Here is a 49,223-nt window from a genome sequence, read left to right as displayed (position 1 = left end):
CTCCGCCATTTAAGAGGTTCCTTGGGTTCGACTGTCCCGGGCCATAGGATTGCCGTGGAGGCGCTCGCCTTCGTCCAGTTGCAGATTCAAGGAGTTGTCACCATGGCAGTCACCACCAGAAGCGCAAGCACCGTTTGGACAGGAGACCTGGCGTCCGGGTCAGGGGCGACCACCCTCGAGACCTCGGGCCTCGGAACGTTCCCGGTAACTTGGAAGGCCCGCACCGAGGAAGCCGAGAGCAAGACCAGCCCCGAGGAATTGATCGCCGCCGCCCATGCATCCTGCTTCTCGATGGCACTGAGCAACATCCTCAAGCAGGCCGGCCACGTGGCCGAGAAGCTGGAAACCACCGCCGAGGTGGACTTCGACACCACCGACGGCGCCAAGATCAGCGGCATCCGCTTGACCCTCGCGGCCACCATTCCGGGGATCGATGCCGCTGAATTCCAGAAGCACGCAAACGCCGCCAAGGAAGGATGCCCCGTCTCCGTCGCATTGGCTGCCGTCCCCTCCATCACCCTGGACGCCCACCTGAACTAGTTGCCGTGCCGTCGGTGTGCCGACGCCGTGCAGGCGGTCCCGGCACACCGACCCAGGCGGGTCACTTTGATCCGGTCACCTGCCACATCCGCCAGGATCCATCGACGAACCGCAGGACCATGCGCACCCTTTGGCTTTCGGACTTCTTGGCGCTGGCGATGACCACGCCCTTTCGATCGACATAGCGGTAACCGCTTTGCACGCTCGTCGCCTCGATGGTCGCCTCCAACGCGTTCTCCCCCGGCAGTACGGAAACTTCGTTCAGTCTCGTCTTCAGCGCTTCAAGCCGAAGTCCAAGGTCCTGCATGCGGGCCACAACCTTTGCGTCCACTGCCAGTGCCGGCGATCCCACCACATGGACCTTGCTTAGCTCCTCCAAGCTCCCGTCCATCAGGCCACGATCTCGGCGCGCCGACAATTCCGCAGCCACCAGCACCAGTTCCCGACGCGTTTCCGGCGCTTCTTCCAAATCCGTTTCACCGGCACGCGCCGCGGCCGGCGGGGCGGCATCCACCTGCGCCTGCGGAGGCCCGGCAATGGCCATCTCGTTGGTCTGTTTGAGCATGCTGGTTGTCACTGCCGCCATGCTCACCACCAACAGCCCCATTGCCGCGGCCGCGGCCAGATTCCGGTTTCCGCGCTTCAATCCGTGGATTCGGTGTTGTTGTGCCCAACGCTGCTCTCCCCCTGCGGACTCGGTCTGTTCCTCCGGACCGGCCTTGACCTCAAACACCGCCCGCAGCCGGCGCGGCACCGGTTTCTGCTGGGCCTTGATCTGGGCCTTGCGTTCCTTCAGCATCACCTTGTCCGCCGCGGTCGGGTTTCCGGTACGTCGGCCCCTGCCCAGCAGCCCTTTAGCGGCGGGCGTTTGGCGCGTGGTGAGCATATGTTTGAGCGCATCCGGTTCGATTGCGGCGCTCAGCTCCACTGCTTCCGGCGTTCCCGCAACGAAGATGCGTTGCCCGAACTGGGCCGCGCTCGGACGAACCTCCGGATCAGGATCCAGCCCCTGCTCCAGAAGCTTCGCGAATTCGTCGTTGACTTCCGGAACCATGGCTCCCAGCGGAACCCTGCGGGCCGTGGCATTGGGGGGCCTGCCGGTCAGCAGATACCACGCGCAGGCGGCCAGGGCGTAGACATCCCGGGCTGGTTGCAGTTCGCCAGCACCTGCACCCGAGCAGGTTTCCGGGGCACAAAAACCCTGCGTTCCATACTCCCCGGGGGTCTCTCCCACCACCCGATGCGTTCCGAAATCCCCCAATTTTGGCTTCCCGGCGGCCGTAAATAGGATGTTCCGCGGGCTCAAGTCACCGTGGGTGAGCCCCCGGGCGTGCAAAAACGCCAGCGCTTCGGCGATCGGTGCCATGACGGTGATGGTCTCCCCCACATTCAACGGCCCCCGCACCGCCACAATCTGGGCGACCGAGCCGGCAGGACAGTATTCCATCAGGACGCCCGGGCCGAGGGAGGTTTCGATCATGCCAAATGATTCCACCAGGAACTCATGATCGAGTCGCAGCACTTCGGCCTCAACGGCACTCCCGGGAGCGTCATTTAGGAGGATCTTGACGACCAGTTCCTCATGCGTCGTGCCGTCTTGAACGACCCAAATGCTGCCGCCCGAGCCCTCATCCAAGTGCCGAAGCGTGCGATATCCATCGATCCGCGGAAATGGCGGTGGCTCTTTCTGGGATTCCATGGTTCTTTTCTACGCGCAATGGAATTTCTGTGCTTAAGTTATCCACAAGCAACAATGTGTAGCCGATTCGAGGGCGGCAGGGGAAACGCGTACTGTTGTCGCCATGACCATCAAATTCGAGCGAATCGGCCATGCCCCGGAACTGGTCGATTACCGCGTTGCTTGGGACATGCAGCGCCAGGTACACAAGGATGTGACCGAAGGGGATTCCGGGCCCGTCGTTTTCCTGCTGGAACATGCGGCCGTTTACACTGCCGGTCGCAGGACAGAACCGGAAGACCTGCCGGTCGACGGCACCCCGGTGATCGATGTCGATCGCGGCGGAAAGCTCACTTGGCATGGTCCGGGTCAGCTGGTCGGGTACCCGATTGTTCGGTTGTCTGATATGAAGGGCATTCGCGAATACGTCTCAACTCTCGAAGAGGCCCTAATCAATGTTGCGCTCGGCTATGGCATTGCCGCCACCCGCATCAAGGGCCGCAGCGGTGTTTGGATCGCCGGGACCGATGGCGGCTCGGACCGCAAGCTTGCCGCGATCGGGATCCGCGTCGACCATGGCGTGACCATGCACGGCTTTGCCTTGAACTGCTCCAACGACCTGGCACCGTATGCGCAAATCATCCCCTGTGGAATCACCGATGCAGGTGTCACGAGCATCAGCCTGGAAACCGGAACCACCGTCACCCCCGCCGATGTCCTCGACCGCGTTGAACAAGAGCTGGATGCCTTGCTGAGCCCGATCGTGGCGCTGACTGCTACAACCCCCGAAGGAGCCCGTTCATGAGTGCCGCACCCGAAGGTCGCCGCCTGCTGCGCATCGAGCAGCGAAATTCCGAAACCCCGGTCGAGCGCAAGCCCGAGTGGATCAAGGCGAAGATCAACATCGGCCCCGAGTACGTTGGCCTGAAAAAGCTCGTCAAGTCCGAGGGCCTGAACACCGTCTGCGAAGAGGCAGGCTGCCCCAATATCTTTGAATGCTGGGAAGACAAGGAAGCAACCTTCCTCATCGGCGGCTCGGAATGCACCCGCAGGTGCGATTTCTGCCAGATCGACACCGGCAAGCCCCAGCCCATTGACCGCGCCGAACCCTTCAAGGTCGCCATGAGCGTGAAGAAGATGGGGCTGCGCTACGCCACCGTCACCGGCGTCGCCCGCGACGACCTCGCAGACGAGGGAACCTGGCTTTATGCCGAGACCGTGCGCCGTATCCACCAGTTGAACCCGGGCACCGGCGTCGAGCTCTTGATCCCCGACTTCTCGGGCAAGCCCGAGTACCTTGACGAGATCTGCGCTTCGGCCCCGGAGGTCTACGCCCACAACCTTGAAACGGTCCCGCGACTCTTCAAGTCAATCCGCCCGGCGTTCCGCTATGAGCGCTCCCTGGACGTCATTTCGCAGGGCCGCGCCAATGGCATGATCACCAAGTCCAACCTGATCCTCGGCATGGGCGAGACCCGCGAGGAAATCACCGAGGCCATCAAGGACCTCGTGGATGCCGGTTGCGACCTGCTCACCATCACGCAGTACCTGCGCCCCACCGAGCGCCACCACCCGGTCGAGCGTTGGGTCAAGCCACAGGAGTTCGTCGAGTTGCAGCAGGAGGCCGAGGAAATGGGCATTCTTGGTGTCATGAGTGGCCCGTTGGTGCGTTCCTCCTACCGCGCCGGACGTCTGTGGGCCGCCGCGATGCGCAAGAAGGGCAATCCGATCCCGGAGGCCCTGGCGCACATTGCCAGCTCCGGCGACACCCGTCAGGAAGCTTCCTCGCTGATCAGCTCCTAACAGGTGCCGACATCAATGTAGAATTGAATCACTATGGCCAAAAACACCGATAACGCCTCATCCGAGGCTGCAAGTCCTAAGCGCGGACTGTTCTCGCGCAAGCCGAAGGCCGAGAAGGCCAACAAGGAACCGGGCCGGCTGAAACAGCTGGGCCAGGTCTTCCAGATGACCCGCAAGAACGACCCCATGGTCGTCTGGCTGATGATTCTGGCTGCCCTTGGCGTCCTTGTTGTGGGCCTGATCGTTGGCCTCCTGATCAACAACTGGATCACGGCGGTGCTGATCGCGCTTCCGCTGGCCTTGCTCGCAGCAACCATGATCCTCTCCCGCCGCGCCGAGAAAGCTGCGTTCACGCAGCTTGAGGGACGTCCGGGTGCCGCCGGGGCGGCCATGAGCGTGTTGCGTCGCGGCTGGATCCTGAAGGAAGAGCCGGTCGCCGTAAACCCGCGCACCAAGGACCTGGTGTTCTTGGGCATTGGTCGCGCAGGCGTCGTGCTTGTCACCGAAGGACCGAACACCCGAGTTCGCCCGCTGGTTGACGCCGAGCGCAGGCGCATGGGCCGCGTGCTTCCCAACGTTCCGATCCACGTGATCAATGCAGGTAACGAGGAAGGCCAAACCCCGCTTGCCGAGGTCGGCAAGAAGATGAAGAAGCTTCCCAAGTCCATCACCAAGCTGGAAATCAGCGCCGTCGACAAGCGCTTGAGCACACTTGGCAGCGCGAAGCTCCCGATCCCCAAGGGCATCGACCCCAACCGCGCGCGTCCGAACCGCAAGCAAATGCGCTAGCGCCTAGGAACGGGATCCGTTAAGCAAGGGCGGGTTTTGGAACCACTTGGTTCCAAAACCCGCCCTTGCTCTTTTCTCGGTACTTGCGATCTGCTGCTGCGCGAGGCGTTCAGCGATCCGGAACGATCAGATGCGTACCAGGATCGTCTTGCCGACCCGGTCGTGGTAACCACGCTGGTCGGAATCACTGAACAGAACCGGAATCACCAAGCAGAGCAGTGCGGTGCGGATGATCCCCGTCAAGGGTTTCACCGCACTGCCATCCAGGCCCTGGACTTGCATCCCGAAGACGCGGTGGCCGATGGAGTGTCCGGTGACCCCGACGAAGAGCATCTGAGTGGCGGCAAAGATGACCAAGTTTGCAGTGGGGTCCGAGTTGAAGAAGATCAGCGAGATCAGCATCGCGATCCCCCAGTCCAACAACAGGGCGGCGACTCGCCGGCCGATGCGGGCAACCGATCCGGGCCCTTTTTCCGGGCGCCCCAATCGCTTGCCGGGCCATTCCTGATTGCTCAATTGCGGCGGGCCCTCGAGCCACGAGCCAAAGTCTTTTCTTTCCACGTTCCCAAGCCTACCGGGGCAAGCCACACCCGTCCGTGGTCCCGCCCGCATTTCAGATCGGGCATCGATGGCCCTGGACACAGTGGACGTAATACGTGTGATCTATCCGACACTGTATTCTTGGTAATCGCCGGGTGTGTAACGTAACGGAAACAATCGAGACACAGGAGAGTAATCGCTAGGGTCTAGTGTTGATAACACAGGAAGAAAAACGTTGGCAAACGTTTACGTCGCGGCACGCAAGCCGCCACAGCAGAAACCCCACACAGGAGTCCCTGACCATGTTCAAGAGTCCAGAAGAAGTCATCGCATATATTGCCGAAGAAGACGTCAAGTTCGTTGACATCCGCTTCACCGACCTTCCCGGCGTCCAGCAGCACTTCAACGTCCCGGCCCGCACCGTCGACGCCGATTTCTTCCTCAACGGCCAGCTTTTCGACGGCTCCTCGATCGCAGGCTTCGCCGGCATCGCCGATTCCGACATGCAGCTGATCCCCGACGTGACCTCCGGCTTCGTTGACCCGTTCCGCCTGGAAAAGACCCTCGCGTTCAACTTCTCGATCATCAACCCGCGCACCGGCGATCCGTACCACCGCGACCCGCGCGGTGTGGCAGAGCGCGCCGAGGCCTACCTGTCCTCGACCGGCATCGCCGACACCGCATTCTTTGCCCCCGAGGCCGAGTTCTTCATCTTTGACAACGTCCAGTACGAGTCCAAGCCGCAGGGTTCCTTCTACAAGGTTGACTCGATCGAGGCGCCGTGGAACACCGGCAAGAAGGAAGAGGGCGGCAACCAGGGTTACAAGACGCCCTTCAAGGGCGGTTACTTCCCGGTTTCCCCGACCGACAAGCAGGCCGACCTGCGCGACGCCATCTGCCTGGAACTCGAAGCAGCCGGCCTTGAGGTCGAGCGCAGCCACCACGAGGTCGGCGCAGCCGGCCAGGCCGAGATCAACTACAAGTTCAACACGCTGACCCACTCGGCCGATGACATCCTGAAGTTCAAGTACATCGTCAAGAACGTGGCCGATGCCTGGGGCAAGTCAGCAACCTTCATGCCGAAGCCGATCTTCGGTGACAACGGCTCGGGCATGCACTGCCACCAGTCGCTGTGGGCCAACGGCGTTCCGCTGTTCTACGACGAAAAGGGTTACGCCGGTCTTTCCGACACCGCCCGCTGGTACATCGGCGGCCTGCTGAAGCACGCCTCCGCGGTTCTGGCATTCACCAACCCGACGGTGAACTCCTACCGCCGCCTGGTCAAGGGCTACGAGGCCCCGGTCAACATGGTGTACTCGCAGGGCAACCGCTCGGCCGGTATCCGCATCCCGATCACCGGTTCGAACCCGAAGGCCAAGCGCATCGAGTTCCGCGCACCGGATGCCGCTTCCAACCCGTACCTGGCCTTCGCCGCACAGCTGATGGCAGGCCTTGACGGCATCAAGAACCGCATCGAGCCGGCGGACCCGATCGACAAGGACCTCTACGAGCTCCCGGCCGAGGAAGCCAAGGACATCCAGAAGGCCCCGGGTTCGCTCGACGAGGCACTCGATGCCCTGGAGAACGACTTCGACTTCCTGCTCGAGGGCGACGTGTTCACCGAGGACCTGATCCGCACCTGGATCGAGTACAAGCGCGAATACGAAATCAAGCCGCTGTCGCTGCGTCCGAACCCGTACGAGTTCGAGCTCTACTACGGCTGCTAGGGGCTGAGAGGCCTCTAGTCCGCGAGGAGTCCGCAGGAAGTCCGCACGGGCCGTCAGAACATTGTTCAAGGCGGTACGTGCGGACTCATCTGCATGTGGCCATAAGTGGCCATAAACGTCCAAAGTTGTCTTTGCCGACGCGTGACGTAACCGCGCCTGGACAACCTTCACATCAAGCCCGAATTCCCCGCGATATCCGAAAGGACAACGCGGGGCTTTTTGCGTTTACGTGGCTAATTCGTGGCGAGCGCGAGCGCGGCTATGCGGAGAGGGCGGAGGCGAGTGCGGGCATTTGGTAGGTCGGTTAGTGAAGCCCCGCTATGCTGGTGCGGCGAGTTTCCTCCCACGCCGAGCCGTCGTGGGTGGTGACCCGCACCTTCTTCAACCTAGGGTCTTCCCAGCCAGCTTTGCCCATTATGTCGAAGGAGAGAGTGTGCAAGTATTTCCCCCGCCAGTTGTTGCTTGAGAGCACAACCACCAAAACTCCCTCTTCGGGAGAAGACCAGGAGTCAATGTTCCGGTGCGGGGTGCCTTCCATGAAGCCTGCTAAGCTCGCAGCTCCGTAGCCGTTCAGGAAGTGGTTGATCTGGGTGTCCGCCCAGGCTTGCGAGAGGTCTTCAGCCGAGGCTTCTTTAGTCACCGTCTCTACAGCGGGAGGGCTGTAGACCTGAGGCAAGGAACTCTCGGACACGCATCCGGTGAGCGCGAGGGCCAGCAGGGCGACGGTAGCTGGTTTCTTCATGATTCCTCCAAGTGGTTTAGGTTGAGTCTAGGCAGGTGGGGCAATGATTGGCCAAGTGACCACGGCGCACGTTCACGGTCAAGCTAGGCGCCCACGGTGCTTAGTGGACCTTCCCGGTTAGGTACTCACGGGGCTGCAGTCCGCAGGGAGTCCGCAACAGGTCTACAAACGGCCACCTTTCGCCATTCCTACCCAACAGCAGAAACCCCGGAATCACGTGGGAATCAGCGGCATTCAACCCATGCCAATTACCCTTTTCCAGTTCGACTTCTATTACGGCTGCTAAGTAGGGCGCCGGGATCCCCCGGCCCCCAATGAAAAAGTCCGTGTGGCTGCGTTTGCTTCATCACGAAGCATCCGCAGCGGCACGGACTTTTTTGCATGTGCCCTTATCGGGCGGTGGACACGGCTTCGTCGCCTGCGCTGGTGCACCGTTTGGTGGCGCGCAGGGCGGCTTTTGGTTCCGCCCCGGCCCTAACCGACCAGCGAGGTAAGTAGGAAGGCGCTGTCCTCGGTCGCCACCACGTTGTGCATGGCATCGGGCAGCACGAACAAGGCGCCATGGGCGATCGACCGTGACTCCCCTGCCCAGTTCACCACGATTGACCCGCGCAACACCTGAAGGGTCGCAGCCTCGGGCTTTTCATGGTCATTCAGCGTTGACCCGACCAGCAGGGTGATCAGCGTGTGGCGCAGGCGCCCGTCGTTGAGCACCGCAACGGCGCTGCGGCCGTTGTTTGAGGCGGACGCCTTCTCGAATTCCCTGGCGACCAATTGGTCAAGTTCCGCGCTGGTGACGTGCATGGCTATCCCCTGCCCTTTCAAAGACGAACGCATGGCCCCACTGTTTCCATCAGCCTAGGCGGTTCTTTCCTCAAAGCCATAGAAGTGGCGTTCAAAAACCTGCCGCGACCGGCGCGTGGTCTTGAGGTAGTCGTCCTCCATGACCGAGGCCTCGCCCGGTGCGTAACCACACCAGCGGGCCACCGCTTCCATGTCGCGCCAGGAATTCGGCAACACGTCGGAGACCCGTCCGGTGCAGATCAGGCCCGCGCTGCGGATCCTGGTGGCCAGGGACCACGCATCGTCCAGCAGCGCCACCTCCTCGGCGGGGATGAGACCGGCCTCGGCAATGGCCTTCAGCGCCGGGCGCGTGGAGGTTGTGCGCAACGCCGGGTGGTCCTTGGCGTGCTTCAGCTGCATGAGCTGGACCAGCCATTCGACGTCGCTAAGTGAGCCGCGGCCCAGTTTCAGGTGCCGTTCCGGCTCGGCACCGCGTGGCAACCGCTCTGCCTCAACGCGCGCCTTGATCCGGCGAATCTCGCGAACCTGTTCCTCCCCCATGTCTTGTTCATAGCGCAGCGGGTCGACCATGGCCATGAAGTCATCGGCCAGGTTCTCCGACCCCGCCATGGGGGTGGCCCGCAACAGCGCCTGTTGCTCCCAGATCTGGGACCAGCGCCGGTAATACTCCTCGTAGGAGGCCAGGGAGCGCACCAGCGGCCCGCTCTTGCCCTCCGGTCGCAGCGCAGCGTCGATTTCCAGTCGCGGCTCTGCCTGGATCGCCGGCACCATGGGCCTGCCCAACAGCGACCCGAGCGCAGTGGCGATACGCAGCGCCTGCTCCTGTGCACCCTGCTGGTCGGCCTCGTCGAAGGCGCGCTGGACGAACATCACGTCCGCGTCGGAGCAGTAGCCGATCTCGTGCCCGCCCTGCCGCCCCATGGCCACCACCAGGAACTCGCCCAGCTGCGGGGTCGCGGCGTATTCGGTGCGCTGGGCCATCTCCAGGGCACCGCGAATGGCGGCCCTGTCGTTGTCGGCCAGGGCCCGCCCCACGGTGTCTTGGTCGATGACCGCGGCTCCGTCGGCCAGGGCGATGCGCAGGATCTCGCGGCGCCTGATCACCCGGATCAACCGGATGGCCTGGTCGGAGCCGAGGTTCCGTTTCAGCTTCGAGGAGATCTCGCCCCACAGCGTCTCATAGCCCAGGGGCTGCAATGACTTGTTGGATCCGAGCCAGGCAGCCGATTCCGGGGAAACCTCCAAGAGATCGGTGATGAAGCGGGAGTTGGACAGGATCCTGCACAGGCGCTCGGCCGCTGCGGATGAATCCCGCAACATGCCCAGGTACCAGTGCGACTCCCCCAGCGACTCGCTCAGCCGCCTGAAGCCCAGCAAGCCCGCATCCGGGTCCACGCCCTCGGCGATCCACCCCAGCAGCACCGGCAGCAGCTGCCGCTGCAGGGCGGCGCGCCTGCGCATGCCGCCGGTCAGTGCCTCGATGTGGCGCATGGCGGCCTTGGGGTCCACGTAGCCCAGGGCGCGCAGGCGGGATTGCGCCGCTTCCGGGGACAGGCGCACCTCGTCGGCCGAAAGGTTCGATGCGCTGTTGAGCAACGGCCGGTAGAAGATACGTTCGTGGAGCAGGCGCACCAGGCGCCTGGTGTCGCCCCAGCGGTCAAGCAGGCCGGCAGCGGTGGACAGCTCGACACCCAGGGTGGAGCGCACAGCACGCGCCAGGACGCGCTGTCCCGACTCCTTGTGCGGCATCAGGTGCGTCCGGCGCAAGTTCACCAGCTGAATGCGGTGCTCGAGCACGCGCAGGAAGCGGTAGGAGCGGTCAAACTTCTCGGCGTCGTCGCGTCCGATGTATCCGGCCAGGCTCAACGCGGCGATGGCCTTGGTGGTGGAGCGCGCGCGCACGGTCTCATCCACCCGTCCGTGGACCAGCTGGAGCAGCTGGACGGTGAATTCGACGTCCCGGAGCCCGCCGGGGCCCAGCTTGAGCTGGTACGCCAACTCGGCCGGCTTGATGTTCGCGGTGACCCGGCGGCGCATGCGCTGCACCGATTCCACGAAGCCCTCGCGTTCCGAGGAAGACCAGACCAATGGTTCCACCATGGCCTCGTAGGCAGCGCCCAACTGAGCGTCCCCGGCGATCGCCCTGGCCTTCAACAGCGCCTGGAACTCCCAGGACGCGGCCCAGCGCGCGTAGTAGGCGGCGTGGGACTCCAGGGTGCGGCTCAGCGCCCCGTCCTTGCCTTCGGGACGCAGGTTCGCATCCACCTCCCACAGGCCGGGTTCGATCCCGGCGGAGTCGATGGCCCGGGAGATGCCGATCGCAAGCTCCCTGGCCAGGGAATGGGCTAGATCCTCGTCCAATCGGTCGCTGGAGTGTACGTAGATGACATCGACGTCCGACACGTAGTTCAGTTCGTGGGCCCCGCACTTGCCCATACCGATCACCGCCAGGCGCAGGTCGGCGATGTCCTCGGCTTCGAAGCGGTGCCGGGCTTCGGCCCGGCTGATGGCCAGGGCGCCCTCGAGGGCGGCCGCTGCAAGGTCGGCCAGCTCCCGTCCGACTTCCGGCATGGCAGCCAGTGCATCGGCTGCCCCGAGGTCGCGGTGTGCAAGGCCGAGCAGGGCGCGGCGGTAGGCCACGCGCAACACCCGGTGTCCGTCCTCGCCGAAGACGGTGGCCACCGGGGGGATGCCCGATGCCGGGTCGGCTCCCACGGCGATCAGCAGCTCGGCGCGCAATTCCTGGGCATTGCGCCCGTGCATGCGTTCCGGTGCGGGCGCCTGCAGGATCTCCAGGCACGAGGGTTCGCGGATGAGGAAGTTCGCCAGGGCGTCCGAGGCGCCGAGCAAGCGCAGGAAGCCCGGCGCGGTGCGTGGGCCCAGCGCCAGTTCCAGGGCCGCCGGGGCGTGCGGGATGAGGCGGATCAGCGCGAGCAGCGCCTGGTCCGGGTCCGCGGCATGGGCCAGGTGGCCCACGAGCGCCCGGTGGTCAATATCCGCCAGTTCCTTGTCGGCCAGAAAGCGCTTGGCGCGCTCCAGGTCGTCGAACCCGGCCGAAATCAGCTGCCTCGTGGAGATCTGCAAGGGCATGCCCCTAGAGGATCCCCAGGTAGCGCCGGAGTTCGAACGGGCTCACGTTCTGGCGGTAGGCTTCCCATTCGTCGCGCTTGTTGCGCAGGAACGAGGTGTAGACCTGCTCGCCGAGGATGTCTGCGACCAGTTCGGATTCCTCCATGGCGCGGATGGCATCGTGCAGGGACCCGGGAAGCGGGTCGTGTCCACTGGCGCGGCGCTCGGCGCTGCTCAGTCCCCACACGTCTTCTTCGGCCTGTGGTTCGAGCTCGTAGCCTTCCTGGATGCCCTTCAGCCCGGCGCCCAGCAGGCAGGCGTAGGCCAGATAGGGGTTGGTGGCCGAGTCGATGCCGCGGTACTCGACGCGCGCCGACTGACCCTTGCCCGGCTTGTAGAGCGGAACACGCACCAGTGCTGAACGGTTGTTGTGGCCCCAGGAGCGGTGGCTCGGGGCCTCCCCGCCGCCCCAGAGGCGCTTGTAGGAGTTCACGAACTGGTTGGTCACCGCGGTGAACTCCGGCGCGTGGCGCAGGATCCCGGCAATGAACTGGCGGGCGGTGTCGGAGAGCTGGAATTCACGGCCCGCCTCGAAGAAGGCGTTGGTGTCGCCCTCGAAGAGCGAGAAGTGGGTGTGCATGCCGGAGCCGGGTTCGTCGGAGAACGGCTTGGGCATGAACGTCGCGTAGATGCCCTGCTGGATCGCGACTTCCTTGATCACGGTGCGGAACGTCATGACGTTGTCGGCCGTCTGCAGCGCATCGGCGTAGCGCAGGTCGATCTCGTTCTGGCCCGGGCCGTTTTCGTGGTGGCTGAACTCCACGGAGATGCCCACGGCTTCGAGCATTGTCACCGCGGTGCGGCGGAAGTCCTGGGCGACGCCGCCGGTGACGTGGTCGAAGTACCCGCCCCGGTCAACCGGCACCGGGTAACCGTCGGTTCCCAGCTCGGAGGAACGTAACAAATAGAATTCAATCTCGGGGTGCGTGTAGCAGGTGAAGCCCATCTCGGAGGCGACGGCCAGCTGGCGTTTGAGCACCTGCCGGGAGTCGGCTGCGGCAGGCAGTCCGTCCGGGGTCAGGATGTCGCAGAACATCCTCGAGGTAGGCTCGGTCTCTCCGCGCCACGGCAGGATCTGGAAGGTGGAGGGGTCCGGCTGCAACAGCATGTCCGACTCGTAAATCCGCGACATTCCCTCGATGGAGGAACCGTCAAAGCCCAGGCCTTCCTCGAAGGCACCCTCGACCTCGGCAGGTGCCAGGGCCACGGATTTCATGGAACCCACCACATCGGTAAACCACAGGCGCACGAAACGTACGTCCCTCTCCTCAATGGTTCTAAGGACGAATTCCTGCTGGCGATCCACGGCGGGTTCCTTCCACAAACGGTTTTGGCGGCGGTTCCCGCCCCACTGACTCACTTTATACGTTTTTACGGCCGGGACACGGGAGGACAGCTGCGCCGAATGTGCATTAGTCTCTTGCCCATGAGTGCTCATCCTTCCACACCAGCAAATTCCCCTGCCACGGGCGCCGTTTCCGGACCGCGAATCCGTCTGCACCACCTGCAAGCGGCGAAGGACGAGGGCCGGAAATTCGCGATGCTCACCGCCTACGACACGATGATGGCGGGCATCTTTGACGCCGCGGGCATTGAGGTGCTGCTGGTGGGCGACTCGGCGGCCAACACCGTGATGGGCTATTCCTCCACGCTGCCGATCACCATGGACGAAATGATCGTCTTTTCCAAGGCGGTGGTCTCCGGCGCCAAGCACGCGCTGGTGGTGTGCGACCTGCCGTTCGGATCCTACGAGGTCTCCCCCGAACAGGCGGTTTCATCGGCGGTGCGCCTCATGAAGGAGGGCGGTGTGCACGCCGTGAAGCTGGAAGGCGGGCAGTTTTTCGTCCCGCACGTGCGCGCCCTGGTGGCCGCCGGCGTTCCGGTCATGGCACACATCGGCTTCACCCCGCAGTCCGAACATGCCCTGGGAGGCTACCGGGTCCAGGGCCGCGGCGACGCCGCGGCGGCACTGGTCGCCGACGCCCAGGCGCTGGAGGCCGCGGGGTCCTTCGCCGTGCTGATGGAAATGATCCCCACCGGCACCGCCCGCCAAGTCGACGAAGCATTGCGCGTTCCCACCGTGGGCATCGGCGCCGGTGCCGCCACCACCGGCCAGGTCCTGGTGTGGCAGGACATGCTGGGCCTGGGCAGCGGCAAGAGTGCGCGGTTCGTGAAGAAGTACGCGGACCTGCGCTCCGTGGTGTCGGGGGCAGCGACCGCCTACCGCGAGGACGTGCTGGCCGGAACCTTCCCGGCGGCGGAACACGAGTTCGGGGACCGCTAGCCCCCTACTCCTCCTCTTCCTCGTCTTCCTCGTCCCACTGCTCGTTGCGTTCGCGCACCTTGCTCATGGCCAGTTCCGCCTCGGCGCGCGAGGGATACGGGCCCAGGAGCTGCGACCAATCGGCCTGCGGCCCGGTTTCGACCTGGCCGGTGGTGATGTTGAACCAGAATTCGCCCTCGCCGGGCAATGCTCCACTCATCGGGACTGACCCACCTTTCGTTGACGCCACATTGACTCGATATGCCACCACCCTACAGCCGACGGCCGCCCGGGCAACGGCCCGGCTCCTTGGCACGCGACACCATCGACCCCGCTAGAATGGGAACCATGCCTTTAGCAACAACCGCACCCATCGGAACCCTCGTTCCCGGTACCCCCACTCCACAGCGAACCGTCCCCAACTCGATCCCCCGTCCCGAATATGTCGGGAGGCCGGCACCGCGCAAGTCCGACGCCCCGGAAGTCCGCTCCGCGGACATCATCGCCCGGATGCGCGTGGCCTCCAAGATCGCCGCGCAGGCGCTGGCGGAGGTCGGCAAGGCCGTCGTCCCGGGAGTCACCACCGACGAGCTGGACAGGATCGGGCACGAATTCCTGCTTGACCACAAGGCCTACCCCTCGACCCTGGGCTACCGCGGCTTCACGAAGTCGCTGTGCGCCTCCATCAACGAGGTCATCTGCCACGGCATCCCCGACACCACGGTGGTGCAGGACGGGGACATCGTGAACATCGACATCACCGCGTTCATCGGCGGGGTCCACGGCGACACCAACGCCACCTTCCTGGCCGGGAACGTCGACGAGGAATCCCGGCTGCTGGTCGAGCGCACCGAGGAATCCCTGCGCCGGGCCATCAAGTCCGTCATGCCGGGCCGCGAAATCAACGTCATCGGCCGCACCATTTCCGCCTACGCAAAACGCTTCGGCTATGGCGTGGTGCGGGACTTCACCGGGCACGGCGTGGCAGAATCCTTCCATACCGGATTGATCATCCCGCACTACGATGCGGCACCGGCCTACAGCCAGCTGATCGAACCGGGCATGACGTTCACCATCGAACCCATGCTCACCCTGGGCACCATCGAGTGGGACATGTGGGACGACGGCTGGACCGCAACCACCAAGGACCGCAAGCGCACGGCACAATTTGAACACACCCTGCTCGTCAACGAGGACGGCGCCGAAATCCTGACCCTGGCTTAACCCCAGGGACCCCGTTTTAGCCCCTCCTTAGAGAAAGAGCCCGACCCGCATGTCTGAACGCGCACTGAACCCATCGCCCACGGCCATCGGCATCGACATCGGCGGCACCGGCATCAAGGGTGGCATCGTCGACCTCTCGACCGGAAAGCTGATCGGCGAACGCGTCCGCATCGATACCCCGAAGCCTGCGACCCCGGCCGCGGTGGCAGAGGTGGTGGCCCAGATCGTTGCCCAGCTCGATGAGCGGGACGGGGCTCCCGGGGCGCAGACCCCCGTCGGCGTCACGTTCCCCGCCATCATCCACCACGGCGTTGCCCGCTCGGCCGCCAACGTGGACAAGTCATGGATCGGCACCGACGTTGATGCGCTCTTTACCGCGCAGCTGGGGCGCCCGGTCCATGTCATGAACGACGCCGACGCCGCGGGCCTGGCCGAGGCGCGTTACGGCGCCGGGGCGGGCGTGGGAGGTTCGGTGCTGGTGATCACCCTGGGCACCGGCATCGGCTCGGCGCTGATCCACAACGGCGTGCTGGTGCCCAACGTGGAGCTGGGACACCTGGAGATCGATTCGGCGGTCGCCGAGACCCGCGCCTCGGCCTCGGCGCGCGAGCGCGAGGACCTGGGCTGGGACGAATACGCGGTGCGATTGCAGCGCTTCTTCTCCCACGTGGAGTTCCTCTTCTCCCCCTCGCTGTTCGTCATCGGCGGCGGAATTTCCAAGCGCGCCGACGACTACCTGCCCCGGCTTTCGCTTTCCACCCCGATCACCGTGGCGAAGTCGAAGAACAACGCCGGCATCGTCGGGGCTGCCCTGCAGCAGTCCGGGCTTTCCTAGCCTGCTCCCGGGACGGACGCTTTCCTAGCCTGCTCCCGGGACGGACGCCAAGGGCGGGCCGGGGCCTAGCGCGCGCCCAGCGGACGCTGGTGGCCCGAGGGACGGGTGTCGCGTTCGACACGCAACTTCGCGATGGCCCCTTCGAAGTCCTCCAGGGACTTGAAGTCCTGGTAGACGCTGGCGAATCGCAGGTAGGCGACCTCGTCGAGTCGCTGCAGCGGCGTGAGGATCGCCAGACCGACTTCGCGGGCGTTGATTTCCGCGGCACCGCTGGAACGAACCGCTTCTTCGACTTCCTGGGCCAACAACGCGAGGTCGTCGTCGGTGACGGGACGCCCCTGGCACGCCTTGCGCACCCCGTTGATGACCTTGGCACGGCTGAACGGCTCGGCCACCCCGGAACGCTTAAGCACGTTCAGGCTGGTGGTTTCCGCGGTGCTGAACCGGCGGCCGCATTCGGCGCATTGCCGGCGGCGGCGAATCGCGGTGCCGTCGTCGGTCAGTCGGCTATCCACGACGCGTGAATCGGTGTGCCTGCAGTAGGGACAGTACATGGCACCCCTTCCTCGGGTCTCGTTCATGCAAAGCACATGCGTGCTCGGGATTAGTTTAGGGCCACATATAGCGTAGTCACAACAATGTCATTACCATATGTTGTGGTCTTCGCCACACTATGCCCATCGCGCCGCCGCCGGGCGGAACCGCTAGGGGAAACGGATGGCCACCGCGTCGCCGTGTGCAGGCAGGTCCTCGGCGTTGGCCAGGGCAACCACGTGGGGGGCCACCACCGACAGCGCGGCACGATCGTAGTCGATGACCTGGATGGCCTTGAGGAAGGTGTTGACGTTCAGCCCCGAGGCGAAGGCTGCGGTTCCGCTGGTCGGCAGGACGTGGTTGGAACCCGCGCAGTAGTCCCCCAGGCTCACCGGGGAATGCGCCCCGACAAACACGGCTCCCGCCGCTGTGATGTGCGCAGCGTCGGCGGCCGCATTGGCCGTGTGGATCTCCAGGTGCTCGGCCGCATAGACGTTGCACACCGCGATGCCCGCGGCCATGTCGTCGACCAGGATCGTGGCCGACTGCTTTCCGCCCAGCGCGATGCGCACCCGTTCGGAGTGCTTGGTGGTGGCGCACTGGCCCTCCAGCGCGTTGCGCACCGCCTCGGCGATCTCGGGCGAATCGGTGATGAGCACCGCGGCGGCGTTGGGGTCGTGCTCGGCCTGGGAGATCATGTCCGCGGCGATGAAGTCCGGGTTCGCCGTGGCGTCGGCCAAGATCGCGATTTCGGTGGGGCCGGCTTCGGCGTCGATCCCGACCACGCCCTTGACCAGGCGCTTGGCTGTCGCCACAAAGAGGTTTCCGGGGCCGGTGACCACATCGACGGGCTCGATGGCCAGCTGCGGGTCAATGCCCTCGGGCACCGGGACGCCGTAAGCGAAGGCGGCGATGGCCTGGGCCCCGCCCATGGCGTGGACCTCCTCCACGCCGAGCAGCTGGGCCGCTGCCAGGATCGTGGGGTGGGGCAACCCGCCGAATTCCTTTTGCGGGGGCGAGGCGATGGCCAGGGATCCGACGCCGGCGGCCAGCGCGGGGACGGCGTTCATGATCACCGAGCTCGGGTACACGGCCAGGCCGCCGGGAACATAGAGGCCCACCCGGCGCACCGGCACCCAGCGCTGGGTGACGGTTGCACCGGTGCCGTAGTCCACGCGGGTGTCTTCCGGCACCTGGGCCGCGGCAAAGGCGCGTGCCCGGGCGATGGATTCCTCCAGGCCGGCACGGACCTTGGGGTCGAGCTCGGCCAGGGCGCGTTCCATGGCCTCGGCCGGGACGCGGGTGTGGGTCTGGGTGACGCCGTCAAACCTTTCGGCCAGGTCGGATAGGGCGGCGAAGCCCTCGGCACGGACGCGGGCAATGATGCCCTCGACCGCCTCGGCGGCCGTGGCGAAGTTCAGTTCGGGCCGCGGAAGCACCGCCTTGAGGCTCGCATGGTCCAACGCGGCGCCCCGCAGGTCTAGGTCTTGGAGCGCGGAAAAGGTCTGGGGGCTGGCGTTGCTAGTCACCGCACCAGTTTATCGTGTCGGCGGACCGGCACCACGACATGCGCCTGGCATCGCCCTTAACAATCGAAACGGCACTCCCCTCGCTACTATGTGCTTCCCCCGCTGCATGCCTGTGCCATAGTCTGCACCTAGCACGCACGAAAACACCGGAAGGGGATCCGCATGCCACTGCCACACGGAAGCATCGAACAGTCGCCCACAGGATTGCGCATCGTGATCGAGCGCGAGGTCGAGTTCGGCTTGGAGGAAATCTGGAACGCCTTCACCACTCCGGAGGGCCTCGGACCCTGGGTGGGAGTCCTGCGCGGAAACCGCGAAGCCGGAAACCTGCGCTTCTCCATGGTCGAGGAGGGGAAGGAAGCGGAGCCCGCGACACTGGAAATCATCCGTTGCAGGCCACCGCATGAACTGGCCTTCACCACGTACAGCGAGTACGGCGCGTGGCACCTCGGGCTCGAACTGTCCGGGCGGGACGGGGTGAGTTCGATTCGCTTCATCCAGGAACTCGGGTTGACCGACGATCCGAGCAGCATCGGACCTGGCTGGGAGTACTACGTCCAGCGGGCGATTGTTTCACTGGAGGGCGGCGACGTCGAGTCCGTCAAATGGGACGACTACTACCCGGCCCTGGCAGCAGCATACGCGAAGGCGCCCGAATAGGCTTCGCCCTCCCCTGGGCCCGATCCGCGTGGGGCCCGCGCAAGGCCAACACCCATCAGGAAGGGTGCTACTCCATGACACAGGCCCACGGCGGTGTCGAGCTGTCGCCGACCGGTCGGCGAATCGTCATCGAACTCGATGCGCAGTCCGGTGTCCGTGAAATCTGGGATGTCTTCACCACGGCGGAGGGCCTCCGCTCCTGGGCCGGGATCCTGCGCGGGAACGCGGAAAGCGGCGACCTGCGGTTCGCATTCCTTAAGGAAGGGCTGGAATCGGCTGCCGGTAGCGTGCGGGTCCACCGGTGCAGGCCCCCGTATAAGTTCCGCTTGACGGCCGACACCGAACAAGGGGCCTGGGATCTTGGGCTGGATCTTTCGTCGCGAACGGGGACCAAGAAGATCACGTTCATCCATGAGCTCGGCGCGTCCGATGACCCAGGCATCATCGGGCCGGGCTGGGAGTATTTCCTGCAGCGGATGCTCGTGCATCTGCAGGGCGGCGACGTCGATTCGGTCAACTGGGACGACTACTACCCGGCCCTGGCAGCAGCATACGCGAAGGCGCCCGAATAGATCCGCCCGCGTTGGGGCTTTTCATTCGGGCGCCGTGGCACCGGGTCCTGGCCCGTGTCAGCCGTCGAGGCAGGTCGAACCCAGCAGGACCTTCAGGTCCCCGAAGAGCGCCGAGTTCGGGTTGACGCGGTATTCCATGCCCAGGCGCATGAGCGAGACGCCACGGGTGCTGTGCAGCTTCACGCGCACCTCGGTCGTCCCCTGGTGGACGCGCAGCACCTCCCCGAGCGCGGAGATGACCTCCTCGGTGGCCTTGTGGTTGGCCATGGAGATGACCACCGGCCCGCCCTCGCCGTCCTCGCTGATTTCCGGGACCGTGAGCTCCTGGGCGTTGAGCGTGATGGATCCGTCGTCGCGCTTCTGCACGCGGCCCTTGACCACCACGATCAGGTCCTCGGCCAGCACGTTGGCGATCGGCGCGTAGGCGTTGCCGAAGAACATGGTTTCCATGGACCCGGAAAGGTCCTCGATCTCGCATCTGGCGTACGGGTTGCCGCTCTTCTTGGCGATGCGGCGCTGCAGCGAGGTGATCATCCCGCAGATGGTCACGGTGTGCCCGTCCTGCGGGCCGTCGTCGGAAAGCACCTGGGTGACGGACATGTCGGCGTTCTGCTCCAGCAGCCCGCCCAGGCCCTTGAGCGGGTGGTCCGAGACATAGAGCCCGAGCATGTCGCGCTCGAAGGCCAGCTTGTCCTTCTTCTCCCAGTCGGGCATGTCCGGGACCGCGACGGTCATCCCGGCAGCGGCGGTCGGGTCCTCGAACGCGCTAAAGAGGTCGAACTGGTTGGCCGCCTCGTTGCGCTTGACCGAGATGACCGAGTCCACGGCCTCCTCGTGGACCGCGACCAGGGCCCGGCGGGCATGTCCCATGGAGTCGAAGGCGCCGGCCTTGATCAGGGATTCGATGGTCCGCTTGTTGCAGACCACCGCCGGGACCTTTTGCAGGAAGTCGGCAAAGTTCTCGAAATTACCCTTTTCGGCCCGGGATTCGACCAGGGCGTTGACCACGTTCGCGCCGACGTTGCGGATCGCTCCCATCCCGAAGCGGATGTCGGTGCCCACCGGGGTGAAGTTCAGCGCCGATTCGTTCACATCCGGTGCCAGCACGGTGATGCCCATGTGCCGGCATTCGTTCAGGTACATGGCCGTCTTGTCCTTGTCATCCGCAACGGAGGTCAAGAGCGCGGCCATGTATTCGGACGGGTAGTGGGCCTTGAGGTAGGCGGTCCAGTAGGAGATGACGCCGTAGGCCGCCGAGTGCGCCTTGTTGAAGGCGTAGTCGGAGAAGGGAAGCAGGATGTCCCAGAGGGTCTTGACGGCCTCCATGGTGTAACCGTTGTCGATCATGCCCTGGGAGAATCCGGCGAACTGCTTGTCCAGCTCGGATTTCTTCTTCTTGCCCATGGCGCGGCGCAGGATGTCTGCCTGACCCAGCGAGAAGCCGGCCAGCTTCTGCGCGATGGACATGACCTGCTCCTGGTACACGATCAGGCCGTAGGTGGTGCCCAGGATCTCCCGCAGCGGTTCCTCGAGCGTGGGGTGGATCGGGGTCTCTTCCTGGAGCTTGTTCTTGCGCAACGCGTAGTTGTTGTGCGAGTTGGCACCCATGGGGCCGGGCCGGTAGAGCGCGAGCACCGCGGAGATGTCTTCGAAGTTGTCGGGGCGCATGAGCTTGAGCAGCGAACGCATGGGACCGCCGTCCAGCTGGAACACGCCCAGGGTGTCGCCGCGGGCCATCAATTCGTAGGCGCCGGCGTCATCCAGCGCCAGCGTTTCCAGGTCCAGGTCCACGCCCTGGTTCGCCTTCATGTTTTCCAGCGCATCGGAAATGATGGTGAGGTTTCTCAGGCCCAGGAAGTCCATCTTGATCAGCCCCAGGCCTTCACAGGTCGGGTAGTCGAACTGGGTGATGACCTGGCCGTCCTGGATGCGGCGCATGATCGGGATGACGTCGATGATGGGGTCCGAGCTCATGATCACGCCGGCGGCGTGCACGCCCCATTGGCGCTTCAGCCCCTCGATGCCCTTCGCCGTTTCGAAAACGCGCGCGGCCTCCGGGTCGGTAGCCACCAACTGGCGGAAGTCCCCGGCCTCGGAGTAGCGCTTGGACTTCGGGTCCTCGATGTCGTTGAGCGGGATGTCCTTGGCCATGACGGGAGGCGGCAGTGCCTTGGTCAGGGATTCACCCATGGAGAAGGGGTAGCCAAGCACACGGGAGGAGTCTTTCAGCGCCTGCTTGGTCTTGATCGATCCATAGGTCACGATCATCGACACGCGTTCGTCGCCGTATTTCTCGGTGACGTACCTGATGACCTCCGAGCGGCGCCTATCATCGAAGTCGACGTCGAAGTCGGGCATGGAGACGCGTTCGGGGTTTAGGAAGCGTTCGAAGATCAGCCCGTGGACCAGCGGGTCAAGGTCGGTGATGCGCATGGCGTAGGCGACCATGGATCCGGCGCCGGAACCACGGCCGGGTCCGACGCGGATGCCGTTGTCCTTGGACCAGTTGATGAAGTCTGCCACGACCAGGAAGTAGCCGGGGAAGCCCATCTTGATGATGACGTCGAGTTCGAAGTCCGCCTGCTTGCGCGAATCCTCCGGGATGCCGCCCGGGTAGCGGTAGTGCAGGCCCTTGTCGACTTCCTTGATCAGCCAGCTGGTCTCGTCCTCCCCCGGCGGGCACGGGAAGCGCGGCATGTAGTTGGCGCTGGTGTCGAAGGAGACCTCGGCGCGTTCGGCGATCAGCAGGGTGTTGTCGCAGGCCTCGGGCAGCTCCTTGAACAGGTGGCGCATTTCCGCCGGGCTCTTGAGGTAGTAGCCGGAACCGGAAAAGGCGAAGCGCGAGCCGCCCTGGTCGTAGGTCGGTTCGTCGAGCGTGGAGCCGGAGTTGATGGCCAGCAGCGCCTCGTGGGCCTTGGCATCGTGCTCGTGGGTGTAGTGCAGGTCGTTGGTCGCCACCAGCGGGATGTTCAGTTCCTTGGACAGGCGCAGCAGGTCCTGGGTGACCCGGCGCTCGATGTCCAGGCCGTGGTCCATCAGTTCGCAGAAGTAGTTTTCCTTGCCGAACAGGTCCTGGAACTCCGCTGCCGCGGCCTTGGCCTCGTTGTACTGGCCGAGGCGGAGCTTGGTCTGCACCTCGCCGGAGGGGCAGCCGGTGGTGGCGATGATGCCCTCGTGGTAGGTGTTCAGCAGGTCGCGGTCCAGCCTCGGGTACTTGCCAAAAACCGAATCGAGTGAAGCGATGGAAGAGGCCTTGAACAGGTTCTTCATGCCGGTGTTGTTGTAGCTGAGCAACGTCATGTGCGTGTACAGGCCACCGCCGGAGACGTCGTCGCGCTTCTGGCTTTCCTCGGTGCGCCACTTCACACGGGTCTTGTCGTCGCGTGCGGTGCCCGGGGTCACGTAGGCCTCGATGCCGATGATCGGCTTGACCCCGGCGGCGGTGGCCTTGGACCAGAAGTCGAAGGCACCGAAGAGGTAGCCGTGGTCGGTGGTGGCCAAGGCCGTCATGCCCAGCCGGTTGGTCTCCTCAAAGAGTTCCGTCAGGCGCGCGGCACCGTCAAGCATTGAGTATTCGGTGTGCGTGTGAAGGTGTACGAATCCATCGCGATTTGAGCTAGCCACCGATCCAGTCTAGGCGCTCGCACCGACACCCGACCACCTGCGCGCGCCAATGTGTGAAGATGCACCCGGTGATGTTCCGGGTGCATCTTGGTACGGACTAGAAGTTGCCGTCCCGCAGCATTTCGAGGGCGTTGTTCAGGTCCAGCGGGTACTCGCTGGTGTACTCGACCCATTCCCCGTTCACCGGGTGGAAGAACCCTAGCAGTTGGGCATGGAGCCACTGCCGGGTCAGCCCGAGGGCCGCCGACAGCTTGGGGTCCGCCCCATAGGTCTGGTCGCCCGCGCACGGGTGCCGAAGCGCACTGAAATGCACGCGGATTTGGTGGGTGCGCCCGGTTTCCAGGGTGACCTCCACCAGCGATGCCCGGCCGAAGGCCTCGAGCACCTTGTAGTGGGTCCTCGAATCGCGGCCATCCTCGATGACGGCGAATTTCCAGTCATGGCCGGGATGGCGGCCAAGCGGAGCATCGATGGTGCCTTCCAGCGGGTCCGGCAGACCCTGCACGACGGCATGGTAGATCTTCTTCGGGGTCCGTTCCTTGAACGCGCGCTTGAGCGCCGTATAGGCGCGTTCGGTCTTGGCGACGACCATCAGGCCGCTGGTGCCAACGTCCAGGCGGTGGACGATACCCTGGCGCTCGGCGGAGCCGGAAGTGGAAATGCGGTAACCGGCCGCGGCCAGAGCGCCGACCACGGTGGGACCGACCCATCCCGGGGAAGGGTGCGCCGCAACTCCCACGGGCTTGTCGATGACGACATAGTCGTCGTCGTCGGCAATGATCTTGAGGTCTTCCACGATTTCTACCCTGATTTCTAGTGGGTCCGGCCTAAGCGGGATAAAGACGTCGATGGTGTCGCCCACATTGGTCTTCTTCGACTTGCCCAGCACCTTGCTCCCGAGGGTTACGTTTCCCTCGGCGCAAAGCAATGCCGCCTGCGCGCGGGAGAGCTCGAGGCGTTTGACCAGGAAGGCGTCTATGCGCAGGCCAGCCTCCTCCGGGTCGACGACGAGCGATTCGGTCCGCTCCTGGGTCACTGCAGTTCCCTGGGCTCGGCCCCGGCGTCGTGTCCGGGTTCCTTTTTATCCGCCGGCTTGCTGCCATCGAGTTCGCGACCGGTGAAGAGCAGCAGGCAGATCCCGATCATCGAGCAGACGATGAACATGTCGGCGATGTTGAAAATGGCAAAGTTGGGCAGCGCAATGAAGTCCACCACGTGGCCCTGCCCAAAGGATGGAGGACGAAAGAGACGGTCGGTCAGGTTTCCCGCGACCCCGCCCATCAAGCCGCCCAGGGCCAGCGACCACGGCCAGACGCGGATCTTGCGGACCAGGAACACCGCCACGTAGATGAGCACCGCTGCCTGGATGATGCTAAAGATCCAGGTGTAGCCCTCGCCCATGGAAAACGCGGCGCCCGAGTTCTTGATGTAATACCAGCGCAGCAGCGGAGGGAAGACGTCGATGACCTGCCCCTCGCTCATGGAGGTTTCAACGATGCGCTTGGTGAATTGATCCAGGACCAATGCAAGTACCGCCAGGATGCCCGCGGCATAAATGAGGCGCCGTTTGGTTCCACTGCCTGGCGCGGGCGTGGCGGCGCCTTCCGACGCCGGTGGTGTGGAGCTGTTTTCCATCATGTCCTTTAACGCATTGTTGGCGGTCGGTAACCCGACCGCCAACAATCTTAAGCCATCAATATGTGAGGCAGGTGGTGAAGCAGATTAGCCGTTTTCCTTGGCTTCTGCCGTGTCCATGGAGCCCTTGGCTTCGAGGTCGCGCAGCTGACCCTCGATGTAGGTCTTCAGGCGAGCGCGGTAGTCGCGCTCGAATCCACGCAGCTGCTCGACCTTGCGCTCCAGAACAGTCTTCTGCTGCTCCAGGGCCGACAGGGTCTTGCGGCTCTTCTCCTCGGCCTCGGAAACGAGGCTGTTTGCCTCGAGCTGGGCTTCGGCGATGATCTTGTCACGCTGTTCAACACCTGCGGAGACGTACTCGTCGTGCAGACGTTGTGCCATGGCGAGGACGCCGGCGGCGGACTCGGCGGTGGAAGCCGGGGCTGCAGCTGCGGCGGCGGGGGCCACTGCTGCTGCCTTTGCCGGCTCTGCTGCCTTGGGTGCTTCCGGAGCCTTGGTCTCGTCCTTCTTGACCTCGGGCGCCTTGGCTTCCTTGGGCTTTTCCGCTTCGACGGGCTTGGCCGCGGGGGCTGCTGCCACAGGGGCTGGGACGGCCTGTTCGCCTTCGCTAATGCCGGCTTCCGACAGGCGGCGACGCAGTTCGTCGTTCTCCTGCGTCAGACGACGTAGCTCGACAACGATTTCGTCTAGGAAATCGTCAACTTCATCCTGATCGTAGCCTTCACGAAACTTCGTCGGCTGAAATCGCTTGTTGACTACATCTTCTGGCGTGAGAGCCATCTGGTCACCTCGATACTTGGTTCTCTCCTCGAACCGCTGAAGTGCGGCACGAGTACACTTACCGTTTATTGGTGCGCAACCCGGTGCAGTCGTTGCGCCTAATGTGACAACACTATAACGACTGGACCGGTAAAGGCTAAAGGAAACGAGCTTTCGTTCCGAAAATTCTCCGCCTTGACCCTTGTCGCACCGTAATTCTTGCCTCCGTGGAGGCCTATCACTGAGCCGCGGCAACGCCCAAATTGTTAACAACAATCTTGAGCACTATTACCGCAAAGAACAAAATAATGAACGCCAAATCAAGGCGAATTCCGCCGAGATCTAGCGGTTTTATGCGCGAGCGCAACCAGCGCATCGGAGGGTCAGTGGTCTTGGCAATTACCGAGACCGCAACCAGGGCCAGTCCACGCGGACGCCAGGAGCGCGCAAACGACTCCGTGACGTCAAGCACTATGCGCAACAGCAACATGACCTGCAGCACCGTCAGCACTACGTAAAGTAGCGCGAAAATAAGCTCCACTATGCCTTCGAACCCTTGAACTTAGCTCTGGTTGAAAAAGGTTGCCTGGTCTTCGGACTGTTTCTTGTCCTCACCCAGGACCTCAACCGTCGACGGCGAGAGCAGGAACACCTTGTTGGTGACCCGCTCGATGCTTCCGTGGAGGGCAAAAACCAGCCCCGCCGAGAAATCGACCAGGCGCTTGGCGTCAGCTTCGCCCATGTCCGTGACGTTCATGATGACTGGGATGCCATCACGGAAGTTCTCGCCAATGATTTTCGCGTCATTGTAAGAACGTGGATGAACGGTGGTGATTTGACGCAATGAAGAGTCCTCGTCCCGTGCTGAAGGAGCGCGCTTGATGGGTGTTACCGGAGCCCGGTATTCGTTTTCGGTGACAGGGCGGGGTGCCACTTGTGCTACCGGAGCTGGCTGTGCGGCAACCGGCTCTTCGCGGACCGGCTCGACAACGCGCACTTCTTCACGCGCTTCAATGTCGTGCTTGTCGGCCTCGAAGTTCTCGTCACCTTCGGCGAGTCCCAGGTAGATCATTGTCTTGCGCAATGCGCCAGCCATGGTCTTCTCCTTTTGATCGTGCGCGGTCGGCGGTCTACCGAACCGCAAATCTCTCCGCTAACTCGACGCTACAGCACCATTTGGCGGTGTCGGAGGACATCGGCGTGATTTGGGCGGTGTGTCGCCATGTGGCGTTCGGCGCGGGGGCCGCGGACCCGTTTCTGGACCGCTGGACGGCCGGTTGAAGACTCAGGAAGGTGAGCCGGACACCATCTGGTCCGTTGCCTGCCACACCAATCCGGCCAGTCGGCCGGTGCGGGAGTCGCGGCGGTAGGAAAAGTAGGTCTCGTCTTCCAGGGTGCATGCCCCGGATTCGGTGACTGCTACGCCCAGATCGCGAAGTTCGGAAGCCGCTGCACGCGGGAGATCCAGGCCGGTGGTGCCACGGCTGGTGGTGGAACCGATCCCGGGGCGCAGGGCCTCGGAATCGGCGGCCATGTCGGCGGGAACTTCGTAGCAGCTGCCACATATCGACGGCCCGATCCAGGCCTCAAAGTCCTCCGCCCCGGCCGAGCGCATGCGCTTTACCGTTTCGGTCAGGATTCCGTCGAGCAATCCGCGTCGTCCGGCGTGCGCGACAGCTGTGACCGGTCCCTGTTCGGAGACGCCCACGAGGACCAAGGGGACGCAATCGGCGACCATGACGGCCAGCGGTTGCGTTGAGTCGGCCGAGAACAGACCGTCGCAGGTGGGAATGCCGGATTTCTCCGGCGGCCCGGTGACTTCAAGCACCGTGGCCGAATGGATCTGGTCCATGTAGCTGAACCGGGTCTCCCCCAGTCCCAGGGTCCGTTCCAGATCGCGACGCCGCAGCAGCACGGCGTCGCGATCATCAGGAACGTGGAAGGCAAGGTTCCCTTCGGCCGTGGATGTGAATGCAATGTGCACGCCGGGGGCGAGCATTGACTGGTATCGCAACATGGTGGCTTGGAAGGTTCCCTTCTGCCGTCGGCCCGGCTTACTTCAGGAAGTCGGGGACGTCCAGGTCGTCGTTGGCGGCCGAGAGGTCCGGCTCGACAATGGCGGGAAGTTCCTCGAAGCCCGGTTCAACGGTTGCCACGGCAGCGTGGACCTCTTCCCGGCGGGGTGCCGCCTGGGGCGAGGCCGGTGCCGCGGCGGGAGCGGCGGGTGCCGCTGCCGGTGCTGCGGGGGCGTTGCGTACGGCCGGCTGCAGGGTCTGCGGCGCACTGGTGGCATCGACCTGGTCGAAGCCTGCAGCGATGACCGTCACGCGGGCCTCGTCACCCAGGGCGTCGTCAATGACGGCGCCGAAGATGATGTTGGCTTCCGGGTGGGCCACTTCCTGCACGAGGCGGGCCGCCTCGTTGATCTCGAACAACCCGAGGTCCGAGCCGCCCTGGATGGACAGCAGGACGCCGTGGGCGCCGTCGATGGAGGCTTCGAGCAGCGGCGAGGCGATGGCGAGCTCCGCGGCCTTGACGGCGCGATCCTCGCCGCGTGCCGAGCCGATGCCCATGAGTGCCGATCCGGCACCCTGCATCACGGACTTGACGTCCGCGAAGTCGAGGTTGATCAGGCCCGGGGTGGTGATCAGGTCGGTGATGCCCTGCACACCGGAGAGCAGCACTTGGTCGGCCTGGCGGAATGCGTCCAGGACCGAGACGTTGCGGTCCGAGATGGAGAGCAGTCGGTCGTTGGGGATGACGATGAGGGTGTCGACCTCGTCGCGCAGCGCCTCGATGCCGTTTTCGGCACTGGTCGCACGGCGGCGTCCCTCGAAGGTGAACGGACGGGTGACCACGCCAATGGTCAGCGCGCCGAGCCCGCGTGCGATGCGTGCGATGACCGGAGCGCCACCGGTGCCGGTGCCGCCGCCCTCGCCCGCGGTCACGAAGACCATGTCGGCCCCGCGCAGCACTTCCTCGATTTCCTCCGCGTGGTCCTCCGCCGCTTGGCGGCCCACGTCGGGGTTGGCGCCGGCGCCCAGGCCACGGGTGAGTTCGCGGCCCACATCGAGCTTGACGTCGGCATCGCTCATGAGCAATGCCTGCGCATCCGTGTTGATTGCAATAAATTCAACGCCTCGCAGGCCAACTTCGATCATGCGGTTGACGGCGTTGACGCCGCCACCGCCGATGCCGACGACCTTGATGACGGCGAGGTAGTTCTGTGGAGCTGCCACGTCCTGATTCCCTTGTTCGATGTGCTGCTGACCGAGGAAGCTCAACCGGACCAACGTTAACCCTCAACTCGAAGGTTATAGTTATGTCAAGCAACCGCTATGAAAACGCTATGTTTCGTAGTTCGTACATGCAACGACCAAGGCCGCGTGTCGCCCCTAAGTCGTTGTTTTTTCTTGTATTCGGGCCCTTGGCGGTCCGTTACCGGGCCACCGGGTGCTGCGGGCTGGAAATGTCGTACACCTTAATGGGTGCTTTCTTGTCTTTCGGGGCCGCCAAAAGGGCTTCCAAGACCTTGGTCTTGAGGGCCGAATCCTGGTCGTTGCCCCAAATCACCAGCTGTCCGTCGTTGAGCTTGAGCTCAACAAAGTCCTTGCTGGTGGCCGTCGCGTGGTCCACGTTTGCCAACAGCTTATCCGGTAGTTCCGAGAGAACCTTGGTGAGCATCGAAAACACCTTGGGGTCCTTGGTCACCTTCGAGGATCGGATCGTGGGGAGCTTCGGCTTGTCCTTGGCCTTCAGGGACGCCAGCAGCTGCCCCTCGGGCCCCACCAGGGAGCGTTTCTTGCCCTCCAGCAACACCGCCACCGGGACGAATTCGACGACCTGGACCTGCAACGTGTTCGGTGCCTCGGCCTGGACGATCGCGTCCTTCACCGCTGGCTGCCCGTCCAACAGTTCCATGACGCGGCCGGTACCGACCCGCGAAAGCGGGATGCCGTGAAGCGGCTCGAGGGCCTTTTGCACGGTCTTGTCGCTGACGAGCGAATTGCCCGAGACGGTGATCGACTTGATCGCCAGGATCGGCGAATACGTCAGCACCAGCACAAGAACCACCACTAGGCCCGCGACCACCGAGGCGCCGATGATCCAACGCTTTTTGGCGCGAACCCCCGGGTCCTGCGGCAGGTCCAGGACGTTGTTCGGGCCCTGCCCGGACCCGGCCTTGCCCGCCATCAGCTGCCCAGACGTTTTTCCAGCGCGGCCACGATGGCACCCGCCTGCTCGGTGACGTCACCGGCACCGATGGTCATGACCACGTCCCCGGGGGCCGCGACCGAGGCGAGCACCTCGGCGGCCTTAGACATGGACACCAGCCCCCCGGCGGTATTCAGCTCGCGCGTCAGCAATTCGCTGGTCACCCCGGGAATAGGGGTTTCCCGTGCCGGGTAGATCTCCAGCACGTACGCGGAATCGGCCAGGGAGAGCGCCTCGGCGAACTCGCGGTGGAACTCCTTGGTGCGGGAAAAGAGGTGCGGCTGGAACAAGACGTGCACGGCTCCGTCGCCGGCGACCGCTCGCGCCGCGCGCAGTGCCGCCGTCACCTCGGTGGGGTGGTGGGCGTAGTCGTCAAAGACCCGCACCCCCCCGGCCTCGCCGCGGAAGTCGAAGCGGCGAGCGGCACCGGTGAAGGCGCCAAGCCCGGCCACGGCGGCTTCGGGTTCCAGCCCGCAGTCAAGGCCCACGGCGAATGCTGCAGCGGCATTGAGCAGGTTGTGGTTTCCGGGCACTGCCAGTTCCAGCGCGGCGGTTTCCCCACTGCCCCACTCCAGGGTGCAGGCAAAGCGCAGCCCGACGGGCTTCGCGTCGCTCAACCGGCGGTCCGCGACCTCGGCGAAGCCGTAGGTCTGCACGCGCAGCTCCGGACGCTCACGGCGCATTCGCACGGCCAGGGCCAGGGAGCCGGGATCGTCGGCACAGCAGATCAGCAGTCCCGAGTCGGGAAGCAGGCAGGCGAAGTCGTAGAAGGCGCGGTGCACGGCCTCGACGCTTCCGTAGTGGTCAAGGTGGTCGGCCTCGATGTTGGTGACGACAGCGACATCGGGGGCGTAGTTCAGGAACGAGGCGTCCGATTCGTCGGCCTCGGCCACGAACACCCGGCCCTGCCCGTATTCGGCGTTCACGCCCAGCGAGGCGATGTTGGCACCGATGGCGAAGGTCGGGGAGATGCCGGCCTCGCGCAGCATGAAGGCGACCAGCGAGGTCGTGGTCGTCTTGCCGTGGGTCCCTGCCACGGTGATGACCCGGTGTCCCTCCATGGTCGCGGCAAGCCCCTCCGAGCGGTGCAGGATGCGCAGTCCGCGGGCGACGGCCTCGTCGTACTCCGGGTTGCCGTCCTTGATGATCGAGGAAACGACCACGGTGTCGGCATCCCCGAGATTGGACGCGGCGTAGCCCACGTTGATCCGGGCACCTGCCTCGCGCAGGTCATCGAGCACCGGCAGGTCCTTGGCATCGGTTCCCGAGACCGTCAGGCCGCGGGCCAGCATGAGCCTGGCAACTGCCGAGACCCCCACCCCGCCGATGCCCAGCAGGTGGACGTTGCCCAGTGTCGCAAGTGTGTTTTGTTCCTGCATGTCCCTTAGCTTCCCGTGTTGGCGGTCTGTTGCGGCCCTGCGTGGCCGAGCGATTCGCGGATCATCGATGCCATGACCTGGGCCGCGTCGGCGCGACCCTGTGCCTTGGCGGCTGCGCCCATGGCGGCAAGCGCCTGCCGGTCCCGCAGCAGCGGCAGCAGCGTCGTGGCCAGGTAGTCGGTGGTGAAGTCGGCGTTGTCAACGACCAGCGCACCGCCGGCGGCGACGAGGTCGGCGGCGTTCAGGCGCTGCTCGCCGTTGCCGATGGGCAGCGGGACGAGCACCGAGGGGGTGCCGGCCACCGCCAGCTCGCACACCGTTCCGGCCCCCGAGCGGGCGACCATGAGGTCTGCGGCGGCGTACGCCTGGTCCATGGAATCAACGTATTCGACCTGCCGGTAGCCCGGTGCCGACAACGGGTTGCCGGCGGCGTCAAGCACCACCTTGCCGCGGCCGGTGATGTGCAGCACCTGCACCCCGGCATCGACCAATTGGGGCAGGCCGGCGGCTATGGTCGCATTGATCGAGGCGGCCCCGGAGGAACCTCCGGTGACCACGAGCGCCGGGGCGTCCCCGGCGAGGCCCAGGGCGCGGCGTGCAGGTTCCCGGTGGGCGGCCCGGTCCATGGTGGCAACGAATCCGCGCATCGGCATGCCGACCACCTTCGCACCGGGCAGCCCGGTGCCGTTGAAGGCCGTCCCGACGCCGGCGGCGAAGCGGGCGCCGACCTTGTTGGCCAGCCCGGCGCGGGCGTTGGCCTCGTGGATGAAGACCGGCAGCTTGCGCTTCCTCGCGGCCAGGTACACCGGGGTGCAGACGTAGCCCCCGACCCCAAGCACCGCCTGGGCGCCGGTGTCGTCAAGGATCGCGCCGGCAGCCTTGATTGCGGCGCGGAAGCGCAAGGGCAGCTTGAGCAGGTCAAGGGAGGGACGGCGAGGCATCGGGACCTTGGCGATGGTACGCAGCTCGTACCCGGCCTCGGGCACCAGCCTGGTCTCCAGGCCGCTGGCCGTGCCCACCGCGGTGATCTGCGTGTTTGGGTCCGCGGCGCGCAGGGCGTCGGCAATGGCAATCATGGGGGTGATGTGTCCGGCCGTTCCGCCGCCGGCGATCACCACGCGTAATGGCTCAGTCATGGGGTTTGGTGTACTACTTTCCAAAGATCGGTGTTTCGGGCGGACTACTTGGCCGAGCGGCCCTTTGCGAACATGGCGGCCAGGCCGCGCGGGGTTCCGGCCGGTTGCAGTCTAACGCGTTGTTCCCGGGCAAAGGACAGTACCACCCCGATGCCCAGGAACGCGGCAAGCAGAGCCGAGCCGCCGGAGGAGATGAAGGGCAGCGGGACGCCGATGACCGGCAGCAGGCCGGTGACCATGCCGATGTTGACGAAGGCCTGGCCAATGAGCCATGCCATGATGCCACTGATGGCAACGCGCCCGAAAATGGTCCCGGTGCGCACCGCGATGCGGTACATGGCCACCGCCAGCATCCCGTAGAGCACGATCACGAACATGGTGCCCAACAGGCCCATTTCCTCCCCGAGGACGGCGAAGATGAAGTCGTTCTGCGCCTCCGGGATGTGTGACCACTTCTGCCTTGACTGGCCCAGGCCGACGCCGAACCAGCCGCCGGAGGCCAGGGCGAAGAGCCCCTGTTCGGCCTGGTAGCAGTAGTCCTGGGGTCCGTCGCCGCAGGCAATGTGGAGCCAGGCGAGGATCCGGCCCATGCGGTTGGGGGCCAGGAGCACCATTCCCGCGATTCCGACAAGGCCTATCAGGCCGGCGATGCCAAAGAGCTTGGCCTTGGCGCCTCCCACAAACATCACCACGGCCAGTACCAGCAGCAGGATCAGCGCGGTGCCCAGGTCCCTGCCCAGCAGGACCAGGCCGACGATGAGCAGCCCGAAGGGCATCAGCAGCGGGACGACAGCATGCTTCCACTGGTCCATGAGCTTGGCCTTGCGCTCCACCACCCAGGCGCCCCACAGGGCGAGGGCCACCTTGGCGAATTCCGAGGGCTGGATGGAGAACGGCCCGATGAGGATCCAGTTCTTGTTGCCGTAGATCTCCTTGCCGATGATCAACACCAGCAGCAGCAGCACACCGGCTCCCGCGAGGGCCGGCCAGGCCATCTTCTTGAGGGTGGCCACCGGGATCAGTTGCAAGCAGGCCAGGGCGACAACGCCCACCAGGGCCCACAGCGACTGCTTGAAGAAGGCCTCGAAGGCCGACTGGTTCCGGGCGATGGCTTCCACGGAGGAGGACGAAAGCACCATGATCAGGCCCATGAAGGTCAGGGCCAGCGTGGTGCCCAGCACGACGTAGTAGTTGATCTGGGCACCGCGCAGCGAGGGATCCTCGATGCGGGTGAACCACTTTGCCAGTCCACGCGGTTCCCGGCCTCGGCCGCGCTGCGGGCCCGGCGTGCCGGCCTTGGCGCTGTTGCCCCGTGGCGTGCGGGATGTGCCGCTCACGACTGCTCCTTACCTGGGGTCGTCCCCCATGAGCGCACGGACCGCGTCGATGAAGGCATTGCCGCGTTGTGCGTATGAGGAAAATTGGTCCATTGATGCCGCCGCCGGGGCCATGAGCACGGTGTCCCCGGCCATGGCGATGTCGGCGGCCGCCTTGACGGCCTGGGACATCACGGCCCAGCCGGCGGCGGATCCGGCCGAGCCGGCACCGCCTTGCACACCAGTTTCCCGCACCTCCGCCATGATCACCGGCACCTGAGGTGCGTGTCGTTCAAGGGCCTGGAGCAGCGCGGCGGTGTCGGTGCCGATCACCACCACGGCTTTCAGCCGCTTGGCATGGGCCGATACCAATTCGTCGTACTCCACGCCCTTGGAAAGCCCTCCGGCGATCCACACCACCGAGGAGAAGGCGCCCAGCGAGGCACCTGCGGCATGCGGGTTGGTGGCCTTGGAGTCGTTGATCCACAGCACGTCGTCGCGGCGCGCCACGGCCTGGATGCGGTGGTCGCCGGAATCGAACCCAGCCAGGCCCGCTGCCACGGCGGCGGGTTCGACTCCGCAGGCCCGTGCCAGTGCGGCGGCCGCTGCGGCATTGGCGGCCGTGTGCCGGGGCACCACCTCGCCGATCTGGTCCAGGGCGATCAGTTCGGCGGCGGAGTTCCTGCGGTCCTCGATGAAGGCGCGGTCCACCAGCAGGTCCTCGACGACCCCGATCATGCTCAGCGACGGGACGCCGGTGGTGAAGCCGATGGCGCGGCAGCCCTCGATGACGTCCGCGTTCTCGACCATGGCCTCCACGACCGGCTCGTCGGCGTTGTAGATCGCGGCGATCCTGGTGCGTTCGTAGATCTTGGCCTTGTCGGCCTTGTAGTTCCCGAAGCCGCCGTGCCAGTCGACGTGGTCCTCGGCGATGTTCAGCACCACCGAGGCCAGCGGGGAGATGCTGTGGGTGAAGTGCAGCTGGAAGGAGGAGAGTTCCACGGCGATCACGTCGAAACCCTCCGGGTCGCGGATCGCGTCCAGGATGGGGGTCCCGACGTTGCCGGCGGCGATGGCGCGCAGGCCCGCGGCCTTGAGGATCGACTCGGTCATTCCCACCGTGGTGGTCTTGCCGTTGGTGCCGGTGATGACGACCCACTCGGCGAGCTTGCGCCCTTCCTTCTCGCGCACGCGCCAGGCCAGCTCCACGTCGCCCCAGATCTCGATGCCGGCCTCGGCTGCTGCGGCGAGCATGGGTTGGCGCGGGTTCCAGCCCGGGGAGGCGATGAGCAATTGCGGGGCCTGGCCGTCGATCATCGGCAGCGCGTCGGTGTGCCCGGCGCCCAGGAGCACGTCGGCGGCGCCGACGATCTTCAGGGTGTCGGCCCGCGAACGGTTGACCTCGGTGTCGGCGCCGTCGATGACGACGACCTTGGCACCGAGTTCGATCAGGGTGTCGGCTGCGGAGAAGCCGGACAGGCCCAGGCCCGCCACCACGACGCGCAGCTCGGCCCAGTCCGATTCCCAGCGGGTGAGATGGTCCAGGTTGGCGTGGGTCACAGGGCCACGACCCATTCGGAGTAGAAGATGCCCAGGCCGGCGGCCACGAAGAGCCCGCCGAGGATCCAGAACCTGACCACCACGTTCTCCTCGGCCCAGCCGGCGAGTTCGAAGTGGTGCTGCAGCGGGGCCATCCTGAAGACGCGCTTGCCGCCGGAGAGCTTGAAGAACCCGACCTGGATGATCACCGAGAGCGAGATGATGACGAAGAGCCCTGCCAGCACCAGCAGCAGGATCTGCGTGCGGGACAGGATCGCGAAGGCGGCAATGGCGCCGCCGATGGCCAGCGACCCGGTATCTCCCATGAAGATCTTCGCGGGCTTGGCGTTCCACCACAGGAAGCCGATCAACGCCCCGCAGAGGATCGCGCCCAGCAGCGCCAGGTCCATGGGGTCGCGGACGGTGTAGCAGACGTTGGATGCAGCATCGAGCCCGCAGGCCTGGTTCTGCTGCCAGATCCCGATGATGGTGTACGCGCCGAAGACCATGATGGAGGCACCGGTGGCCAGCCCGTCCAGGCCGTCGGTGAGGTTCACGCCGTTGGTGGTTGCGGTGACGATCAGGTTTGACCACAGCACGAAGAGGATCAACCCGAGAAGCGGTCCGGCGAAGGCCAGGTCGACGTTGGTGTCGCGCAGGAAGGATATCGCCGTCGAGGCGGGGGTCAGCCCGTTTTCGTTGGGGAAGTTCAGCGAGAGCACGGCGAAGCCGATGCCCACCGCCGCCTGCAGCACGATCTTTTGCCAGGCCCGCAGGCCCAGGGAGCGTTTCTTGGCGATCTTGATGAAGTCGTCCAGGAATCCGACCAGTCCCATGCCGGCGAAGAGCAGCAGGACCAGCAGTCCGCTGGCCGAGATCCCCGAGGAGGGCCTGCCCATCAGTGCCAGCAACCCGTGGGTCGCGAAGTAGCTGAGGATCACCGCTGCGATGATGATGACCCCGCCCATGGTGGGGGTGCCGGACTTGGTGGCGTGGCTGGTGGGTCCGTCGTCGCGGACCACCTGGCCATACTGTCTGACGGTGAGCATGCGGATGAACAATGGCATGGTGACCATTGTGAAGATCAAGGCAATGCCGGATCCCATGATTAGAGCAATCACTGCGCCGAGCCCTCCTTTGCGGCGGAAGAACCGCTGGTAGTTTCGGCAATTTGATCGCCCAGGTGCCGGAGCCCCGAGCCGTTGGAGGACTTGAAGAGCACGATGTCCCCGGGAAGCAGGTTCTCGTTCAGGATCCGTGCGGCTGCCTTGGTGTCCTCGGCGTAGTACGCCTCGTCGCCCCAGCTTCCCTCGAGCACCGCGGAATTGTAGGCCAGCTTGGCCCCGCGCCCCACGACGAGCAGCTTCTTGATATTCATGCGCACCGCGATGCGCCCGAGCATGTCGTGTTCGTGGCGGGAGTCCTCGCCGAGTTCGAGCATTTCGCCCAGCACGGCCCAGGTGCGCCGGGCGTTGCCCTGCGCGTCGGGCAGGCCGAGTTCGGCCAGCGTGCGCAGTGCTGCCCGCATGGAGTCCGGGTTGGCGTTGTAGGCGTCGTTGATGATGCTCACCCCGTCGGCCCGTTCGATGCGTTCCATGCGCCAGCGGCTGCTCGGGCCCAGGCCCTGCAGGGTCGCGGCGATTTTCGCCGGTTCCAGGCCCAGGTATTCGGCCACGGCGGCGGCGGCCAGGATATTGGCCACGTGGTGGCGCCCGATGAGCCCGGAGGTGACCTGGTGCGTCGAGGAATCGGCGGCGACCAGGGTGAACACCGGGTGGCCGTCGGCGTCGACGTCCAGGTCCCGGGCCCAGACACCGGCCCCGGTCTCACCGGCGGTGCGCTGGACGCCAAAGGGCCGGACAGGTGCGCTGGTGCGGGTGTGCATCGGGGCCACGAGATTGTCGTCGTGGTTCAGCACCGCGAGCCCGGTGGCGGGCAGTGCCTCGACCATCTCGCCCTTGGCCTTGGCGATGTTCTCGATGCCGCCGAATTCCCCGGCGTGTGCCGAGCCGACGCCCAGGACCACCCCGACCTCGGGGTGGACCATGTCGGTGAGGTAGCGGATGTGTCCGATGCCGGTGGCACCCATTTCCATGACCAGGTACTTGGTCTCGGCGGTGGCGCGGAAGACCGTCAGCGGGACGCCGACCTCGCCGTTGTACGAGCCCACCGGCGCGATCGTCGGGCCCAGGTTGGCCAGCAGCGCGGCGAGCAGGTCCTTGGTGGTGGTCTTGCCGGCCGAACCGGTGATGCCCACCACGCGCAGCCCGTTGGCCGCCTTGAGCCGCTCGACGATGGCGGCGGCGATCTGCCCCATCGCGATGATGGCATCGGGGACGATGATCGCCGGGTGCACGGCACCGTCGGCGGATTGGGTTTCACGCTCGGCCAGGGCCAGCACGGCGCCCTGGCCGATGGCAGCGTCGATGAAGTGGTGCCCGTCGGAGGACTCCCCCGGCTTGGCTACGAAGAGCCAACCGGTTTCGCAGTTGCGCGAGTCGGTGTCGACTCCGAGGATGGGCGTGTCGGCGCTAGCCGTTGAGGTGAGTCGCCCGCCGGTGATTTCGGCGATTTCGGCGGAAAGTAGTTCAATCATGGCAAGTAGGACTTTACCCTTCATCCGTGGGATCGAAGGAATCGGAAGCCGCCGCCAGGGGGCTGAAGCCGTGGGCCAGCAGTGCCCGGCGCAGTTCCTCGCGGTCGTCAAGTTCGAGGTTCACGCCCATGACCTCCTGGAAGACCTCGTGTCCGCGTCCGGCCACCAGGATCGTGTCCCGCTCCCCCGCCATCGCCACGGCAGCAGCAATTGCCGCCGCGCGCGGATGGATCTCGCGAACTTCGCTCTGCAGGCCGTTGGCCTGGATTTCGGCGCGGGCACCGGCGGCCACCGCGGCCCTGATGGGCGCCGGGTCCTCGGAGTGCGGGTCGTCATCAGTGACAATGACCACGTCTGCGTGTTGGGCGGCGACGGCACCCATGATCGGGCGCTTGGTCGCGTCGCGTTCGCCGGTGGCCCCGAAGACCACGATCACGCGGGATCCGGGCTCGGCCGAGCGAACCGAGGACAGGGCGCGGGCCAGGGCGTCGGGGTTGTGGGCGAAGTCGACGATGGAGGCCGGTGCCTCGGCGATGACCTGCATGCGGCCCGGCACCTCGACGGTGAGTGGGTTGGCCCGGTCCAGGGCCTCCTGCAGCCGGGCAGGGTCGACCCCGGAGGCCAGGACCATCAGGACGGCCAGGGCGGCGTTGGAGACGTTGAAGTCACCCGGCAGGCCCGTGGCCGTCTCGATGACTGTCCCATCGGGTCCACGCAGCTGGAACCGGTGGCCCAGGCCGGCCGGAACGACGTTGTCGATGACCCAGTCGGCACCGGTCGTCGCGGGGTCGCTGGCCAGGGTCCAGACCTCGGCCGTGGCCTGCCGGGCCATCTCCAGGCCCCAGCTGTCATCGACCATGATCACGGCCCGGTCGCTGCGTTCCAGGTCGAAGAGCAGCGCCTTGGTCTCGAAATACTCCTGCATCGAGCCGTGCAGGTCCAAGTGGTCCTGGGTGAGGTTGGTGAATCCGGAGACCGCGAAGCGCAGCCCGTCGACCCGCCGGTAGGAGAGGGAATGGGACGAGACCTCCATGGTGGCTGCCTCGACACCGAGTTCCCGCATGCGGGCCATCAGTCCGTGCAGCTGGGGGGCCTCAGGGGTGGTGAGGATGCTGGGAATCGGCGTATCGCCGGCGGCAATCTCGATCGTGCCCACCAGGCCGGTCTCCCGACCCAGGGCACGCAGCACCGAGCGAATCATGTAGCTGGTGGTCGTCTTGCCGTTGGTTCCGGTCAGTCCGAAGAGTTCGGGACAGGCCTCGTCGGTTCCGTAGACCAGTGCGGAGAGTTCACCAACGACTTCGCGGACCTGTTCCACCAGCAGCACCGGCACCCCGGCTGCCGAGGCCGCGTCTTCGCCTTCGATGTCGGTCAGGATCGCGGCTGCACCGGTCTCCACGGCGGCCTGGGCGAATTGCGCGCCGTGGAAGCGGGCGCCGGGCGCGGCAACATAGATGTCCCCGGGCTGGACGGCGCGCGAATCCAGGCAGATCCCGGTGACCGTGGTCCCGCCATCTCCGATGATGTTCGCACCCCGCCCGGTTTCGTGCAGGTATTCGAGCATTGCTGTCAACGACGTGGTGCTTTTGTCCAGCGGACGCAGCAGGGCTTCCGCCGAGCGGGGAGTGAGGGCTTGAGGCATTACCAGGATTTCTTTTGTTCGGATCCGATGAACACGTCGTACCCGTTGGGCTTCGAATTGCTCGGTGCAACATTGTAGGCGTTCAGGGTCTTGCCCATTACTTCACTAAAGGTATCGCCGACCGTCCATGACTTCCAGTTGCCCTTGGGCCGGTACATGGTGACCACGACGGCGATCTCGGGGTCCTCCAGCGGAGCGACCCCGGCAAACGAGTTGGTGTACCCGTCATATCCGCCGTTGGGGCCGGCAGCCTGGCCCGTGCCCGATTTTCCGCCAACGCGGTAACCGGACACAGCCATCTTAGTGCCGGTGCCCTCCATGACCACAGTCTCCATCATCCGGAGCATTTCCTTCGACGTCTTTTCCGAGAACACCCGCTTGCTCTTGGGTGCGGCGGGCTTCTCGATGGTGCCGTCCGGATTGATATAGGAATCGATCAGCGTCGGGTAGATGCGCACGCCTCCGTTGGCAACCGTCTGGGTGATCTGCGCGGTGTGCAGTGCCGTCTGCGTGTAGGCCTGGCCGAACATGGTCGCGTACTGCTGGCGCCGCTCCCAGTCCTGCGGCTCGGCGAGGATGCCCTTGCTGGCCCCGGTAAGGCCAATGTCGATGGCTTCGCCCAGGCCGAGCTTTTTCATGTAGGCGTGACGCGTCTCGTTGCTCATCTTGTTGCCGATCATGACCGTGCCGGTGTTGTAGGAGCGGGCGAAGATGCCCGCGACGGTCATGTCGTAGGTGGAGTGCTTCAACGAGTCGTTGATGGTTTCCTTGTTGATGGTGTACGCGTTGGGGACCTTGAAGGCATCGGTGGGCTTGACCACGCCCTCCTCGAGGGCCGCCGCAAACGTCGGGACCTTGCCGGTGGAACCAGGCTCAAAGGCCTGGGTGATCGATGCCGAGGTGCGGAAGCGCCCCTCGGTGGCGCTGGGGTCGTTGGGGTCCATTTGGTTTGAGTCCCCAATGGCAATGATCCGTCCCGTTTTCACTTCGGTGACGATGACCGAGACCCAGTCGGCGTTGAACTGCTCCTGCTTCTTCAGGGCCTCTTCCTGGGCGATGAAGTTGATGTCGCCGTCGATGGTGAGCTTGATGTCCTGGCCGTCGACGGCGGGCACCTCGGTCATTTCCGCCACGGGAATCCGTACGCCGTCCGCACCGATCTCGTAGGTGCGGGTTCCCGCTGTCCCCTTCAGGCGGTCATTTTGACTCAGTTCCAGGCCTTCTGCACCGTTGTGGGATTGCTGGTCCTCGGAATTCCTCACGAAACCCAGAAGTGGCCCGGCCACAACGCCGTTGGGGTACTGCCGTTCGCTGCGGAGCTGGCCCGTCAACGTGGGGATGCGAAGTTCCATGACCGCATTGCGCACCTCGGGGGTCACGCCCTTGGCGACGACGGAATAGGCGTTCTTTTTGGCACCGGGATCCCCGACAATCGCGGTGCGCACTGTATCGATGTCCTGGTCAAGGATTACGGCCAGTTCGCCCACGGCCTGTTCAATGGTGACCTTTTCGCGCGTGGCACCGCCGGAGGGCTTGTTGCGCACGATCGGCTTGTTCGCATCCACCTTGCGTTGGTCGATGACCAGGTCATAGCGATCGACACTGGTGGCCAGGATCGTCCCCGTGGTGTCGAGGATCTGTCCGCGCTTGGGCTGGGTTTCCTGGACCCGGGTGCGGTTCTTGACCGCGTCGGCTGCCACGGCCTTGGCGTTGAGCGACTGGACGAAGAACAGCCGGCCGCCAATGAGCAGAAGCAGGACCAGGGCGAAGACCACGACCATGCGCAGGCGCGGATGGGTCGTTCCGGTGTTGGACGGGGATTTCTTGGGCATTCGGTCCTCAGCTCATACCGGGTAGGCGTGGTGGTGCTTGTCATGTTCCGGGGATGGCCCGGAAATCGATGTACCCCTATTGTCCCGGGGTCTTAAGGCTCGGTGCCGGGATGGTTCCGCCGTTGAGCTCGGCCTTGGAGAAGTCCGGGCGGGAACCGTCGGTCGTCGCAGGAGCCTCCGAGGCCGTGGTCTTCGGTGCGTTCCAGTTGTCGGCTGCGGTCTCCGGAGCCACGACCGGGGTCGTCGGCTGGGCAGCCTGGACCGGGGCCTTCTTCTCCACGGGGGCCGCCGGCTTCGCCGGTGCCTTGAGCACGCCTGCGTTCGGCGAGGCGTCCTTGCCGGGCTTCTCGGCGGGCGTTGCGGTTCCGCTGACCTTTCCGGTTTCCAGATTGATGGCGGCGGGCGTCCCGGGCTTGACCATGCCCAGGTCTGCCGCCTTCTTGGCGACTACCTGAGGTGCGCCGAGATACAGGGCTTCCTGGCGCAATGCTTCGTTTTCCTGTGAGAGGGACCGCTCCTGGGAGCGCAATTCAACTGCGGTGTATTGGCCGTTGGCGATATACACGTTGATCAGGAGCACGGCCACCACCGAAGCGATGACCAGCACGAAGATCGAGACGATGAACGGGACCCGACGCTTTGAACCAAGTGCCGGAACCACCGAAAGCGTTGTGCGGCGCTTGGCGGCAGGTTCCTGGGGTCGCGTGGCCGGTATCGGCTGCGGGGCGTGGCTGAGCGCATTGGCACCCTGAGTGGCTGGAAGCTCGACGACACGAGAACGTACGCGGCTGGGTGTCCGGTTGCTCATTTTCAGCTCCTCTTCAGGATGCGTTCCACGGCTCGCAGCTTGGCTGAGGCTGCGCGTGAGTTTTCTGCGATTTCTTGGTCGGTGGGCTTCTCGGTTCCTCGTGTCAGGACCTTGAATTGCGCCTTGTGTTCTTCCAGCTCGACGGGGAAGCCCGCCGGTGCCGAGGACTTGGATCTCGAGGCGAAATGCCGCTTCGTGATTTTGTCCTCCAGGGAGTGATAACTCATCACCACGACCCGGCCTCCTGTGTGAAGGGAATCCATCGCTGCCGGAATGGCCCGATCCAACACGTCGAGCTCTTCGTTGACTTCGATTCGAAGGGCCTGGAAAGTTCGTTTGGCAGGATGCCCCCCGGTGCGGGCGGCCGCGGCCGGCACGACGGAGCGGATGGCTGCCACCAGCTCCTCAGTGGTGCTGAAGGGTTTCACCTTGCGGGTCTCAACGATCGCCGAGGCGATGCGTCCGGCGAATTTTTCCTCGCCCCAGGCCCTGATGATCCGTACCAATTCCGCTTCGCTGTATTCGTTCACGATGTTGGCGGCCGTGGGGCCGCGCGAAGTGTCCATGCGCATGTCCAGCGGCGCATCGTAGGAGTAGGCGAAGCCGCGCTCCCTTTCGTCAAGTTGCAGGGAGGAGACACCGAGGTCAAAGAGCACGCCGTCGACCCCGTCGAACCCGAGATCGGCAACGACGTCGGCGATCTCGTCGTAGATGGCATGTACTAGGTCCGTGCGATTTGCGTAGGGTTCCAGTCGCGCCCCGGCCAAGGCCAAAGCCTGCTCGTCACGGTCAAGCCCGATCAGGTGGACGTCGGGGAAGCGTTGCAGCAGGGCCTCCGAGTGGCCACCCATGCCCAAGGTGCAGTCCACGACCACGGCCCGGCCGCGCGCGGCAATGCCGGCTTCAATCCCTGGCTCCAAGAGCCCTACGCATCGATTGAGCAGTACTGGAACATGGCGTTCCGAGGCGGGTCGCTCTGCGGCTCCGTCTAAATTCACCGCTCCCCCTTTCGCGTGGGCTTTGTGCTTCAGGTGTTGGCTGGGATCAGATCCCCCTCCGACCCGCTTCCGCCCAGCCTGACTCCGGGGAAGTGGAGTCAGGATGCACGTTTTACGGGCGGCTGGAGATCTCATCCAAGCCACTTTCGGGCTTTCAGCCACCGCGAGGTGGCTAGGATCCCGGAAGTACTTCGTCATCCGTTTCGGAGAACACGTCCTCCTGTTGTTCGAGGTAGGAATTCCATGAGGTGGAATCCCAAATCTCGACCCGGTTGCCCGCGCCGATCACTGTGACCTCGCGGTCCAGCCCCGCATATGAACGAAGCATGGACGGAATGGTGACCCGCCCCTGCTTGTCCGGTAATTCATCCGAAGCACCGGAGAGAAAAACACGCGCATAGTCCCTCGCCTGGCGTGACGAGATCGGAGCTTGGCTCATTTGCTCATGCTGCTTCTCAAACTCACGTTGACTAAAGACGTATATGCAGCGTTCCTGGCCACGAGTCAGAACCAAACCATTGGCTAATTCATCGCGATACTTGGCCGGGAGGATTAATCGCCCTTTCTCATCGAGGCGCGGTGTATACGTTCCAAGGAACATACAGACCGCCTCCCGGTTGAAAGAAGCAACTTGCTCCATTCCCCTCTATTTCGCTCCACTTTACTCCACAACCCTCCACTGTCAACGACCGTTTCGGCATTTTGGCTTGTAAACCGAACGAAAAGTGTTGATTTTTCGGGCATTTCTAGCGGGGAGTCGAGTGGAGGGGTTTTTATTCAGATCAAACTCCCAGAAAACTTCGCGTGATGGCCGACACAGTCGCGTTTTCGAAAATACGCGGATTTACAAGGTGTTTCGAGGGTTTGGGGAGCAATGTGGAGGGAAGTGGCAGGTGGACGTGGGGGAAAGTGGAGGAAAACGGGACAGCCATTGTGGAGGGCAAAACCTGCGCAGAAAAAGAATTTACGTCGATTGGCCATACTCGGCGCGTCGTTGGTTTTCGGAGCCTCACTGCATTTCCCTCAAGTCCCGGACAGTGTCGGGTCACCAGAGGACTCCCGCCCCTACCCCAGCAACGTTCGACTGCAATCACCGGGCATTAAAAAGGCCAAGGCCCCGCGCTTGGTGCGGAGCCTTGGTCGAACGATTGGGGCGGAGCGTCAAAGCTCCGATGGGCGAGGTCTAGGAACCGTGCTCGTCACGCTTTCGCTGTTCCCACTTGTTTTCCAGGTCACTCATGAATCCCGGTTTCTGCGGATTCTTCGAGGCGCCGGTCGCGCCGCTCTTCTTGGTGCCGCCCTTGCGCGAAAGGGCCAGGTACACGCCGCCAAACATGACGATGAACCCCAAGACGCCAACGATGATCAGCTGGCTTGAAACGCCATAGATCAGCACACCAAGCCCAACGATGCCGATCAACGCACCCAAAGCCAGGTTGCGCGTTGAATAGTTCCCCGCCGTCGACGCGGATTTCATCGTCGACGCGAAGCGATGATCTTCATGTAGCTGCTTTTCCAGCTGCTCCAGAAGACGTTGCTCATGCTCGGAAAGTGGCATCGTCTCTTCCCCTTCACTCCACGGTCCCGGCTCTCGCCTTTACCTACTTGAACGTTGTAAGCCCCGGCAATGTTCCCGCCAATTCGGCTGGCCAACTTCTACTTCCAGAATAGTCCTGAAACTCGCTAATAAGGTAGTCAGGATTCAACTCTGGGCAGACTCGCAGCGAATAAGTCACGATGGCCGCTCAGGTTTTTGCTCTTTTTGCCCGTGATCCAGCAGGGATGCCGGTCGAAGGGCACCTGCAGGGAACCGCGAGCGGACCAAGTCCATGGTTGCCTCGGCCTGTCTCCAGTTGTCATCGCGCGGATCAATGCTCAATTGCATTCCGCCACCGGCGTTGCCCAGCTTCTCCGCCCGGATGCCTACGAGTCTTACGGCTTGGGGCCGTGTGCCGAGTTTCTCCAGAAGGCCTTCGGCAGCCGCCACGAGGTCACCGGCGGCGTTGCTGGGCACCGGAAGCGTGCGGCTGCGTGACAGCGTGGAAAAGTCGCTGTAGCGCAGCTTCAACGCCACCACCCCTGCCACTTTCTCGGCCTGGCGGAGTCGCGCTGCGACGCGATGCCCGAGATGCAGTATTTCGCGGTGCAATACCGCCTCATCCCACAGGTCCACGGCGAAGGTCTCTTCGGCGCCGATGCTTTTTTCCTCGCGTTCGCTCTCCACCGGACGATCGTCCAGCCCCCAGGCCAAGTTGTGAAGGTGGACACCCGTGGCCCCGAGCCGCCTGCTGAGTGTCTCTTGGGGAGTCTGGGCCAACTGGGCTACTGTGCTGATGCCCATTTCCCGCAGCACGACGGCGGTCTTGGCGCCTACTCCCCACAACACCCCCACCGGCAGGGAATGCAGGTAAGACAACGTTTGATCGGGCCGGATCACCAACATGCCATCGGGCTTGGCGCCCGTGGAGGCGACCTTGGCCACGAACTTCGAGGCGGCAAGGCCTACACTCGCCGGCAATCCGAGCTCGGTGCGCAACCGCACACGAATCATCTGGCCGATGGCCTCTGGAGGCCCAAGGCGCCTGATGCTGCCCGTCACGTCCAGAAAGGCCTCATCGACGCTCACTTGCTCTACCAGGGGCGTGACCTGGTGGAAAATCTCCATGATCCGGGCGGAGTACTCCGAATACAACGAATGGGTCGGCTTGATGACGACAGCACGCGGCGCCATCCGCATGGCCACGGCCATCGGCATTGCCGATTTAACCCCCAGGGCGCGGCATTCATAGGAGGCCGAGAGAACGACGGAGCGTTCCCCCGGAAAACCGACGATCACCTGCTGTCCCACCAGCTCGGGTCGGCTTAACAGCTCCACCGACACGAAAAAGGCATCCATGTCGACGTGCAGTATCGCGCGTGCCTTGCCCTGAGCCATGGAGTGAAGTCTAGCCAACTTGGCCGACAATCCGATGGGAGCCGGTGGCCCGGCTAGAGTTAAGGGAATAACGACGCTGTGCGATCTATGGATGGGAAACATGACACTTTTTGCTGCGGACACTTCCGACCCCGAACAGGCACGGTTACTTTCCGCAGACTTCTCGGATCGGCTCGAGACATTGCTCTCGACCTTCCTTGCAGAACAACATCAGGTCATCTCGGACATTGCCCCGGCGGCCGCCGAAATCGTCACCGCCATCGACGATCTGACACGCGGCGGCAAGCGCCTCCGGCCGCTCTTTGCCTTCTGGGGATACCTGGGCGCGGGCGGCGACGCCGACGCCGACGGCATCGTGCAGGCCGGAGCGGCCATTGAGCTCTTCCAGGCCGCCGCGTTGATCCACGACGACCTGATTGACCGCTCCGACACACGGCGGGGTCAGCCCAGCATCCACCGCCGCTTCGAATCCCTGCACCGCGCCTCTGGATGGCAGCGCGATGCCTCGCGATTCGGCGAGGCCGCCTCGATCCTGGCCGGGGACCTGTGCCTGTCGCTCAGTGAACAGCTTTTCGCCACGATCAGCCCCTCTGTTCCCGAGGCGCGGACGATCTTTGACCGCATGCGTGCCCAGGTGATGGCCGGACAGTACCTGGATGTCCTGGAGGAATCCGCCGGCCCCTCCTACGGACCCGCGGATGCCGTCAAGCGGGCACGGACCATTGTGCGGTACAAGTCGGCGAAGTACTCCGTGGAGAACCCGACGCTGCTCGGAGGCGCGCTGGCCGGGGCGCCCGCGGAACTCTTGGAGCAGTACTCCCGGTTTGCGCTGCCCTTGGGCGAGGCATTCCAGCTGCGCGACGATGTCTTGGGCGTCTTCGGGGACCCCGCAATCACGGGCAAGCCCGCGGGCGATGACCTGCGCGAGGGCAAGCGCACCGAGATCATCGCCCACGCGTTGACCCTGGCCTCCGAGTCGGACCAGGCATTCATCCAGTCGCGGCTTGGGGCAGACGACCTGCAGGACGGCGAGGTCACGCGTATGAGCGCTTTGCTGGAGTCCTGCGGGGCGTTGGCGGCAACAGAATCGTCGATTGCCGAACTTTCCGAGCAGGGTTTTTCCGCCCTGGAGGAACTCACTGTCGGGACTTTGGCCCGCCACGGGCTTCGGACCCTCGGCCTGGCGGCGATTCGCCGCACCTCTTAGAAGGGCCCAGCTAGACCAAAGGCGAAGGTCCCTTCCCGGTTTCTCCGGACGGGACCTTCGCCTTTGGTGCAGTGTCTGTGCGTTGGCCAAACACCTGGAGTCTTGCTCTGGCTACCAGCTCAGAGCCTGGGCGCGACGACGGATTTCGGTCTTGCGTCCTGCCCGCAGTGCATCCATGGGAGTCCCGTTCAACGACTCGTCCGGGGTGAAAAGCCACACCAGGAGCTCATGGTCTTCGTAGCCCGAGTCCTTGAGCACCGAGATCGTGCCCTTGAGGCTGTCGACAATGGCCCCGTCCAGGAGGAAGGCTGCGGGGACGCTGCGGATGTTGCGCTCCCCCACTCGAACGGCAATGATTGCGCGCTCATCGATCAGGCTATGGACTCGTTTGATGGAAACGTCCAGTGCTTCGGCCAGGTCGGGCAGGGGCAGCCATTCGGCCACAAGATTCTCAAGATTGCTCACCATTCCAGCGTGCCACATGTGCGGGTCATTCTGGAGCCATATGAATGATTTCGTCGTGGGATCTTTCACAATTGCCATGTCGTGGTGTAAATTCACAATAGTCACAACCGCACCATGAGTCACATAACGCACATAGGCCACAGTCGTGTGCGTTCAATTGCGACCGAACGATTCGTCCTTGCCCCAACCCAAAGGATCGCTCCATGTCCCTTGCACATAACAATCGCGTCAGAGCCCTTGGCAGCGCCGTCGCCACGGCGGCAATCCCGGCGGTGGTCCTTGGTTCCTTAGCAATCCCGGCCCAGGCTGCACCTTTGCCCACCCGTGACGCCCTCCAGCCGAAGCTCGCCACCCCGGCGATGGTGAAGGCTGCAGAGGCACGGATCAGCGCTCACTTGGTCGCGGCCCACGTTCCCGGATCGGTTGTGCCCCTCGCAAAAAAGGGTGGAACCGCAACGGTCAAGAAAAACGACACCCTTTCCCATATTGCCGCTCGCACCGGCGTCTCGGTGAGTGACCTGAAGAAATTCAACAAGCTCTCTTCCGACCTGATCAAGCCCGGCCAGGTGCTGCGCCTGAGCGGCGGCTCCTCGAAGGCGTCGTCACCCAAGGCTTCGTCCAACAGCAATGGGTCCTCCGCCAAGGCGCAGACCTACAAGGTTGCCCAGGGCGATGTCATGGGATCGATTGCCAGGAAGCTCGGCGTGTCCCTTTCCGCGGTGCGCACCGCTGCCGGCAACCCTGCCAACGACACCATCTACGTCAACCAGACGCTTCGCTTCGGATCAACCGGCTCCACAGGCTCGGCCAAGGCTGCCCCGAGCGCCAACTCCGGCGGCTCGCAGGGCACCTACACGGTCAAGTCGGGCGACAGCCCCTCCATGATCGCGATCCGGCACAATATGTCGGTCTCCGCCTTCATGAAGCTGAACAACCTGTCGAACGGCGACATCATCCGTCCCGGTGACAAGTTGAAGATCAGCGGCTCATCCTCTTCCGCTTCGTCTTCGCCGTCTAGGTCGGCTGCGCCCTCCGCGCCCAAGTCCCAGTCCGGCGGCTCCAGCTACAAGGTGGTTTCCGGCGACACCCTCGGGCACATTGCCTTGAAGTCCGGGACGCCGCTGAACACCATCCTGCGGTTGAACCCGGGTCTCACTTACTCGACTGTGCTGAAGATCGGCCGGACCCTGAAGGTCAACAGCGGCGGCTCCGCCGCCCCGCAGTCCTCGGGCGTCAACCCCACCAGCTCCAAGCCGCTGGTAGGCAACTCCTTCCTGGGCCGCACCTACAAGTCGGACGTGGTCGGCTCGGCGAACGACAACAAGCGCGAGCTGCTTTCCCGGAACCTTCCATCCCCTGCAGCCATGCAGTCGATGATCGCCAGCACCGCCCGGCAGATGGGTGTCGATCCGGCGCTGGCCATGGCACATGCCTTCCAGGAATCCGGATTCAACATGAATGCGGTCTCCCCGGCAAACGCCGTGGGCGTCATGCAGGTCATCCCGTCGGCCGGCGAATGGGCAGAGGGACTGGTTGGACGCCAGCTCGACCTTCTCAACCCGCAGGACAACGTCACCGCCGGTGTGGCGATCATTCGCTCGCACCAGCGCAACGCGCCGTCCATGGAAATGGGCATCGCCTACTACTACCAGGGTGCCACCGGCGTAAAGCGCAATGGCATGTACGCCGACACCAAGAACTACGTGGCCAGCGTCATGGCCCACCGGAACAAGTTCAACTAGCCTTCCGGTCAGCAAGACGGGTGTGG

General features: G+C 64.4%; 44 protein-coding genes. 12 read left to right on the top strand and 32 right to left on the bottom strand.

Annotated features, from left to right (window positions below; translation table 11 throughout):
• Window positions 1–102 precede the first annotated feature (102 nt).
• Window positions 103–540 carry an OsmC family peroxiredoxin gene (locus ACIPUB_RS14830; RefSeq protein ID WP_407608060.1) on the top strand — a complete coding sequence of 146 codons (438 nt, stop codon included), beginning with the start codon at window positions 103–105 and terminating at the stop codon, window positions 538–540.
• A 61-nt stretch (window positions 541–601) separates the two neighbouring features.
• On the opposite strand, the gene ACIPUB_RS14825 is transcribed toward ACIPUB_RS14830, so the two are convergent.
• A complete protein-coding gene (locus tag ACIPUB_RS14825) occupies window positions 602–2,239 on the bottom strand; it encodes a serine/threonine protein kinase (protein ID WP_407608058.1) in 1,638 nt (545 codons plus the stop codon).
• 103 nt (window positions 2,240–2,342) lie between these two features.
• Here ACIPUB_RS14825 and lipB point away from each other — a divergent pair, with 103 nt between their 5' ends.
• Genes lipB through ACIPUB_RS14810 form a run of 3 tightly spaced genes read left to right on the top strand, consistent with a single transcriptional unit; the run spans window position 2,343 to window position 4,810 of the window.
• Window positions 2,343–3,023: a lipoyl(octanoyl) transferase LipB gene (gene lipB / locus ACIPUB_RS14820; protein ID WP_407608057.1), complete on the top strand. Its 681-nt coding sequence runs from the start codon at window positions 2,343–2,345 to the stop codon at window positions 3,021–3,023.
• A complete protein-coding gene (gene lipA, locus ACIPUB_RS14815) occupies window positions 3,020–4,021 on the top strand; it encodes a lipoyl synthase (RefSeq protein WP_407608056.1) in 1,002 nt (333 codons plus the stop codon). The genes lipB and lipA overlap by 4 nt, the downstream gene beginning before the upstream one ends.
• A 33-nt stretch (window positions 4,022–4,054) precedes the next feature.
• Window positions 4,055–4,810 (top strand): DUF4191 domain-containing protein, encoded by a 756-nt coding sequence (locus ACIPUB_RS14810; RefSeq protein ID WP_407608055.1) that lies wholly within the window; start codon window positions 4,055–4,057, stop codon window positions 4,808–4,810.
• A gap of 126 nt (window positions 4,811–4,936) precedes the next feature.
• Here the strand turns inward: ACIPUB_RS14810 and ACIPUB_RS14805 are convergent, their stop codons facing one another.
• Window positions 4,937–5,371, bottom strand: coding sequence for an RDD family protein (locus ACIPUB_RS14805; RefSeq protein WP_372342932.1), 435 nt, complete (start codon window positions 5,369–5,371; stop codon window positions 4,937–4,939).
• Window positions 5,372–5,652: 281 nt separating this feature from the next.
• Between ACIPUB_RS14805 and glnA (ACIPUB_RS14800) the strand changes: the two genes are divergently transcribed.
• Window positions 5,653–7,077, top strand: coding sequence for a type I glutamate--ammonia ligase (gene glnA, locus ACIPUB_RS14800; RefSeq protein ID WP_264270621.1), 1,425 nt, complete (start codon window positions 5,653–5,655; stop codon window positions 7,075–7,077).
• 304 nt (window positions 7,078–7,381) lie between these two features.
• On the opposite strand, the gene ACIPUB_RS14795 is transcribed toward glnA (ACIPUB_RS14800), so the two are convergent.
• The 4 genes from ACIPUB_RS14795 to glnA (ACIPUB_RS14780) all read right to left on the bottom strand — a co-directional run bounded on the left by ACIPUB_RS14795 (window position 7,382) and on the right by glnA (ACIPUB_RS14780) (window position 13,058).
• Entirely contained in the window at window positions 7,382–7,819 is a 438-nt protein-coding gene (locus ACIPUB_RS14795) for a hypothetical protein (protein ID WP_407608054.1), read from the bottom strand.
• 474 nt (window positions 7,820–8,293) lie between these two features.
• A complete protein-coding gene (locus ACIPUB_RS14790) occupies window positions 8,294–8,623 on the bottom strand; it encodes a hypothetical protein (RefSeq protein WP_407608053.1) in 330 nt (109 codons plus the stop codon).
• A 54-nt stretch (window positions 8,624–8,677) separates the two neighbouring features.
• Window positions 8,678–11,713 (bottom strand): bifunctional [glutamine synthetase] adenylyltransferase/[glutamine synthetase]-adenylyl-L-tyrosine phosphorylase, encoded by a 3,036-nt coding sequence (locus ACIPUB_RS14785; RefSeq protein ID WP_407608052.1) that lies wholly within the window; start codon window positions 11,711–11,713, stop codon window positions 8,678–8,680.
• A gap of 4 nt (window positions 11,714–11,717) precedes the next feature.
• A complete protein-coding gene (gene glnA, locus ACIPUB_RS14780; RefSeq protein ID WP_264270617.1) occupies window positions 11,718–13,058 on the bottom strand; it encodes a type I glutamate--ammonia ligase in 1,341 nt (446 codons plus the stop codon).
• A 120-nt stretch (window positions 13,059–13,178) separates the two neighbouring features.
• Here glnA (ACIPUB_RS14780) and panB point away from each other — a divergent pair, with 120 nt between their 5' ends.
• Window positions 13,179–14,036, top strand: a complete 858-nt coding sequence (panB, locus tag ACIPUB_RS14775; RefSeq protein ID WP_407608051.1) for a 3-methyl-2-oxobutanoate hydroxymethyltransferase — start codon at window positions 13,179–13,181, stop codon at window positions 14,034–14,036.
• Between the two features lie 4 nt (window positions 14,037–14,040).
• Here the strand turns inward: panB and ACIPUB_RS14770 are convergent, their stop codons facing one another.
• The gene (locus ACIPUB_RS14770; protein WP_407608050.1) at window positions 14,041–14,235 is read right to left on the bottom strand and encodes an SPOR domain-containing protein; all 195 of its coding nucleotides are present in this window, start codon (window positions 14,233–14,235) and stop codon (window positions 14,041–14,043) included.
• A 128-nt stretch (window positions 14,236–14,363) separates the two neighbouring features.
• Here ACIPUB_RS14770 and map point away from each other — a divergent pair, with 128 nt between their 5' ends.
• Window positions 14,364–15,239 (top strand): type I methionyl aminopeptidase, encoded by an 876-nt coding sequence (gene map / locus ACIPUB_RS14765; RefSeq protein WP_407608049.1) that lies wholly within the window; start codon window positions 14,364–14,366, stop codon window positions 15,237–15,239.
• Window positions 15,240–15,288: 49 nt separating this feature from the next.
• Window positions 15,289–16,074 (top strand): polyphosphate--glucose phosphotransferase, encoded by a 786-nt coding sequence (gene ppgK / locus ACIPUB_RS14760; RefSeq protein ID WP_407608048.1) that lies wholly within the window; start codon window positions 15,289–15,291, stop codon window positions 16,072–16,074.
• 65 nt (window positions 16,075–16,139) lie between these two features.
• Here ppgK and nrdR read toward each other — a convergent pair whose 3' ends face one another.
• Together nrdR and hisD are read right to left on the bottom strand one after the other, a co-directional pair.
• Window positions 16,140–16,628: a transcriptional regulator NrdR gene (gene nrdR, locus ACIPUB_RS14755; RefSeq protein WP_407608059.1), complete on the bottom strand. Its 489-nt coding sequence runs from the start codon at window positions 16,626–16,628 to the stop codon at window positions 16,140–16,142.
• 150 nt (window positions 16,629–16,778) lie between these two features.
• Window positions 16,779–18,137 (bottom strand): histidinol dehydrogenase, encoded by a 1,359-nt coding sequence (gene hisD / locus ACIPUB_RS14750; RefSeq protein ID WP_407608047.1) that lies wholly within the window; start codon window positions 18,135–18,137, stop codon window positions 16,779–16,781.
• Window positions 18,138–18,299: 162 nt separating this feature from the next.
• On the opposite strand from hisD, the gene ACIPUB_RS14745 reads away from it, so the two are divergent.
• On the top strand, window positions 18,300–18,797 hold the full coding sequence (locus tag ACIPUB_RS14745) for a hypothetical protein (protein WP_407608046.1): 498 nt from the start codon (window positions 18,300–18,302) through the stop codon (window positions 18,795–18,797).
• Between the two features lie 74 nt (window positions 18,798–18,871).
• Window positions 18,872–19,369: a hypothetical protein gene (locus tag ACIPUB_RS14740; RefSeq protein WP_407608045.1), complete on the top strand. Its 498-nt coding sequence runs from the start codon at window positions 18,872–18,874 to the stop codon at window positions 19,367–19,369.
• A gap of 57 nt (window positions 19,370–19,426) precedes the next feature.
• Here ACIPUB_RS14740 and dnaE read toward each other — a convergent pair whose 3' ends face one another.
• The 22 genes from dnaE to dinB form a co-directional block, all read right to left on the bottom strand.
• Window positions 19,427–22,993, bottom strand: coding sequence for a DNA polymerase III subunit alpha (dnaE, locus tag ACIPUB_RS14735; protein ID WP_407608044.1), 3,567 nt, complete (start codon window positions 22,991–22,993; stop codon window positions 19,427–19,429).
• Window positions 22,994–23,090: 97 nt separating this feature from the next.
• On the bottom strand, window positions 23,091–24,029 hold the full coding sequence (locus tag ACIPUB_RS14730) for an RluA family pseudouridine synthase (protein ID WP_407608043.1): 939 nt from the start codon (window positions 24,027–24,029) through the stop codon (window positions 23,091–23,093).
• On the bottom strand, window positions 24,026–24,628 hold the full coding sequence (gene lspA / locus ACIPUB_RS14725) for a signal peptidase II (protein WP_264270688.1): 603 nt from the start codon (window positions 24,626–24,628) through the stop codon (window positions 24,026–24,028). The genes ACIPUB_RS14730 and lspA overlap by 4 nt, the downstream gene beginning before the upstream one ends.
• A gap of 87 nt (window positions 24,629–24,715) precedes the next feature.
• Window positions 24,716–25,408, bottom strand: a complete 693-nt coding sequence (locus tag ACIPUB_RS14720) for a DivIVA domain-containing protein (protein WP_264270608.1) — start codon at window positions 25,406–25,408, stop codon at window positions 24,716–24,718.
• A gap of 217 nt (window positions 25,409–25,625) precedes the next feature.
• The gene (locus ACIPUB_RS14715; protein WP_264270607.1) at window positions 25,626–25,928 is read right to left on the bottom strand and encodes a YggT family protein; all 303 of its coding nucleotides are present in this window, start codon (window positions 25,926–25,928) and stop codon (window positions 25,626–25,628) included.
• Between the two features lie 21 nt (window positions 25,929–25,949).
• Window positions 25,950–26,483 carry a cell division protein SepF gene (locus ACIPUB_RS14710; RefSeq protein ID WP_264270606.1) on the bottom strand — a complete coding sequence of 178 codons (534 nt, stop codon included), beginning with the start codon at window positions 26,481–26,483 and terminating at the stop codon, window positions 25,950–25,952.
• A 189-nt stretch (window positions 26,484–26,672) separates the two neighbouring features.
• Window positions 26,673–27,404, bottom strand: coding sequence for a peptidoglycan editing factor PgeF (gene pgeF, locus ACIPUB_RS14705; protein WP_407608042.1), 732 nt, complete (start codon window positions 27,402–27,404; stop codon window positions 26,673–26,675).
• A 37-nt stretch (window positions 27,405–27,441) separates the two neighbouring features.
• A complete protein-coding gene (gene ftsZ / locus ACIPUB_RS14700) occupies window positions 27,442–28,626 on the bottom strand; it encodes a cell division protein FtsZ (protein WP_302262440.1) in 1,185 nt (394 codons plus the stop codon).
• A gap of 199 nt (window positions 28,627–28,825) precedes the next feature.
• Window positions 28,826–29,581 carry a cell division protein FtsQ/DivIB gene (locus tag ACIPUB_RS14695; protein ID WP_407608041.1) on the bottom strand — a complete coding sequence of 252 codons (756 nt, stop codon included), beginning with the start codon at window positions 29,579–29,581 and terminating at the stop codon, window positions 28,826–28,828.
• Window positions 29,581–30,981, bottom strand: a complete 1,401-nt coding sequence (gene murC / locus ACIPUB_RS14690) for a UDP-N-acetylmuramate--L-alanine ligase (protein ID WP_407608040.1) — start codon at window positions 30,979–30,981, stop codon at window positions 29,581–29,583. Before murC ends, ACIPUB_RS14695 begins: the two co-directional genes overlap by 1 nt.
• A gap of 5 nt (window positions 30,982–30,986) precedes the next feature.
• Window positions 30,987–32,117, bottom strand: coding sequence for an undecaprenyldiphospho-muramoylpentapeptide beta-N-acetylglucosaminyltransferase (murG, locus tag ACIPUB_RS14685; RefSeq protein WP_407608039.1), 1,131 nt, complete (start codon window positions 32,115–32,117; stop codon window positions 30,987–30,989).
• A gap of 44 nt (window positions 32,118–32,161) precedes the next feature.
• Entirely contained in the window at window positions 32,162–33,454 is a 1,293-nt protein-coding gene (ftsW, locus tag ACIPUB_RS14680) for a putative lipid II flippase FtsW (RefSeq protein WP_407608038.1), read from the bottom strand.
• 9 nt (window positions 33,455–33,463) lie between these two features.
• Window positions 33,464–35,008, bottom strand: coding sequence for a UDP-N-acetylmuramoyl-L-alanine--D-glutamate ligase (gene murD, locus ACIPUB_RS14675; RefSeq protein WP_407608037.1), 1,545 nt, complete (start codon window positions 35,006–35,008; stop codon window positions 33,464–33,466).
• Complete coding sequence (gene mraY, locus ACIPUB_RS14670; protein WP_407608036.1) at window positions 34,990–36,093, bottom strand: phospho-N-acetylmuramoyl-pentapeptide-transferase; 1,104 nt, start codon at window positions 36,091–36,093, stop codon at window positions 34,990–34,992. Before mraY ends, murD begins: the two co-directional genes overlap by 19 nt.
• Window positions 36,090–37,568 (bottom strand): UDP-N-acetylmuramoyl-tripeptide--D-alanyl-D-alanine ligase, encoded by a 1,479-nt coding sequence (gene murF / locus ACIPUB_RS14665; protein ID WP_407608035.1) that lies wholly within the window; start codon window positions 37,566–37,568, stop codon window positions 36,090–36,092. The genes mraY and murF overlap by 4 nt, the downstream gene beginning before the upstream one ends.
• A gap of 13 nt (window positions 37,569–37,581) precedes the next feature.
• Window positions 37,582–39,210: a UDP-N-acetylmuramoyl-L-alanyl-D-glutamate--2,6-diaminopimelate ligase gene (locus ACIPUB_RS14660; protein WP_407608034.1), complete on the bottom strand. Its 1,629-nt coding sequence runs from the start codon at window positions 39,208–39,210 to the stop codon at window positions 37,582–37,584.
• Window positions 39,210–41,042 carry a penicillin-binding protein 2 gene (locus ACIPUB_RS14655; RefSeq protein ID WP_310288139.1) on the bottom strand — a complete coding sequence of 611 codons (1,833 nt, stop codon included), beginning with the start codon at window positions 41,040–41,042 and terminating at the stop codon, window positions 39,210–39,212. Before ACIPUB_RS14655 ends, ACIPUB_RS14660 begins: the two co-directional genes overlap by 1 nt.
• Window positions 41,043–41,118: 76 nt before the next feature.
• Window positions 41,119–41,850, bottom strand: coding sequence for a hypothetical protein (locus tag ACIPUB_RS14650; RefSeq protein ID WP_407608033.1), 732 nt, complete (start codon window positions 41,848–41,850; stop codon window positions 41,119–41,121).
• 2 nt (window positions 41,851–41,852) lie between these two features.
• Entirely contained in the window at window positions 41,853–42,983 is a 1,131-nt protein-coding gene (gene rsmH / locus ACIPUB_RS14645; RefSeq protein ID WP_377700357.1) for a 16S rRNA (cytosine(1402)-N(4))-methyltransferase RsmH, read from the bottom strand.
• Window positions 42,984–43,020: 37 nt separating this feature from the next.
• Window positions 43,021–43,449, bottom strand: coding sequence for a division/cell wall cluster transcriptional repressor MraZ (gene mraZ / locus ACIPUB_RS14640; protein ID WP_310293345.1), 429 nt, complete (start codon window positions 43,447–43,449; stop codon window positions 43,021–43,023).
• A gap of 582 nt (window positions 43,450–44,031) precedes the next feature.
• Window positions 44,032–44,406: a DUF3040 domain-containing protein gene (locus ACIPUB_RS14635; protein ID WP_310288148.1), complete on the bottom strand. Its 375-nt coding sequence runs from the start codon at window positions 44,404–44,406 to the stop codon at window positions 44,032–44,034.
• A 174-nt stretch (window positions 44,407–44,580) separates the two neighbouring features.
• Window positions 44,581–45,783 (bottom strand): DNA polymerase IV, encoded by a 1,203-nt coding sequence (gene dinB, locus ACIPUB_RS14630; protein ID WP_310288151.1) that lies wholly within the window; start codon window positions 45,781–45,783, stop codon window positions 44,581–44,583.
• Window positions 45,784–45,883: 100 nt separating this feature from the next.
• On the opposite strand from dinB, the gene ACIPUB_RS14625 reads away from it, so the two are divergent.
• The gene (locus tag ACIPUB_RS14625) at window positions 45,884–46,990 is read left to right on the top strand and encodes a polyprenyl synthetase family protein (protein WP_310288154.1); all 1,107 of its coding nucleotides are present in this window, start codon (window positions 45,884–45,886) and stop codon (window positions 46,988–46,990) included.
• 111 nt (window positions 46,991–47,101) lie between these two features.
• Here ACIPUB_RS14625 and ACIPUB_RS14620 read toward each other — a convergent pair whose 3' ends face one another.
• On the bottom strand, window positions 47,102–47,458 hold the full coding sequence (locus tag ACIPUB_RS14620; protein ID WP_264270693.1) for an Rv2175c family DNA-binding protein: 357 nt from the start codon (window positions 47,456–47,458) through the stop codon (window positions 47,102–47,104).
• 200 nt (window positions 47,459–47,658) lie between these two features.
• Here ACIPUB_RS14620 and ACIPUB_RS14615 point away from each other — a divergent pair, with 200 nt between their 5' ends.
• A complete protein-coding gene (locus tag ACIPUB_RS14615; protein WP_407608032.1) occupies window positions 47,659–49,197 on the top strand; it encodes a LysM peptidoglycan-binding domain-containing protein in 1,539 nt (512 codons plus the stop codon).
• The last annotated feature ends 26 nt before the right edge of the window (window positions 49,198–49,223 follow it).

Origin of the sequence: Paeniglutamicibacter sp. ORCA_105 (genome assembly GCF_045798545.1) — a bacterium.
Classification (GTDB): domain Bacteria; phylum Actinomycetota; class Actinomycetes; order Actinomycetales; family Micrococcaceae; genus Paeniglutamicibacter; species Paeniglutamicibacter sulfureus.
This window is presented reverse-complemented; position numbering and strand designations above follow the sequence as displayed.

What these genes read in the sequence shown, in the direction of transcription:
- ACIPUB_RS14830 (WP_407608060.1), top strand. Translation starts at nt 103, where the DNA reads ATGGCAGTCACCACCAGAAGCGCAAGCACCGTTTGGACAGGAGACCTG.
- ACIPUB_RS14825 (WP_407608058.1), bottom strand. Translation starts at nt 2,239, where the DNA reads ATGGAATCCCAGAAAGAGCCACCGCCATTTCCGCGGATCGATGGATAT.
- lipB (WP_407608057.1), top strand. Translation starts at nt 2,343, where the DNA reads ATGACCATCAAATTCGAGCGAATCGGCCATGCCCCGGAACTGGTCGAT.
- lipA (WP_407608056.1), top strand. Translation starts at nt 3,020, where the DNA reads ATGAGTGCCGCACCCGAAGGTCGCCGCCTGCTGCGCATCGAGCAGCGA.
- ACIPUB_RS14810 (WP_407608055.1), top strand. Translation starts at nt 4,055, where the DNA reads ATGGCCAAAAACACCGATAACGCCTCATCCGAGGCTGCAAGTCCTAAG.
- glnA (WP_264270621.1), top strand. Translation starts at nt 5,653, where the DNA reads ATGTTCAAGAGTCCAGAAGAAGTCATCGCATATATTGCCGAAGAAGAC.
- ACIPUB_RS14795 (WP_407608054.1), bottom strand. Translation starts at nt 7,819, where the DNA reads ATGAAGAAACCAGCTACCGTCGCCCTGCTGGCCCTCGCGCTCACCGGA.
- ACIPUB_RS14790 (WP_407608053.1), bottom strand. Translation starts at nt 8,623, where the DNA reads ATGCACGTCACCAGCGCGGAACTTGACCAATTGGTCGCCAGGGAATTC.
- ACIPUB_RS14785 (WP_407608052.1), bottom strand. Translation starts at nt 11,713, where the DNA reads ATGCCCTTGCAGATCTCCACGAGGCAGCTGATTTCGGCCGGGTTCGAC.
- panB (WP_407608051.1), top strand. Translation starts at nt 13,179, where the DNA reads ATGAGTGCTCATCCTTCCACACCAGCAAATTCCCCTGCCACGGGCGCC.
- ACIPUB_RS14770 (WP_407608050.1), bottom strand. Translation starts at nt 14,235, where the DNA reads ATGAGTGGAGCATTGCCCGGCGAGGGCGAATTCTGGTTCAACATCACC.
- map (WP_407608049.1), top strand. Translation starts at nt 14,364, where the DNA reads ATGCCTTTAGCAACAACCGCACCCATCGGAACCCTCGTTCCCGGTACC.
- ppgK (WP_407608048.1), top strand. Translation starts at nt 15,289, where the DNA reads ATGTCTGAACGCGCACTGAACCCATCGCCCACGGCCATCGGCATCGAC.
- nrdR (WP_407608059.1), bottom strand. Translation starts at nt 16,628, where the DNA reads ATGTACTGTCCCTACTGCAGGCACACCGATTCACGCGTCGTGGATAGC.
- ACIPUB_RS14745 (WP_407608046.1), top strand. Translation starts at nt 18,300, where the DNA reads ATGCCACTGCCACACGGAAGCATCGAACAGTCGCCCACAGGATTGCGC.
- ACIPUB_RS14740 (WP_407608045.1), top strand. Translation starts at nt 18,872, where the DNA reads ATGACACAGGCCCACGGCGGTGTCGAGCTGTCGCCGACCGGTCGGCGA.
- lspA (WP_264270688.1), bottom strand. Translation starts at nt 24,628, where the DNA reads ATGGAAAACAGCTCCACACCACCGGCGTCGGAAGGCGCCGCCACGCCC.
- ACIPUB_RS14720 (WP_264270608.1), bottom strand. Translation starts at nt 25,408, where the DNA reads ATGGCTCTCACGCCAGAAGATGTAGTCAACAAGCGATTTCAGCCGACG.
- ACIPUB_RS14710 (WP_264270606.1), bottom strand. Translation starts at nt 26,483, where the DNA reads ATGGCTGGCGCATTGCGCAAGACAATGATCTACCTGGGACTCGCCGAA.
- pgeF (WP_407608042.1), bottom strand. Translation starts at nt 27,404, where the DNA reads ATGTTGCGATACCAGTCAATGCTCGCCCCCGGCGTGCACATTGCATTC.
- ACIPUB_RS14695 (WP_407608041.1), bottom strand. Translation starts at nt 29,581, where the DNA reads ATGGCGGGCAAGGCCGGGTCCGGGCAGGGCCCGAACAACGTCCTGGAC.
- murC (WP_407608040.1), bottom strand. Translation starts at nt 30,981, where the DNA reads ATGCAGGAACAAAACACACTTGCGACACTGGGCAACGTCCACCTGCTG.
- murG (WP_407608039.1), bottom strand. Translation starts at nt 32,117, where the DNA reads ATGACTGAGCCATTACGCGTGGTGATCGCCGGCGGCGGAACGGCCGGA.
- murD (WP_407608037.1), bottom strand. Translation starts at nt 35,008, where the DNA reads ATGGGTCGTGGCCCTGTGACCCACGCCAACCTGGACCATCTCACCCGC.
- murF (WP_407608035.1), bottom strand. Translation starts at nt 37,568, where the DNA reads ATGATTGAACTACTTTCCGCCGAAATCGCCGAAATCACCGGCGGGCGA.
- ACIPUB_RS14660 (WP_407608034.1), bottom strand. Translation starts at nt 39,210, where the DNA reads ATGCCTCAAGCCCTCACTCCCCGCTCGGCGGAAGCCCTGCTGCGTCCG.
- ACIPUB_RS14655 (WP_310288139.1), bottom strand. Translation starts at nt 41,042, where the DNA reads ATGCCCAAGAAATCCCCGTCCAACACCGGAACGACCCATCCGCGCCTG.
- ACIPUB_RS14650 (WP_407608033.1), bottom strand. Translation starts at nt 41,850, where the DNA reads ATGAGCAACCGGACACCCAGCCGCGTACGTTCTCGTGTCGTCGAGCTT.
- rsmH (WP_377700357.1), bottom strand. Translation starts at nt 42,983, where the DNA reads ATGAGATCTCCAGCCGCCCGTAAAACGTGCATCCTGACTCCACTTCCC.
- mraZ (WP_310293345.1), bottom strand. Translation starts at nt 43,449, where the DNA reads ATGTTCCTTGGAACGTATACACCGCGCCTCGATGAGAAAGGGCGATTA.
- ACIPUB_RS14635 (WP_310288148.1), bottom strand. Translation starts at nt 44,406, where the DNA reads ATGCCACTTTCCGAGCATGAGCAACGTCTTCTGGAGCAGCTGGAAAAG.
- dinB (WP_310288151.1), bottom strand. Translation starts at nt 45,783, where the DNA reads ATGGCTCAGGGCAAGGCACGCGCGATACTGCACGTCGACATGGATGCC.
- ACIPUB_RS14625 (WP_310288154.1), top strand. Translation starts at nt 45,884, where the DNA reads ATGACACTTTTTGCTGCGGACACTTCCGACCCCGAACAGGCACGGTTA.
- ACIPUB_RS14620 (WP_264270693.1), bottom strand. Translation starts at nt 47,458, where the DNA reads ATGGTGAGCAATCTTGAGAATCTTGTGGCCGAATGGCTGCCCCTGCCC.
- ACIPUB_RS14615 (WP_407608032.1), top strand. Translation starts at nt 47,659, where the DNA reads ATGTCCCTTGCACATAACAATCGCGTCAGAGCCCTTGGCAGCGCCGTC.